Raw genomic sequence first — 55,741 nt, forward strand, 5'->3', positions numbered from 1 at the left:
CACCGGGACCCCGAGACGAAGCTGACCTATTCCGGGCCAGAGTCGGGGGTTGGGAATATTTTGAACTGGAGCTCTGACGACCCGCAGGTCGGCACCGGATCGCAAGAGATTGTGGCGAGCGTCGAAAACCAAAGCGTCCAGACCGCGCTTGATTTCGGTCCGATGGGAACAGCCTCAGCCGCGTTCCTCCTGCAACCCGATGGGGATCAGACGCAGGTTACATGGGGCTTCGAATCCGAGTTTGGCATGAACCCGATGTCTCGTTGGATGGGGGTAATGATGGACCGGTGGCTAGGCCCAGACTATGAGCGTGGTCTGATGAACCTCAAGGTTTTGGTGGAAGGGCAGAGATAGCCCTGCCCTCGGAAACGCCCTTTAATTGCGTTTTGGTTCCGTCGCCAGCCAAGGCTGTTCGACTTTCATCCCCTGATAAATCGCGTGCAGGAAGGTATGTGCAACAACCGGATCGTTAGAAAAGGGTGAGACGTCCAGCTTTCCTTCTCGGATGCCTTCTTTAGCTTCGTAGACAACTGTATTGTTCTTCACGGTCACCAGAACCTGAAGCTCGGCCAAAGTTTCCGGGTCCACCGCTGTCGGATCGTCCGAAAGGATGACGAAGTCGGCGACCTTGCCAACTTCGATTGAGCCCTTCTGATCCTCTTCGAAATGCTGCCATGCGGGCCAAATCGTCATGGCCTTGAGGGCGGTCATAACATCGACACGTTGATGCGGGCCAAGTATGTCGCCTGACCGGGTACGTCGCGTCACTGTCGCGGCCAGAACACGCATGCTGTCGGGCAAGGCGACCGGCGCATCGTGATGCGTTCCGAACATCATTTCACGCTCTCGTATCCATCCGGTCGGCGAGATATTCTCACCATTGATCGGGCCGACGGTATGGTCGCGATGCCAGTCTCCCCAATAAAACGTGTGCATGGGAAAGACAGATGGGAAAACGCCCAAGCGCTTGAAACTGGCGACCTGATCCTCGCGCAGAAACTGGCCATGGATCAGGACCGGGCGGTTTCCGGGGTCGCCGTATTTCATCTGGGCTTCTTCCAGAGCGGCGATCAGCATATCCGATGCGCCTTCGCCATTGGAATGCACCAAGATCTGAATGCCGTTCTCATAGCACCAGTTCACAGCGCCCTGAAGCTGCTCCATCGTGATCGCGGAATAGCCGGCATAGCCTGCGGGGTAAGAGCCAACCGGATCGTAGTAGGGACGGTCGCGCAGCGCCGTGAAACCCTGGGGTGAGCCATCAATGGTCAGCTTGCAGCCGCCCACGCGGACCCTATTCGTGTAATGCTCTGAGACATTGCTGCCAATGTAGTCCTGCGCCTCTAGAACGTCGGGAAAGGCAACCACGTCAATGGGCAGTTCGCCATCGGCTCCAACCTTTTTCAGCACCTCAACGATCTCACCGGATGATCGGCCCTCTTGCCCGGTGGTGTATCCGAACCGCGCCCAAAGCGCGCTGCCGGCTCGAGCAAATTCAGCCAGACCGTCTTCGCCCAGATCACCAAGAAGAGGCACTAACAAGGCGAAAAATGCGTATTCCTCCAGTACACCGTTGGGTTCTCCGTTTTCATCCCTCTGAATAACGCCGCCTGGTGGCGCCTCGGATTCGGCAGTGATGCCCGCCAGTTCCAGTGCCTTTGAGTTGCCAACACCCAAATGTCCGGATTGGTGGATGATCACGACGGGAATGGTGGTGGAAACGGCGTCCAGATCCTGGCGTGTGGGATGCCGCAGCTCGGCCAGTTGCGCATTGTCATACCCAAAGCCGATGATCATGTTCGCGTTTTCCACGGCTTCAGCATTCGCCTCGGCCCAGGCTGTCAGAGTGGCCTGCAGGCTGGCGATGTCTGTCACCTCTCCGTCCGGAGGTGCCAGCATGTTGGCCGACAAGGCTTGCAGCCCGCCCATCACAACGTGCCCGTGGCTGTCGACAAATCCAGGCAACATTGCTCGGCCTGCAAGATCGAATGCTGTGGTCCCATCGCCTTGATGCGCGGCCATATCGGCAAGCGATCCAACCGCCAGAATGCGGCCATCGCGGACCGCCACGGCCTCGGCCGAGGGCTGCTCATCATTGATCGTCAGAATGGGACCGCCGGAATAGATCGTATCGGCTATCTCTTGTGATGTCGCGGACAGCGGAGAAAGAGTGGCGAGTATTATGAAAGGAACAGAGAAAATGCGCATCGTGAAACCCTTTGGATGGTTTTCTTAAGGCTATGAACGCAACTTAGCACGGATTGTTGTGTCTGTCCTTTGTATTGAACGGGATCATGGCTGAGCACACGCAAAGAAAAAGGGCCGCTTCTGACGAAACGGCCCCTTGCGAAGAATATCAATTCAGACGTCAGCCCTTTTTCAGAACCTCACGGCCCAAAAGCTCGGCGATCTGAACCGCGTTCAGGGCGGCACCTTTGCGCAGGTTGTCCGAGACGCACCACAGGTTGATACCGTTTTCAACGGTCGAGTCCTGACGGATGCGGCTGATGAAGGTTGCGAAATCACCAACGCATTCGGTGGGCGAGACGTAGCCGCCGGCCTCACGCTTGTCGATCACCATGATGCCCGGCGCTTCGCGCAGGATATCGCGCGCTTCGTCTTCGTCCAGGAATTCCTCGAACTCGATGTTCACGGCCTCGGAGTGGCCAACGAACACGGGCACGCGAACGCAGGTGGCCGTGACCTTGATCGACGGATCGACGATCTTCTTGGTTTCGACAACCATCTTCCACTCTTCCTTGGTCGAGCCGTCTTCCATGAAGACGTCGATTTGAGGGATGACGTTGAACGCGATCTGTTTCTGGAACTTCTTCGGCTCAACCTCGTTGATCGGGTTGTAGACGGCCTTGGTCTGTTCCCACAGCTCGTCCATGCCCTCTTTGCCCGCACCGGACACCGACTGATAGGTCGAGACAACAACGCGTTTGATCTTGGCGCGGTCATGCAGCGGCTTCAGCGCGACGACCATCTGCGCGGTCGAGCAGTTGGGGTTGGCGATGATGTTCTTGTTCTTGTAGTCGTGGATCGCCTGCGGGTTGCACTCGGGCACGATCAGCGGGATCTCGGGGTCGTAGCGATAGAGCGACGAGTTGTCGATCACCACGCAGCCCGCCGCAGCGGCCTTGGGCGCATAGTCCTTGGTCGCGGCAGAGCCTACAGCGAACAGGGCCATATCCCAGCCGGTGAAATCAAAGGTATCCAGGTCTTTGGTCGTGAGTGTCTTGTCGCCAAATGTCACCTCAGTACCCAGCGAACGACGGCTTGCCAGCACGGCAATTTCGTCCACGGGGAACTGGCGTTCCGCCAGGATGTTCAGCATTTCGCGGCCCACATTACCTGTGGCGCCGACGACGACGACGCGATAGCCCATTTCATGTCTCCAAAGTTAAGGACGCGCGTTCATAGCCGCGTTGCCGTCGGGACAAAAGAGCTTTCGCAATGTATTTTAACGAATGACGCCGATTTGAGGCGCTTCACTCGCTCAGCAGGCGCTTGTAGAGGGCCACGAGGGTCTGTGCTTCGCCTTGGATATCGAAATTCTGCTCAACATGTCTGCGAGCGGCCTGTCCGGCCTGAGACAGGGAATCACGATTTTCCAGCATTTCTGCGGCTGCATCGGCCAGTGCCGGGATATCACCCGGGGCCACCACCCGGCCCAGAGACGGGTCGGTCACGATCTCGGAAAACGCGCCGACGTCGGTTGCGACAACGGGCACGCCGCAGGCCATCGCCTCAAGCGGGGTGAGGCCGAAACCCTCCCACCGTTGGGGGGCGATGAACAGGTCCAGTACCTGATACCATTCGGCAATCTGGTCGACCGTCACCTCGGGCATAAAGAGGATACGATCCGACAGGCCTGCCTTGGCGACCTTGTTTTTTTGCTCGGCCAGAAAACCCGTGTGTTTTTCAGTCGCGCGGCCCATGACGATGCCCGAGACGTCCTCGGACCGGGCGCACAGATCAATCATGGCGTCGACGAACGCGTCCGTGCCTTTTTGGTGCCGGATGCGTCCGTAGCAGCCCAGCAGCAGGCCATCTTGTAGCCCTAGCTGTGTGCGAAGGGCGGCTTTGTCCTCAGGCGGGGTAAAATCGTCCAGGTTGATGCCATGCATGATCACCTGCGCGTCTCGTTCCAGATAGCCCGCGGTCTTGCGCGAGGTCGCGACAATCGCATCCATCTTGTCGATCAGCCATTTGGTGTAGCCCGTATGCGCCCGTTGCGAGGCACTGGTGAACAGCAGTTTTAGCTTCAACCGGAACACATTGCGCAGGATCAGGCCCAGCAGCATCTCGGTATTGCGGCGCGCGTGCCAGACCCGCAGCGTACGACGGGACAGAAAAGGCAGGCTGCCCAGCGGGATATGCGGAATGTCGGAGGGCAGCCCCGGCCCGGTGGCGGCGATGTCGATCTGGTGCGCCTGCAAAGGGACCAGTCGCGCAATCGTTGCGGTCACGCCCGAAAGCCTGCGTTTGAGATTGGGGGCAATGACGACGGGGTCTTTCACCGGGCTCTCCTGATCGTCGCGTCAGTCGACGCTATCCCGGCTGAATAGATAGATCACGCATCCAATGGCAAGGGTCACCGCGAAAAAGCCGAATATCGCCGTATAGGGGGCCGTAGAGCTCGCACCAGCATAGGCGGCGTGAATCTGCCCGGTGGCAAATTGCGCAAGCCCTACGCCGCCGATGCCGAAAAGGTTCAGCAAGGTCACGCCACGCCCGGTCAGATGCGGCGGGATGAAGGCTCGACCATGGGCCATGATGACTGGAAAGCTTGCGCCCAGAAATCCGATCAGCGACAACATCACGACCGACACCCAGACAGCGCTATCGACCCACAGGCACAAAAGGCCAAGCGCAGCCGCACAGAGGACATTGCCGCCGACAATCACCCATTTGCGGGTGCCCAGAAGACGGTCTAACGGGCCGTAGACAAAAGTTCCCGCGATCATTGCGGTTCCCATCACCAACGTGGCCGTACCGATCTGCGTGGTGGTCAGGCTGAACACGTCGTTCAGATATGGCCCCGCCCAAAGCCCGCGCAATGCCGCCGCCGGAGCGTACGCGACCAGCATCAAGGGCAGGATGAGCCACAAGGCAGGCTCTTTCAGCAAGTCCAGCAAAGATCCTTTGTGGTTGGTCTCGACCTTTTTCGGATCGCGCACGCTGAACCAGATGCCCAAGGCGATTGCGGCCGACAGAACCGCCAACCCAACCATCGTGGCGCGCCAACCCATCATCTCGACCGCAAGCGCCGTTGGGTAGGACGCGACCAGATTGCCGACCGACCCCACGCCCAGCATCAGCGCCGCCAGCGTAGCAAACCGAGCCGGAGGATACTCTCGTGCAAAGATGAAGTACGAGGCCATCAGAACCGGGGAACAGCCAACACCGATCAGGGCCATCGCGATGCTGACATGCAGCGAGTTGGTGGCGGCAGCAAAAACAAGCGCCCCTCCGGCCCCGCCGATGAGCAGCAGGACGGACGCGCTGTGCCGTGGTCCAATCCGGTCCAGCGCCCAGCCCACCGGCAGCTGCATCGCGGCAAAGACCAGAAACCAAAGGCCCGAGGCGAAGGCCAGATCCTCGGGCGAGGCTCCGATATCGCGCGCCAGATCAAGGCTGAGAACGGCAAGGAACGCGCGAAAAAACTGGCTCAGGACATAAGCCAGACATAGTACAACCAAACCAGCCTGCATGAACGGCCCTTTCCTGCGCATTTCCACCGCCCTGATTGGCACGCCGTGGCAAAACGCACAAGCACGTGTACTATGTTGCAAGGGGAGGACAGCGATCACATTCGGGCTAGCTTAACCTCCAATTGGAACAAAGGGGGGACGATGAAAGACCTCCATTCAGATTTTTACGAGTCCCTGCCGCTTTGGCGCGATTTTACCCTTCTGTCGGACCCGGCGCAGTTTGCCTCGGTTCCGGACGATTGGGTTGTGGGTGTTGCCGACATTGTGGATTCGACGACGCAGATTGCGCGGGGACGGTACAAAACCGTCAACATGGTCGGTGCTGCGGTGATCTCGGCCATGATCAACGCTTTGGAAAACAAGCCTTTCCCATATGTCTTTGGTGGCGACGGGGCTGGCTTTGCCGTGCCCCCCAGTGCGGCGGATATCGCGGCTGGAGCGTTGGCAACCCTGCGGCGCTGGGCCGAAGAGGAGTTTGAGATGCCGCTGCGCGCCGCCCTGGTCCCGGTGGCCGAGTTGCGCAAAGCCGGGAAAGACCTGAGGGTCGCTCGCTATGCCCCATCCACCGGGGTGGACTATGCCATGTTCGCGGGCGGAGGTCTGGCCTGGGCCGAGGCACAAATGAAATCCGGGCACTATTCGGTTGAGCCCGCCGCGCCCAACGCGCAGCCAAACCTGGAGGGCCTGTCCTGCCGCTGGTCCAATAGTCCAGCGCAGCATGGCCAGATCGTCTCGGTCGTGGTGCAGCCGACGGCTCAGGCGACCGAGCGGGATTTTGCGGATCTGGCGCAATCTGTTGTCACCATGGCCGCAGAACTGGATCGTTCGGGGCATCCAGTTCCGGAAAACGGACCTCCGATGACATGGCCGCCGCCGGATGTTGGGCTGGACGCTCATGTCTCGCGAGCAGGGGGCAATCTGTTTGCGCAAAAGCTGAAATTGCTTGGTCAGAACCTGTTGATCGCCCTGTTGTTTCTGACGGGCAAGCGGTTGGGGCAGTTCGAACCGGGCCACTATCGGCGTATGGTCAGCCAAAACGCGGATTATCGCAAATTTGACGATGGTTTGAAAATGACGCTGGACTGTGACCCTGCCACGTTGGACCGCCTCCAGCGTATGCTGGATGAAGCCCGCGGTCGCGGCAAAATCCGCTACGGATTGCACGTACAGGATGAGGCGATGATGACCTGCTTTGTCCCCTCAGCCATGCGGGACGATCATGTGCATTTCGTGGATGGGGCTTCGGGTGGATATGCAAAAGCCTCCGAGGCGATGCGGGTGTAGCTTGCCACTATCGGCTTTAAACTGATATTTATCAGTGCCTTATATGTCTTTCCTCTCTTGGTGGCTTGAGACCTTCTGCTTTTTCAGTAATGATTCAGCATGTCCGATCAACTCCCCTTGGTGTCGCGATCCCTGCCGATCGCGTTGTTGCGCGCCCGTGAAAGGGTGATGGGTCCTATTCGCAAATTGCTGATTGATGCCGGCGTGACCGAGCAGCAATGGCGCGTGCTGCGCCTTCTGAAAGAAGAAGGTGCAAGCGAGCCGACCGATATCTCGGAGCGGGCATGCCTGTTGTTGCCCAGCCTGACGCGCATCTTGCAAAAACTGGAAGACAAGGGCCTGATCAAGCGCCGCTGTCACCCCAAAGATCGACGACGTCAGATCGTCGAGATCACCGCGAAGGGCGAACAGATCATTCAGGACAATCTGACGGGCATTGTTCAACAGGCCGATCGCATGCGCGCGCATCTTGGTCCCGAAAAGCATGAAACGCTTCTGGATATCCTCAACGAGCTGAAAAATTTCAAAGAGTGAGCCGCTGAGTTAAAACCCCGCCGGAGAAGGTAGGGGGAATTCTCCGGCGGGGTGGCCAGACCCGGGTTGGATTCTGTGCCTGGCCCAAGGCCGTTGCGTGTCGTCTTACCCGACGGCCCGGCCCACGTCTCGGAGGGCGCGCAAGCCCTGAAACAGGGTCTAACACGGGCGAAACTCCCAGGGGGATGGGCGTATCCGCCTGCCGTCTCCGATACGTTCACGTCCCAATGCCGACATGTTGAGGCGTCCGCAAGAGGTATCTTCAGGTCATTTCATTCGTATTGATCTTTCCGGCAGTACTTCTGTGCCGGGCAGGTGGAGGGGGTGCCATCAATTCTCAAATCTACTAGGCGATCTAGCACGATTTTACCTGTTTCCAAGGGATTCATACGCCCAGATGCGCCGCTGCAGGAATTGGGCGGCTTTGCGCCTGATCTCGCCGCAAATGTCGGCGTGAACCGGCGCATCGCGACGGCTTGCCAGTTGCGTGCCAGACGATAAGTTGCGCGGCGCAACACTCAGGGGATCACCATGCCGTATCAGTTTTCTCTACCCGAACCAATCTCGATCCCCGTGGTCGGCGAACAGGCAACCTATCCAATCGGTCGGATTTTCTGCGTTGGGCGCAACTATGCGGCGCATGCCGCTGAAATGGGCCACGAGGTAGATCGTGAGGCGCCGTTCTATTTCACCAAGTCGCCCGCAAACGCGGTGCTGACCGGAGCGAGTGTGCCATACCCGCCGGGTACCGGTAACTACCACCATGAAATGGAGCTGGCTGTCGCCATCGGTCGCCCCGTGTTCCGCGCCACCCCTGCACAGGCGTGGGAAGCAGTATATGGCTATGGATGCGCGCTGGATATGACCCGTCGCGATCTTCAGATCCGTGAACGCAACAAGCAGCGCCCTTGGGATCTGGGCAAGGATGTGGAGAACGGCGCTGTCTTTGCACCTTTGACCCGAGCCGCCGAATGGTCGCCGGAGGACCGCAAGCGCATTCACATGAACGTCAACGCCGAGGTTAGGCAAGACGCGACTTTGCATGAGTTGATCTGGAAAATTGATGAGATCATCTGCCACCTGTCCGGTTTCTATCACCTGCGCCCCGGCGACGTGATCCTGACGGGCACCCCTGCCGGGGTGGGGCCGGTTGGTGCAGGGGATGAAATTGAAGGTGGGATTGATGGGTTGGAGCCCATTCACCTGACCCTGACTGGCGCAAAATAGAGACTATTTGGGCTCTTTCAGCCAGTCATTGGCAAATTCGACCTTATCGAGACCGGTAAATCGGCGCATCCTGTCCAACTCGGATTGCAGCCGTCGCGTACGCGCATCCGACCACCGTATCGCGCGCTCCGGCCAGAGGGCTTTGACGCGCAGAATGCCTTCGTCGCGATGGGCTTTCATGTCGATCCGGCCAATCAGCTTGTCCCCTTCAAGCAGCGGGAAAACATAGTAGCCATAGATCCTTTTGGGTTCGGGCACGAAGACCTCGATCCGGTAGTAAAAACCAAACAGCCGCTCGGCCCGGTTCCGGTCGCGCAGCATCGGATCGAACGGGCTGAGAACCCGGATGCGGCCTGTTGGTGCGGGCAGATCGCTCATACCATCGGTCAGATCGGGGCGGGCAAACAGTTTGCGAAGGCGTCCGTCGACGCAAGCGACCTCGACCTCCTCTAGTGCGCCTGATTGCAACCCTTGGGCGCACCAGGTCTTAGCCTCAGCCGCGCTAACGGTATCCCAGAACGCGGCCAGCTCGCCCGAAGTGGCGAAGCCAAGCCGGTCCAGCGCCGCATTGCACAGCCAATTAACTGTCGCGTCGGTGTCACAGATTAGCTGACCGGGGCAGAGATGTGTTTCGATCACACGTTCGGTCAGATCATAGCGTTTCTGAAACCCTTCACGCCCGACAACGGTCAGCGCGCCAGAGCGCCAAAGGTATTCAAGCGCGGTCTTGGATGGGTGCCAATCCCACCACCCGCCAGAGCCCTTCTTTTCGTCCTTCCCAACATCGGACGAAGACACAGGTCCATGGTCGCGGATGTGGTTCAGAACCGTTTCGAACTGCTGCTCAAACCCATCCCGACGCCAGTTCTTCCACCGCGATTTCAGCAGATCCGCATCGCGCTGGAACCGCAGATGCCAATGCGTGTAATACTCCATCGGAATGACGGCGGCATCGTGGGTCCAGTGTTCAAACAACGCCCGGTCCCGCTCGTACAAACGTTTGAGGTTCCCGCTGCGATAGCTGGGCCTGCGCGAGAACAGGATCATGTCATGCGCGCGCGCCACCGTATTGATACTGTCCAGTTGAACGAAGCCCAGCCTCTGGATCAGATCCAGCAGATCACTGCCCTTGGAGCCGCCCGAAGGTGCCTCGGCCAGCGCGTGGCGATCCATGAAGATCGCCCGCGCCGTGCGATTGTCCAGCTGTTTCAGCGCCACGATATCAGCGCCGTTTCAGCGTATCCCCAAAGTTGACCTTGGGGGTCAGAGTCACGCGGGTATCGATCTCGGCATTTGGATCGTCAAGCTGCGTGGCAATGATCTTGGCCGCTTGCTGTCCGATCTCAAGCCGGCAGGCATCCATCGTCGCCAGTTTACGGGGTAGGCCCTGCAGAAGTTCGACATTGTTGAAACCCGCCAAGCCGATCTGACCGGGAATATCGATACCTTGCTCTAGCAGATACAACAGCCCCCCAGCGCCGATCATATCATTGGAATAATACAGGAAATCCAAATCGGGCGAGCGTTCTAGCATGGCCTGCGTCATCTCGCGCCCCTTGGCCAGAGCCGAGCCGCCGGAATAGAACTCCCGATCCTCAATCTCGATCCCGTGCTTGCCCATAACCTCGGTGAAGCCTTCGAACCGTTTCCGCGCCCTGTGATCCAGAGGCATCTTGGTGCCCATGAAGCCGATATGTTCATAGCCCGCTTTCAGGATCGCCTGAGCCATTTCGCGCCCGGCGCGACGATGCGAGATCCCGACCATCGCATCAACCGGTTTGCCATCGGTATCCATGATCTCAACCACAGGAATTCCGGCCGAATCCAGCATCGCCCGCGCCGCGTCGGTATGCTCCAGCCCGGCAATAATCACCCCCGAGGGTCGCCAGGAGAGCATCTCATACAGCACTTTTTCCTCTTTCTCAGGCAGGTAGTCGGTCACCCCGACCACAGGCTGCAGATCGGTGTCCTCCAATACCTGATTGATGCCGGTCAGAACCTCGGGAAAGACCATATTGGATAGGGATGGAATGATGACCGCCACCAGATTAACCCGGCTTGAGGCAAGCGCGCCCGCAATCTTGTTGGGCACATAGCCCAGTTCCTTCGCGGCGGCCAAAACGCGGGTGCGCGTCGCATCCGACACATCGCCCCGATTGCGCAGGACCCGGCTGACCGTCATCTCGGATACCCCAGAGGCCTCAGAGACATCGCGAAGGGTAAGCGGGCGTTTTGTTTCTGTGTTCACGGAAGGCACCTGCGTTGTTGTTTTATCTGATGCTAGCGTAAACACCGTGCAGTTTACAACTGTTCAGCACGCCCACAGCAAACCCACAGTAAACCCAATGACAAGCCGAAAAAACAAAGGTAGAGAGGGCTTTGCACGGCCCCGTGGCTCAACTGGATAGAGCAGCCCCCTCCTAAGGGGCAGGTTGCAGGTTCGAATCCTGCCGGGGTCACCACTGCACCCTGACTGCTTTGTAGTAGGCCTAAAGCCTTGAAAGGTGGACTTGTTTCGGCGGTTCGAACACCTGTTTTTCTATTGAAGACTAGTGGTTCCGATAGAACTAACTTCAGGACAGTTCGTTTGGCCTCAAAGTCCCCATTTTTCCATATTTCATAGGGGTTTGACAAAAATCTCATCGAGTGTTCGAACATTTCGTCAAAGGTTTTCTCGGGGCGGGCATTTTGAGCCGCTTCTTCAAGTCGTGCACGCTCATGCTCCAACTCTGAGATTCTTGCTTCGTAAGCGAAGATCATCTTTTCATTGTCGGTTCGAACCAGTCTCTCCAAGTACTTTTCTACATCAAGTTCCACTTGCCTCGCCTTGGCTCGAAGGCGTTTTGCTTCGGCGTTCACCGAACAGTTTTTCTCTTCCCACGCGCTTCTGAAAACAGTTTCTGCCAATTCAAATGTCTCAGGAGTGGGGACAAGGCGTTTAAGATGATCTTCGAATTCGTTTTCTACATCGACTTTTGAACTGGACTTTCCCTTTTCGGAGCAACCTCGGTATTGGCAGAGGTAGTAGGGATACTTTTTTCCGCTCCGGCTCTTGGACCAGCAAGATGTCAAAGGGTGACCACAACTCTCGCACTTGAGAAAGCCGCGTAGAGGAAAATCCATATGAATATCCTTGCGAGCGGGAGCGTTAGCGCCTTCGTTCAACCGCTGCTGGATAATTTGGAACGTCGCAAGGGTAACCAGTGGCTCGTGTTGCGCTGGTGTGAGTGGAATGTTCCATCGAGGGTATTCCAAATAGCCAGCGTACAGCACATCGGTGAGCATACGCTTCACTTTATCCCAGTGGACCTCTGAGTTTTTCCGCCCCCTTGGAAACTCGGGTTTCGATTCCAAGAAACGTTTTACTTCCCCCTGAGAACCTAGTCTTCCAGCGGCAAAGCCTTCTAAAGCGTCCTTAACGATATTTGCGAGAGGTTGTTCAGGTACAAGTATTTTGCCGCCGCCACGATGTTTATCGAACTTGTAGCCTATGGGAGTCGTCCTGAGTGCCCAGAAGCCATTTCGCATTCTGGCAATTGATCTACGTCTAGATTGCTCAGCAATTCTGCGTCTTTCATGTTCGGCGATTGCCGCCATGACGGTCTCGATAAAGCGATCACCCGCATCTTCTCCAAATCTCTGGTTTGGACTCTCGATTTTTGCCCCAGTAGCCGTGACTTTATCGCGCAAAGTTGCGTGAGTTGAGACGTCACGAGCGAACCTAGAAATATCGTCGACCACCACTACGCAGCCATCTGGGTGCGAAGTGCGGAGACTCTTTAGGAGCGCATTCATTCCGGGTCGATCTGCATGGCGGCCAGAAATAATGTCGGTGAACACTTCTACGACATCGTAACCCATTCGTTCTGCATAGTCGCGGCATGAACGCTCTTGGCTCGACAGACCTGAACCTTCTTTTGACTGCTTGGTGGACGACACTCGTGTGTAAATTATGCAGGGCAGTTTAGCAGAGCTGAGAGAAATTTTCGTTGGCATGACTTAAATTCCCTCCCCGCTCTTCTGGGTCATGTAGTTATCAACAGCCTGTTGGATGGGCTTGTTGTCATTGGCTGCCTGCAAAACCAGCTTCGTGGGCGAAGAGCCAAATCCAATTTCGACGAAAGCGGCGGCTATCTCTCTAATGGCGTCGGCGTACTCACCCGATTGTTGACTAGCGTCACCGTTTGGTTTTGACGGTGGGTTTTTTGTAAACGCTTGAGTGCTATCATCCATGTTCGAACCTCCTTCTAATTATCAGATATGAAACAATAGTTTTCATGTCCTACGTTTTTGCAGCATCTAAGGCGTGTTAGTCAAATCATTGATATCGTTAGATATTGTGACCAAAAAATCTGCAATGTGTCACCCTTCGTGACATCTTGTTCGAACCCATTACCAGAGCCTGAAGTTCTGTCACTTTCGTTAGAGACGTGTCAGTGAGACTGGCAGGGTGTCACAATAAATGACGAATCGGTTGGTTCGAACTGTGTTCGAACACAGGTGCTTGCCCACTTCAGCAAACGGAAAACTTGCTAAAATGTGCCCAGAAAACTGCTGATACCCTAAGAATCCTCTTTCACACTGCCGCCGAAAAAAATGTCAGCTAGATTGACAACACCAAAAACAAAATGTCAGTTCCACTAAAAGTCGAGCAGCGCCCCAGTGACTCAATTTTTGGAACTTATCGAACTATTAGTTTGTAGGCTTCTGGAACCATCAAGGGGAGTGGATCGCAACATGGTTACACACCCTGCAAATTACAGGCGGAAGACTTGAAAATTTCAGCTAAGTACTCGCATCTGAACGGTCTAGAATGGCTTGTGTATCACCACCCGACGTCCTGGCAAGAAATTCAGGACGCCATATCTTGCGTTGACGCTTCGAAGTGCCGCACGAAAGTATCCAAAGAAAAAAATATGTACGGTAAGTTGCTGTACGAGCCAAGTGCCCTCAATGCTTGCTTTAAGCAGGAGCTGGGGCAGCGGGGCTGGCTGAACGCAACGACAAACAGCTTTTATGTATCTGATGATCCAAGCGTAACTGAGCAGCTACTGGAGCTCCCTTACGAGGAGCAAAAGAAGTTGCTCAAAAGTATGGGAAAGCCTCTAATTCGTTCGTCCAATGCGGCAGATTTCGAGAAGGACCGAGTCTCAATCGAAGTCCAGTTTGGCAAGTATTCTTTTGTACAGTTCGATCTCTTTATCAAACATGCTGCTAACTATATGCACAACAGGATCGACCTTGGTATTGAAATTGTGCCCATGAAAGCGCTCGAATCTGAAATGTCGAGTGGACCACCATACTATGAGAAACACCTCCATGAAATCTTGCGCCAAGGTCGGATTTTTCCGCCGGTACCACTTATCTTGATTGGTGTGGAGCCATGAATTCAGAAGAAAAGCTAGCCCAACTTGAGGCCGAAGGATGGGACGTTCTATCCCACAATTTTGCGAGTTTGATAATATCTAGAGAGTTTGGAGACGAGCTATCAAAGCTACTCGATGTCCTTAGGCTCGCCAAGTTTGACATCGGCGAAAGTATAATCAAAGGGGGCGGCGGGCTAGCTGATCAAACAAAGGAACTATCCACTGAGTTCGATAAAATCGGCACGAAGAACAATATCTCTGTTGTGAACCGCATAAAGTTTCAACGTGACTTAGAGCCCTTTGTTTCAGACTCGACTTCGCATGAAATAGATCACCTTGTTAAAAACCGACAAGGTCAGCTTTTGGCGGTTGAGGTTGAGTGGAACAACAAGGACGAGTTTTATGACAGAGATTTTCAGTCCATTCGAAGACTATATGAACTGGGAGTCATCGAAGGCGGGATCATTGTAACGAGAGGGACAAGCCTTGAAGCCGGTCTGTTCCGGATGATCAAGGAGTACTTTGAAGAGGTTCCGATTAATGATTTTGCAGACTTCGACAGACTAAAACTACGCTTTCCCGACCCAAAGGAAGCGGGAGAATACCAGTTTTCGTTTCCTACTGAAAAGCAAGCCGCCAAAATTCGAAAGAAAGTAAACAAACAAGACAAGAGCTTCGTATGTGCGAGTGCCGAAGTTTTTAAAGCTAGCAAGTTTGCAGGTACGACAACGAACTGGCGTCAATTGAAAAAGAGAATAGATAGGCGCGACGCTGGCCGAACTCCCATACTTTTCTTGGGCATACCCAAATCAGTTTTCGATTAACTCAGCCACTTGGGTACCTTCTGCGTGTGCCCTACCCAATTGGAGATTCACGGCTGCAGCAATAGCTGATCCTACGGATATCTGTAAAAGGTACCGCTCAATCTTTTTTTCAGCCAACCGAACGGTATTCTGGTCTGAATAAAGCAGCCGAAAGACGTAGTCCTTCAATTCGGCTTCATCCACGGCTGACCAGTCATCGGATGTGATCTCACGCTGCGCTGCGGCCCCAAGCTCGTCTAAGAAATGGAATGGGTGATATCCCTCTGCCTTGTGCACCCAAGAAGCCTGCAGGTTCTCTGGCTCTGGCACACTCAATTGGTCCGCAATTCTTGAAATAGAACTTGAGACGGTTTCATGAAATTGCTGTGAAACCCAACTGCTGGCTTCGATTGCAATATCTTTCGTGAAGTTGCGGCGGTTAATTCGTTTGGAATCACCGAAATAAAATCCGATCAGCCAGTCCGTAGGCCCATCGATATTTGACAGCTCAAAGCGCGTTCCGCTCTTGAAACGAAGGTTTGGAATGCTGAATCGGAACCGCCGACGGTCCGGATACGTTCGACCTGAGATATCAGGCTTGGTGGCCTGCCGCTTGCTCTGCCCATAGTTTGAGTTTGCTTCGATTTGCTTTGGGCGCACTAAGTCTGCGGCCTTTGTGCCCTTTATTGCCTCCGCGACCAAGTATGTGAATACGGGCGGGATCGCATTGCCGATCATCTTTAGTTTCTCGGTATGGCTCCTGCCGAGAAATTGAAACGACGCGGGAAAACCTTGCAACGAAGCTCGTTCGCGCACTGAAAGGCGACGAAACCCGTTAAGAGTTGCGTCGTGCACTACGAGGCTCTCTCTAGAAACCCGAGTACATGTTGCGGTTACGGTTCGACTGGACCGCTCTAACGGGTCTGGAAACGGCATCCCATTGTAAACCGGGTGCGCAACTTTCATATCGCGATTGAACCGTTCCTCTTCCCAATTTAGTGGCTCCTCCGCTTCGTTATCGAATATCTCTGAGACGCCGGTCGATGAGTATATCGGGTCGCTATAAGTCGAGAGGGAAAAAATCACGTCACCAAGCGTTGGCCTATCAGTTACGAAAGAGTAAGACCGCAAGAGCTCAAAATCGAAGTTTCCCGCAATGCATCTTTTTCGGCGTTGTGGAAGGCCAAAATCCGCCATATCGAACACTTCTATTTGCGCGTCAGAGAAGAGATCGGAGAATTCTTCGAGTTCTCCGCCTTGCGCTAATTCCCGCTCAAGTACTTGTTTGACCCTCGGAACGTTCTCGAAAGCCCAAGCCTTTGGTTTGACATGGCGTACAACTTTCAAAAACTGAGCGATGTCAATCAGGCCGTCTGCGATATCTCCCGAGCCGCCTCGGTTGGAATAAGAAAACTGTGTGCAGGGAGGGCTGCCTACGACGATATCAATGTCTGTCGGCAGCTCCGATACCTGAAGGGAACGAATATCTACAATTTCTACCGGTGTATTGCTGTTGTTTTGATGAGTCCTAGCCGCTGGAGACCACCATTCATACGAGCGGCTTACCTCAAAGCCAGCGAGCTTAAAGCCCACTGCCCAGCCGCCTACACCAGCGTACAAATCGATAACTTTCACGTTCGTCCCTCTCTGTGTTCTCGACATTTAGCACACCGAGAAGGTGAGATCCACCCCATGCGTAGCCATTTTTGACGCGCTTTGTTTTGATTGTTGAATAACTACCTTTTGGGCGTCTAGTTGATCACAAAGATATAGTGCGAGTTACCTCAAGGGTTTGCGAACCAGAAGTCAGTTTTGTGGTGATAAATCGCGAGATAGATGGTGCTCCCAATGCGACAAAGTCTCGAACAATTGGTTCGAGCTTGCTCGCTTTAGGGTCGCCACTGCAGATGTCGGAAATACCTTCAATCAACGGCGAAAACCTCATCTTGAGGTCGGTGTTCGCACGATGACATTTTCCTCAAGCAAAGGTTTGAAATCTGGGTTAGAAATCAAACAGGATGTCAATGACTGGCATCGCGCAATACACAGGTATCTTCTTGCCCAGCGGACTAGCCCCTGCCGAACTGATCGCAATCCTTGTCGCCGTGACCGACAACCAGCCGCGTGTCATGACCTTGCGGGGGGGTGAGGCGCTGCCATCGGGGCCGTTCGAATCTTCTCATCGCAGCCTACAGAGCAGCCTGCGTGCTTGGATTGAAGCGCAGACCGGCCATCCCGTGGGGTATCTTGAGCAACTCTATACCTTTGCGGACAGGGATCGCGACCCTCGGTCCGGGGATGTTGAAACCTCGCAGCGGATTTCGATCAGCTATCTTGGACTGGTGCGCGAACAGGATGCAGCCGGAGCAGGGCGCCCGTCCTGGCGCAGCTGGTACCGGTACTTCCCGTGGGAAGACCATCGCGACAGTATCCCCGAGGAAGTGCCGCGTATCGCCGATCGCCTCACAGCTTGGGCTGGGGCAGATCCGCTCAAGGCACAGCGTGTCGACTATCTGTTCGGTCTGAATGGAAAGACGTGGAACGAGGAACTGGTTCTGCAGCGCTACGAGTTGATGTATGAGGCCGGTCTGGTCGATGTGCCCGAGTTTGGCTTGCCCATGGCGGGCGACAACCGCCGCATCCTTGCCACTGGCATTTCGCGGCTACGGGCCAAGATCAAATACTCTCCGGTCGTGTTCGAGCTAATGCCCGAAAGCTTTACCCTGCTTCAATTGCAGCGCACGGTCGAGGCGCTGTCGGGTTTGCACTTGCACAAACCCAATTTCCGCCGCCAGATCGACCAGCAGGAACTTGTTGAAGAAACAGGCGAAATCTCGAGCGGCACCGGCGGTCGCCCGGCGCGCCTGTTCCGATATCGACCTGCTATTCTTGAGGCCCGCATGCTGTCGGGCGCAAGGCTGCCTCTGTCCAAATCCTGAGTCCCGCTTGACATAATCTCGAATCGAGAATAATTACGGCTCGAATGTACTCGAATCGAGTATAATTGGAGGAGCCAATGAAAGATTTCCGCCTGCCAGAGTTGTACGATCGGGTTAAGCAAGTCATTCCGCCAGCCGAATGGATGCAGTACGAAGAGGATCTTGAAGCCATCCTCGACCTGAAGCGGCAGAAGAATGCCGTCATCCTTGCGCACAATTACCAAACGCCCGAGATCTTTCACGGCGTGGCCGATATCGTAGGCGACAGCCTGGCCCTGGCGCGCGAAGCCGTTGAAGTCGACGCCGATGTCATCGTGCTGGCGGGCGTGCATTTCATGGCCGAAACCGCCAAGCTGCTGAACCCGGAGAAGACCGTGCTGATCCCCGATATGGGGGCGGGATGTTCGCTGGCGGATTCCATCACGCCCCAAGATATCGCGCTGCTGCGCGAAGCCCATCCGGGTGTGCCGGTAATCACCTATGTCAACACATCGGCTGCGGTGAAGGCTGCCTCAGATATCTGCTGCACCTCGGGCAACGCGGTGAAAGTGGTGGAATCCCTCGGGGTGCCGCGCGTGTTGATGATACCGGATGAGTACCTTGCCAAGAACGTCGCCAAAGAGACCGATGTTGAACTGATCGCCTGGCACGGGCATTGCGAGGTGCATGAGCTGTTCACCCCGGACGACATTCGGGCTATGCGCGAGGCGTGGCCGGGTGTCACAGTGCTGGCCCACCCGGAATGTCCGCTCGAGGTCGTGGCCGAGGCGGATTTCTCAGGCTCTACCGCCGTGATGTCGGACTTCGTCGGCGACAAGAAACCTTCAAGGGTTTGCCTTCTGACCGAATGCTCCATGAGCGACAACGTGGCACTGAACCACCCAGATGTGGAATTCGTGCGCCCGTGCAATCTGTGTCCGCATATGAAGCGCATCAGTTTGGGCAATATCCGTGAAGCTTTGGAATTGGGTCGCCACGAAGTTACCGTCGATCCGGCCATCGCTGACGATGCGCGCCGTTCGGTCGAGCGGATGCTGGCCGTGAAATGATCCGGCTTGAGAGGCTCCATGACCGGATCGCCATCATCGGTGGCGGCATCGCAGGGCTAGTGGCCGCACTGGAATTGGCGCCGCAGCCTGTGGTGCTGATCACCCGCGCCGGGCTGGGGCAGGAATGCTCTAGCGCCTGGGCGCAAGGGGGGATTGCTGCCGCGCTGGGCGCTGATGACGATCCTGCCCAGCACCTGGCCGATACGCTGCGGGTCGGAGATGGGCTGTGTGATGCAACTGTCGCCTCAGGCATCCTGTCAGAGGCCGCCGAGGCGATCGCGGTGCTTGAGCGCTATGGCGTTCGCTTCGACAGGGCGCAGGATGGCACGTTTGCCTTGGCGCGCGAGGCCGCGCATTCCCGCCGCCGTATACTCCATATCGGCGGCGACCGTACCGGGGCCGAGATCATGTCCGCTCTGACCCGCGCGGTACAGCATTGCCCCTCGATCACCTGCCTGACGGACGTCGAAGCCCGGCGTCTTGTGACCGCCGACGGGTGCGTTGCCGGTATTCATCTGCAAGCGATGGGTCAAGCGGCCGTATTGCGGACAGCTCGGGTCATCATGGCGACAGGTGGCTGCGGGGGTCTGTTCGACGCCAGCACCAACCCGTCGGGCAATTTCGGGCAAGGTTCGGCGATGGCCGCACGTGCAGGTGCAGCTCTGCGCGATATGGAATTCGTGCAATTTCACCCGACCGCACTGGCGACTGCCCAAGCACCTTTGGCCTTGATCAGCGAGGCCGTGCGGGGTGAGGGGGCAACTCTGATCGACCAAACTGGTAAGCGGTTCATGGCGCATATCGCGGATGCCGAACTGGCACCGCGGGACGTGGTGGCCCGCGCTGTGCATCAGGTCATCGCAGGCGGAGGGCGCGCGTTTCTTGACGCTCGTGCCGCGCTGGGTGCGGGCTTTGCTGAACGGTTTCCTGGCATTCAGGCCTTGTGCGCGGCCCAAGGTATCGACCCTGCGCACGACCCGATTCCGATACGCCTGGCTGCGCACTACCAAATGGGTGGCATTGCCGTTGACCAGACCGGCCAGAGCACGCTGCCCGGGTTGTGGGCCATCGGTGAATGTGCGGCGACCGGTTTGCACGGGGCCAATCGCCTTGCCAGTAACTCTCTGCTTGAGGCTGTTGTAATGGCTCGTCGCGCCGCCAGCGATGTTGCGGCCAGCAAGATGCGAGACCGGGCTTTTGTCCCCAACCCCGCTGCATTGCCTGATCCCGATCCCGGCGCTGTCCGGCCGATGATGTCGGGGCATCTGGGTGTGATCCGGCATGGGGCCGGGATGCGGAACGCGATCTCGAACCTTTTGCCGCTGGTTCGGTCGTGCGGGCCTGCCTCGGACCCGGCCCTCGTGGCGCTTGCAATCGCAGTTTTCGCCGAAAAGCGCCGAGGCTCCTGCGGCGGGCACTATCGTAGCGACTTCCCTGAGCCAGAGACTAATCTGCGATCAACCCTGATGAACTTGACCGAAATCCTGTCGCATGCGGGTTCGGTCGACCAAGAACCCCAGCTGAGGACAGCCTGATCCATGACCGCCATGCCCCTAACCCCGTTGCCGCGCACGATGTTTGAGCCGATGATCCGGCGCGCTCTGGATGAAGATCTCGGCCTGGCGGGCGATGTCACTTCTGCCGCCGTCATTCCGCCAGATCACCGATCCGAAGTCGTCGCGAGCGCCCGTCAACCCGGTTGCATCGCCGGTCTGGACTGTGCCGAGCTGGCCTGCGCCTTGGTTGATCCGGCCATCACGGTGACCCGCCATGTGAACGACGGAGACTCGGTTTCGAGCGGCGCGCCGATCGCAACTTTCCAAGGGCCGTCCCGCAGCCTGTTGATCGCTGAGCGGACCGCGCTCAATTTCATGGGTCATCTCTCGGGCATTGCCAGCGTAACCGCTGATCTGGTGCGCCGTGTCGAAGGCACGCATGTCTCGATCGCCTGCACCCGCAAGACAACCCCGGGCCTGCGCGCGCTGGAAAAATATGCCGTACGCGCTGGCGGAGGCATGAATCACCGCTATTCCCTAAGCGACGCGGTGCTCATCAAGGACAACCACATCGCCATTGCCGGAGGCGTCGGCCCGGCCCTGACCAGCGCGAAACAAACGGTCGGACATATGATCAAGATCGAGATTGAGGTCGATACGCTCGCGCAGTTGGAACAGGTTTTGGAAATTGGTGCCGATGCCGTGCTGCTCGACAACATGACGCCGGCCACCTTGCGCGAAGCAGTGGGTATGATTGATGGGAGAGCCATTGCCGAAGCCTCCGGCGGGATCACACCCGACACCGTGCGCGTCGTGGCTGAAACCGGGGTCGATCTGATTTCCATGGGCTGGATCACCCACAGCGCACCCTGCCTTGATATCGGTTTGGACTTCGTTTCCAGTCACCCCTGAAAATATTGACCGCTGAGAACTGGGCGCTGCGGTCATCGCTGGCCCATAGGGTAAGCATCCCCTAAGTCTGGAATACAAAACATCATAGTGTCGAAAGTTTAGTGAATCTGACGGGACCTAGTCTCGTCTCATCCAGAGAGGGCAGTCATCCTCAGAAGATGCTTACCCGGTAGGTCTACGTGTTGGATACGTAGATGATACCAGTGATCATCCAATTGCTGAGAAGTTCTTTGCGCTCGGGACTTTGCGGACGCCGCTGATCGTGTCCGCAGCGAGAACGATATTTATCCGGTGGTATAATGGTGATCGAGGTCCTTCGGTACCCGCTGTGGGAAGTACAAGCCCCCTGCTTTCACAAATGAGAAGGGAACGGTTTTGCTCTCCAGCATGTACTACGCCCTTGGTCAGCTCCAGTTAAAGCTGAAGGGAAACAGTAGCTTACCTGTTAGGAATGGTGCCCGGGGGCGGAATCGAACCACCGACACGAGGATTTTCAATCCACTGCTCTACCCCTGAGCTACCCGGGCACGGGAATGGCAATAGCCATTGGGTGGGGGCCTTCTATGACTTGCACCAAGCAGTGTCCAGAGGCTTTTTGACATTTTTTCAGTGCGGACGGCGGGGGATGTCTTCGGGTTCGGAAATCGTGTCCTCGATATCCTCTTCGCGCTGCGAGGGCACGGCGTAAGATCCGTTCAGCCACTTTGCCAAATCCAGATCCGCACAGCGTTTGGAACAGAATGGGCGGTACTTGGAAACCGTCTTTTCCTGACAGATCGGGCAAGTCATTCCAGCACCTCGCTCAGAGGGATACGCCCTCGTTTGCGTTGCAACTCGAAATGGCCCAGCGGTGTCCAGCCTGCGAGCGTCGTTTCGATCCCGTCCGCCTTGAATGCGGCGCGTAGGGCTTGCTCCAGACCGCGACGGTCTTTCTTGGGCATCGGGGCCATGTCGATAGTGATTTGCCCGCCCAGACCGCGCACCCTCAGAGCGCGTGGAAGGGTCTTTGCGCAGGCGAAATTGGCCTTTGTGCCGGCTGCTAGCGACGTGTCGGCGCCGGTATTCACATCCACTGCAATAAGCGCGCGGGTAGGTTCGATGTATAGATGCCCTCCGCCCGGCAAAGGCTCGGCAATGCCGCGGGCAATGTCCAGCGCGTCCAGAACGCCGTGATGTTCGAAACCACCGGCCTCGGTCACAACATCCGCTGGGTCAGTCCAATCTCGCCAGGCCAGGATATGTGGGCCGTCACCCTCGGCCAGGGTTTCAGGCTCGGTACCCGGATCGTTCAGGACCTGTTCGGCCTGTGTCAGCATGGCGCCGATATCTTCGGCGATGTCATCCGCATCCGCACCAACACAGCATGACCGCAGAATCAGGCCATAGGCGCTGTCACCCATGACCTCGTGGGCGATTTCCAGCAGGCGGTCGCGCTCATCCTCATCCTTGATGCCGCGCGAGATGTTCAGGCCCGGAGCTTCGGGTGTGACAATCGCATAGCGGCTTTTAAACAGAACGCGGTCGGTGACCGGAACGGCTTTGCCGGGTTCGGCAAAACCTGTCACCTGCACCAGCAGAAGCGCTCCGGGTGCTAGACCTTTGACCTGGCGGAGAAAGGCAGGCCCGTCCGGGGTGGTGAGGAACATGCCGCCCTGGCCTTTGACCTGACGATCCGCGCGGGCGCGGTAGATCGTGCCGGGAGGCGGCGCGTCTCCGGCAATCAGAAAATCGTCGAGCTTTCCGTCGACCATCAGCGCGGCTGCTTCGCGGCCTTCAATATGGTCCAGAACGATTGTGCGGCCTTTCATGGCGCCTCTCTGTACAATGGGTAGCCGATTGCCTGCAAAAGTGCGGCGGTCTCGGACAGGGGCAGGCCCACGATGCCGGTGAACGATCCGGAAATCCAGGGAATGAATGCCCCGGCCGGACCTTGGATGGCATATCCACCCGCCTTGCCCTGCCAGTCATCTGTCGCAAGATAGGCGTTCACCTCGACATCCGACAAGCGTTTCATTTTGACCTGAGAGACCACGTCGCGCTGCAACACCCGATCTCCGCAGCGCACCGCGACCGAGGTCACGACCCGGTGCCGACGCCCGGACAGAGCATGCAGAAACTCGGCCGCTTCGCCTGCGTTCTCAGGTTTGCCCAGAATGCGACGCCCCAGCGCCACCGTGGTATCTGCGCACAGGACAATATCTGCACTATCCGCCTGAACTGCCTGCGCTTTTTCGCGCGCAATACGGCTGCAATAGGGAACCGGAAGCTCGCCCTTCAAAGGTGTTTCGTCAATGTCAGGGGGACGCACGGCATCGGGCTGCACGCCAAGCTGCGCCAGCAGGTCCAGCCGCCTTGGGCTGCCCGATCCGAGGATAAACGCCATAAGGTAGGGCGTTACTTGAAGCGGTAGTTGATCCGACCCTTGGTCAGATCGTAAGGGGTCATCTCGACCTGAACTTTGTCGCCGGCCAGAACACGGATGCGGTTCTTGCGCATCTTGCCTGCCGTATGTGCGATGATCTCATGGCCGTTTTCCAGCTCGACCCGAAACGTCGCATTAGGCAGGAGTTCCTTCACGACACCGGGAAATTCGAGCGTATCTTCCTTGGCCATGTTGTCTCCATCATTACGTTGCACTCGCAGAATCTGCGAGGATGTGCGCTTAAATGAGCCTATTTTTCCCTTATTTCAAGGGCGGAATCATTAAAGCGCGGAGAATGTGACAGATTCGACTCGGGGGGATTGCTCGTCCCAGTGGGTGCGATTCAGGACATGCCCGTCGGCGCGGACATCGGCGATGGCGCTTAGGTCGATATCGGCATAGGTCCAGCCCGGTTGGTTCAGTGTCCCTTCGGCCAGAACGCCGGTTTGCGGAAAGCCCTTGTCAGGCGGGCCAAAAATGCCTCCCGTCCCGGTGTTCATATCCACGGCCTCGGACCAGTCATTGTTCCCCACCAGCGATGCCATGACCGTAACGCATTGATTTTCCAAGGCACGCGACATCGCCCCAATTCGCACGCGCCAATATCCGGACAGCGCTTCGGTGCAGGAGGGGACAAGGATCAGATCCGCATCGCTCAGGGCGCGGCCTAGCAGGGGGAATTCGCTGTCATAGCAGATCAGTACGCCGATCTTGCCCAATGCCGTGTCGAACAGTTTAAGAGGGCCGCCGGGGGCGATGTCCCATTGTTCGCGCTCGAACCGGGTCATAATCTGCTTGTCCTGATGGTCCTGACGGCCATCCGGCGCATAAAGTTCCGCCCGGTTCACCGGACGCCCTGCACCTGTTGCGACTGGGGCCGAAGCCCCTAGGATGTAGGCCTTGTATTCCTTCGCCAAGCGCTGGTGCAGGTTTTGCACCTCGTCCATCCGGTCCGAGACTGCCTGAATCGACTGCTCCAGATCGCCTGCCACGTCGGCCCCGTCCAGTGTCGAAAGTTCCATGGCGCCGTATTCGGGAAAGACCAGTAACTCGGCTCCGTTCCCGGCGGCCCGCGCCACCCAGGCGTTCAACTTGTCCTCATACTGCGCCCAACTGTCGAGCCAATCGAGGTCGTAGGCGGCGGTGGCGACTCTCATCGATCTGTCCTTCGATACTGATTTGTCGGGACACTAAGTGACGATTGCTGGGCGTGTACAGGCCCAACCTTTCGGTTGGACGAAACGACGACAAAGTGAATTGGAGGTCTCAGGCTCATGTGGTTTACTCGAACCCGGAGGGCACCATGCATAAACCTGAAAGCTTCGAGAAGTTCTATTTCGCCAAGGTCGGCATGGGCGAGGCCTGCGGCTGCGCTGAACGTGTCATTGACGTCTATGAGTTCAATCGCAAAGGCGGCGCCCAGAGCAAAGACAGCGTGGTCCCGAAAAAGCGCGAGACCAGGTCACTTCGCGGCTGGGCCGTCAAATACGGTTTGATCAGTCGAAGGCGCTGAGCTTGAGAACATTGCCTCGCGTGTCTTTCAAGACTTCCTCAGAACGTTGCTGCAGTTCAAGCCTGCGTTGATTGGGTATGGCACCGGAGACTGCCGGCAAGGCTCATGCTGACAAATCCCGGATCCAAAACTGCAATGGCTTGAGCGTCTCGCCCTCGTCCCCGACATCTTTCCACGAGAATTGAGCGATCGCGCCGGGCAATGGTTCGTAGCCGCGGGATCTCCAGAACGTATCAAGTGGGTGATAGGATTCGGGCCGCATTGGGTGATCTGCCGGGCGTTGGACGCTGCAGAAGGCGCATTTGGTGAAACCCTGCGCGCGGGCGTGGGCTTCGCGCTGATCGAAGAATTTGTGACCGACGCCTTGACCTCGGTAGTCGGACAGAAGGACGGATTCGGCACAGTAGAAAATCTGTGACAGGTCCAGGCTTGTACTTTTAAACGCGGCGGCAAAATCGTCGGCGTGGTCGGTCAACGGCGCGCCCGTCGACGCTCCGATCAGGTGGTCATTGTCGAAGGCGCCGACAACGATGGCCTTGTCGCTGTCGCGATAGGATTGCAGGTAGCTGCGCTCGTATTCCAGATCGCCATCATAGAGGTAAGGCCAGGCCCGAAACACCTCGATCCGCAGTCGCGCGACGTCGTCCAGAGCGGCCTCGAGGGCTGCACCGATCAGGGGGCGGACGGATGTAACCTCAGCCATTCGAGACCTGTTTGGTCCAGTCTGCAAGGTTATAGAAGGTGGTGACGCGGGTGATCTTGCCGTCATGCAGGTCAAAGAACGAGCCTGCAGGCAGGCGGTAGGTCTGTCCATGCGCCTCGGGCAGGCCCTCATCGGTTTCCAGATAGGTGCCGTTGACGATGAACTCGGCCGCAGCGCGGGTGCCACCTTGGGCATCGAACACCACGATATCGGTCAGGTTCTCTTTGTAGCAGCGGTTCATATGAGCGCAGAAAGCTGCGAATTTCTCTTTGCCGACGCGGATCTGGCCTTCGTTCACATGATGGGCCACGTCATCGGACAGACAGGCCAGCATGCCATCGACATCACCGGCGTTGAAGGCGTCGAAATAGGTCTTCACGGTCTGGTTCATGGGTCACTCCGTTGGTTCGCCCCAGCGGTCTTTCAGATGCTTGATGATCTGATCGCGGGTCTGTCGGTAGTGATGTAGCTTTGATTCCCGTGTCTCGCCCATCCCGGTAGGGTCCATTATTGGCCAATAATCGACATCGAGGTGGAAAATCCGGGTCAACTCCAGCGCTTTGCGCTGACTGGCCGGGGACAAAGCGACGATCAGATCGAACGAGCTGAGATCGTCACCCCATTCCTGCATCTCGTCAAAGGATCGGGTGCGGTGGCGGGACAGCTCAACGCCCATTTCCTGACAGACTGCGATGCAGAAGCCGTCAATATCCAGATCGTTGCGGACGCCGGCGGACTGCACATAGGTGCCGGTGCCGTAGAACTTTTTCATGATGCCTTCGGCCATCGGAGACCGAACCGAGTTGTGGTCGCAACAGAACAGAATGGACTGCGGCAGAGGCGTCACCCGTTAGCCTCCGAAATGTAGCACGCAGATCAGCGTGAACAGGCGTCGGGCGGTGTCGGTGTCTACGTCGGCCTTGCCTTCCAGTCGTTCCTGCAGAACCCGGCTGCCTTCGTTGTGAATGCCGCGCCGGGCCATGTCGATGGTTTCGATCTGGCTGGGCGGCAGAGATTTGACCGCGTCGAAATAGCTTTGGCAGATCTGGAAATAGTCCTTCACCACCTGCCGGAACGGCCCGAGGGACAGGTGGAATTCAGCCGCTTTCTGGCTGTCTTCGGTGCTGATATCAAAGACCAGACGTTTGTCGCGGATCGAAAGCTGCAGGTGATAGGGGCCATCAGGAATGGCGCGATCATCCCGCTGAGGAAGGTCAAAGCTGTTCTCCTCAAGCAGATCATAGATGGCGACCTTACGCTCCTGCTCGATCTCAGGGGTCGGCGGGGGCAGGTTCCGGTCATCCAGTTCGATATGCGAGATACGGGTCATTTTAACGGTCACTATCCTTCACGTCTGCTCAGACCTATAACAATGGATTTCAATGGGCAACGCACAGAAACGCCACAAGCTGGCGATCGTTGCGTCCCATCAGCCGTTCAGCCGGTTCAGACGTGCGGTGACGGACAAACCATGCGCCTCGAGGCTTTCCGATTGCGCCAAGGTCTCGGCTGCGGGGCCGATCGCGCGCAGCGCTTCTGGGGTCATCTGGCTTAGGGTGGTGCGTTTTAGGAAGTCCATCACGCTGAGGCCGGATGAGAACCGCGCCGACCGTGCTGTCGGTAGCACATGGTTGGGGCCGCCGACATAGTCTCCGATGGCTTCGGGTGTGTACTGCCCAAGGAAAATCGCGCCTGCGTGGATGGTCTTTTCGCTCAGCGCGACCGGGTCGGCCACGCACAGTTCCAAATGCTCCGGCGCGATGCGGTTCGACAAAGCGGCGGCCTCATCCAGATCGCGCACGGTGATGATCGCACCAAAGTCGCGCCAGCTGGCGCCGGCGATGGCGCGGCGCTGTAGGGTCTCAAGGCGTTTTTCGACCGCCTGCGCCACGGCCTGACTGAACTCGGCACCGTCTGTGATCAAGATCGACTGCGCGCTTTCATCATGTTCGGCCTGGCTGAGCAGATCCAACGCGATCCAGTCGGGCTCATTGTCCTTGTCAGCAATTACGAGGATCTCCGACGGACCCGCGATCATGTCGATTCCGACCTTGCCGAACACCCGGCGTTTGGCTGCGGCGACAAAGGCGTTGCCCGGGCCGGTTATCTTGTCGACCGGAGCTATCGTTTCAGTGCCATAGGCCAGCGCGGCAACCGCTTGCGCGCCGCCGATACGATAGATCTCATCCACACCGGACAGTTGCGCGGCCAGTAGGACCAGCGGGTTTGCCTGCCCGTCCGGCGTGGGCACGACGATGGCCAGCCGCTCAACCCCTGCCACCTTGGCCGGGATTGCGTTCATCAGAACGGACGAGGGGTAGGAGGCCAAACCGCCCGGCACGTAAAGACCCGCCGCCGAGACAGCCGACCAGCGCCAACCTAGCGTCGCGCCGGTCTCATCGGTCCACTGGTGATCCTCGGGCATCTGCTTTTCGTGGTAGGCGCGGATGCGCTCTGCCGCCAGTTCCAACGCGGCGCGGTCTTCCGGAGTTACCTGTGCGACCGCCTCGGCAATTTCGTCAGCCGAAAACGCCAGTGTCTCGGGCGTCAGTTCCAACCGGTCGAATCTCGCGGTCAGCTCGATCACCGCCGCATCGCCACGGCTGCGGACATCCTCGATGATCCCGGCTACCACCGCATCCACATCCGGGCTGTCTTCGCGCTTGGCCGATAGCAGCTTTTGAAAGGCGGCCTCAAACTCGGGCGAGGTGGTGTCGAGGAAAACGGGCATGATCTGGCACTCCGGAGCGTTTCACGGGGACATATCGCCAGCACGGGTTGGTCTCAACCCTTCTCGGCCGGGTGCAGCGATTTGCGCAGGGGGAATTGGGTCATCCCGTGCCACTCTTCCACATCGCCCGCCGAAGCCCAGCCATATCTGAGGTAGAAGGCCCGTGCTGTGTGGGTTGCATCCAGATAGGCCTGCGCGCAGCCCTGATCCGCCAGCTCTTGCTCCAGTCGGACCAGCAGGGCCCGCCCGATACCACGCCGTACATGGCCGGGATCGACATAGAGCAGTGAGATCATCGAACCGTGGCGCAGCCCTCCGACGGCCACGATCTGTCCGTCTAGCTCAGCCACCCAGATATCCGAGCCGCTTTGTATCCAGCCGCGAACGGTCTGCGGGTCTTTATTGGATGTCCACAGCGCCACAAGTTCGGGGTCTTTGTGGTGATCCGCCGCGCAGAGATGGGTGATAGAGCGGATCAGCACCTGGCTGATCTGGAACACATCAAACACGGTCGCACGGCGCAACTCAAGACCCGAGGCGGGTCCGGAGAAGGCCTGCGATATGCCGCGTTTATTCTGGATGGTGCGGTGCCTGGCCCGAGGGGGCCTGATAGGGGCGCGTTACGTCTTTCAGGGTGGCTTCAATTGCCTCGACCGTCAGGCGGATCGCGCCGTCACCCGCAAGGGTCAACAGGATCTGGCCTGCTCCGTCCTCGCCGGCCTCGAAATCGACCGAGAGCAGCGACATCACCATATCCGTGTCGCGGCGGTCGATCCCCTGACTGGCGACGGATAGCACCGAGTCGAACACCAGAACCGACTGCACGCGCTCAAACGGACGGTCGCGGCGAGTGGCGGCATCCTTGTCCTCCCACCGGAAGCGGTTCAGCAACAGCCCGAAACGGCGCTGCGAAGGCTGCCACTTCATCTCGGTCACCGGGAACACCGCATCCTGTGCAAGCGATGAGATCACCTGCAGGTCATCGCTGTCTTCGGCACCCAGATTCAGCGGCGCCTCGCGGCCGTCTTCAAAACTTGCGTCTGTCATTCGCCCTTGATCCGTTCGATTTTGGCACCCACGCCTTCCAGTTTACGCACCACATGCTCATATCCGCGGTCCAGATGATAGACCCGGCTGACAGTTGTTTCGCCTTCTGCCGCCAGACCCGCCAGTATCAACGAGACCGAAGCCCGCAGATCTGTGGCCATAACCGGCGCGCCTTTCAGCTGCTCAACCCCAGTGACTGTGGCCGTCCCGCCATGCACCTCGATCTGCGCGCCCATGCGCGTCAGCTCCGGCGCGTGCATGAAGCGATTTTCGAAAATACGCTCCTCCAGAACCGAGGTCCCTTCGGCCGTACACATCAGCGCCATCATCTGCGCCTGCAGGTCGGTCGGAAAGCCCGGGAAAGGCTCGGTGACCACGCCCACGGCCCGCACGCGGCCATTCTTGCGCGCAACTTTCAGACCTTTTTCGGTTTCAGAAACGCTGACGCCTGCGGCTTCGAGTTTTTCCACGAAGGAGCTGACCAGCGACATGCGCCCGCCCAGTAGTTCTACCTCGCCACCGCAGATCGCAGGGGTCAGCATGTAGGTGCCCAATTCGATCCGGTCTGTCACCACCTGATGGGTGGCACCGTGCAGGCGGTCGACGCCCTGAATCTCGATCGTCGATGTCCCTTCGCCCGAGATCTGAGCACCCATCTTGCGCAAACACTCCACCAGATCGACAATCTCGGGCTCGCGCGCGGCGTTCTTCAGGACAGTGGTGCCTTTGGCCAGGGTTGCAGCCATGACGATGTTTTCGGTCGCCCCGACCGAGGCAAAGCGCATCTCGTGCACCGCGCCTTTCAACCCGCCCGGAGCCTTGGCATGCAGATACCCGTCTTTCAGTTCGATTTCGGCCCCCAGAGCCTCCAGACCTTCGACATGCAAGTCCATCGGACGCGCGCCAATGGCACAGCCGCCCGGCAGCGACACGACCGCTTGACCGAATCGCGCTAGCAACGGCCCCAGCACCAGATTTGAGGCCCGCATCTTGCGCACGATGTCATAATCCGCCGTCTGGCTGGTCAGATCATGGCTGGACATCGCGATGACTTGCCCGTCCTGCAGCGCGGACACCTCGGCCCCCAGCGATTGCAGAAGCGCTGTCATGGTCTTGATGTCGCTGAGGCGTGGCGCATTGGTCAGCGTCAGCGGTTCTTCGCTGAGAAGCGTCGCAGGCATCAGCGTCAGGCACGCGTTCTTGGCCCCCGCAATCGGTATCTGACCGTTAAGCGGCCCGTTGCCCGTCACCAGAATCGAATCCATCTGCTCTTATCCCTCATCCTTGTCGGCTTTGTCATCCGAGGCCGCCCGCGCCTTGGCCTGCGCCTTGCGCCGAGCCATGTTGGCCTTGAGTGCTGCTTTCAGCCGCTCTTCCCGCGCATCACCGGATTTGCCGTGTTTTTTAGGTGTATCTTTGTCTGCCATGGTCTTTCTCTACAGGAGGCGAAAAAAACCGTCCAGACACCCTTGCGCCGCGTTTCGTTTGAGTCTAATCACCCGCCCACGATGCTGCTGTAGCTCAGAGGTAGAGCACTCCCTTGGTAAGGGAGAGGTCGAGAGTTCAATTCTCTCCAGCAGCACCATGATTTCCCAGACAGAACCGAGACGCGTTTGCCAAGGTTTGAGGCTTTACCCGAGCTTTGTTGGAAAAACCCGGGCAGAGATGTGTCAAAGCGACTGTGTTTTGACGCGGTCGCGCAGTTGGAATTTCTGGATTTTACCGGTTGAGGTCTTGGGAAGCGTCTCAAAAACAACTGCTTTTGGGGCTTTGAACCCGGCCAAGTGATAGCGACAGAAGGCGATGATGTCCTCAGCGGTTGCCTCGGCCCCGTCGCGCAATTCGATAAAGGCGCAGGGGACCTCGCCCCATTTCTCATGCGGCATTGCGACCACGGCGGCGGCCTGAACCGCGTCATGGCGATACAGCACCGCTTCGACCTCGACGGATGAGATGTTTTCGCCGCCCGAGATGATCACGTCCTTCAGCCGGTCGCGGATCTGGATGTAGCCGTTTTCATGCATCACAGCTCCGTCGCCGGACCAGAACCAGCCGTCCTCGAAGGCGTTTGAGCTCGCCTCGGCGTCTTTGTGGTACCCGGCCATGACCGTGTTGCCCCGGATGGCGATCTCACCTTGCGTGGCACCATCGCGCGGCACCGGTGCGCCGCTGTCGCGGTCGATCACCGTGACCTCTTCGACCATCGGGAAGGCGATGCCCTGCTGCGCCTGCAATTCAGCCTGTTCCGCCGGGCTGAGATCATTCCACTCCTCTTGCCAGAGGCATTGCGAGATGTGGCCGTAAGTCTCGGTCAGGCCATAGACCTGCATGACGTCAAACCCCATCGCGCGGGTTTTCTCCAAGACCGAAGGGGGCGGAGGCGCGCCGGCGGTCAGCACCCGGATTGCGGGATCAAACGGGGCGGCTTCGCTTTCGGCCTCGGCTAGCATTTGCAGAACGATGGGGGCGGCACCGAAATGGGTCACACCATGGGTGCGGATCGCCTCCAGAATGCGGTCCGCGGCGGGGATGCGTGTAAAGACAACCGTCCCTCCAAGCATCGCCATCAACCAGGGATGGCCCCAGCCGTTGCAGTGGAACATCGGCACGACGGACAGATAAACCGGATAGGGCGGCATCTGCCATGCGGTGCCCGTACCCAACGCCATCAGGTAAGCGCCACGGTGGTGATAGACGACGCCCTTGGGGCGGCCCGAGGTGCCCGAGGTGTAGTTCAGCGCAATCGCGTCCCACTCATCATCGGGCAGATCGATCGGCAGGGGTGGGGCTGTGGTCAGCGCCTCATAGGTCTGGCCGCCGAGGGTTTCACCAGTGGCCGCAGGATCGGCGATTTCGACGACAGGTATTGTGCGCCCCAGCAGATCAAACGCTTTGGACAGAAGCGGCGCCAATTCACGGTCCACGATCACCAGCTTGGTGTCCGCATGATCCAGAATATAGGCGATGGTTTCGGGCTCGAGCCTTGTGTTGAGCGTATTCAGCACCCCTCCGGTCAGGGGCAGGGCGAAATGCAGCTCAAAGAGTTCCGGGATGTTCGGGCTGAGGACCGAGACGGTATCGCCCTTCTGCACCCCAAGTGCGGCCAACCCACTGGCCACCGCGCGAATGCGGGCGGCGGTTTCCGCCCAGCTTCGTCGGATGTCACCATAGATAACAGCTGTGCGCGCGCCGTGCAGGGATTCGGCGCGGCGCAGGAAGGACAAAGGGGACAAAGGCACATGATTGGCCCGTGTCTTCTGAAGAGCTTCGAAATGGTGACGCATCCGGGTCCTGCCTGTCTTAGCTGTTGGGCCGCACGCGGGCGGCGGTTTTATTGGCAAAGGCTTCCAGCCGTTCGCGCGCGGCGGGCTGGGTGTTGACCACGCCGCCGACCACGGCTTCGGCATAAGCTGCATCCATGCCGGACATGTTGTTCAAATGGCTGATCGCCGAGCAGATCGCAAAATTGGTCAAAGGCAAGTTCTGCGCGATTTGGTCTGCCAGTTCCATTGCCTTGGCCATGCTGCCACCGTCTTCGGTGATGTATTGCGCCAGTCCCAGATCGACAGCCTCTTGCCCCTGGTAGACGCGGCCGGTCAGGATCATGTCGATCATGCGGTATTTGCCGATCATGTCCGAGACGCGGATGGTTGCGCCTCCGCCCGTGAAAATCCCGCGCTGTCCCTCGGGCAAGGCGAAATAGGTGCCGGGGTCGATGACGCGGATATGGGCGGCGCTGGCAAGCTCGAGCCCGCCGCCAACCACCGCGCCTTTCAGGGCGGCGATGATCGGCACACCACCATATTCCATCTTGTTGAACGCCTCGTGCCAGCGCAGGCAGACATGCATGAAGTCATCGGGGCTGCGATCGGCTTTCCAGTGTTCCACCAGATCCAGACCCGCGCAGAAGTGATCGCCCTCGCCGGTCAGCACCACCGCCCGCACGCCGGCCGTACGCGCGCCGCTGAAAAAGCGGATCAGTTCTTCGATCGTGGCCACGTCCAATGCATTGCGCTTGGTCGGGCGGTTCAGGGTCACGATAAAGAGGCCATTGTCACGCTCGGAAATCGCGAGGTTCTCATAGGTGGCGGGGTTCACGACATCGTTCATGTTGCGGATCCTTTTAAAGGCGTTATTCGGGGAAGGCCGCGTCAAGCAGGCTACGCGCGCCGTGCAAGATGCGGGTGTGTTCGGTACTGCATTCGGGCAGGATGTGTTGGGCAAAGAACAGCGCGGTGGCGATCTTTTGGGTCATGAACTGCGTGTTCTGCCCATTGTTCAAAGCCGCCTGCGCCGGGGTGACACCTTTTGCCAGTTTCCAACCCGCCGCAAGCGTACCTGCCAGCATCAAAAACGGGACCGAGCCCGCAAAAGCGGCGTCGATGTCCTTGCGGCTGTTTTCCAACAGCCATTCCAGCGCGGCTTCAAACGTGCCGCGTGCCTGCGCAAGGTTTGCGCCGATGGCTTGCGCGGTGGCATCGCCTTCTGCCAACTCGGCCTCAGTTGCAGCTATACGCGCGGCGAACCGGCGGGCGGTCTCGCCCCCGTCGCGCATGACTTTTCGACCCAGAAGGTCGTTGGCCTGAATGGCGGTCGTGCCCTCGTAAATCGGCAGAATGCGAGCATCACGATAGTGCTGTGCGGCTCCGGTTTCTTCGATGAAGCCCATACCGCCGTGGATTTGAACGCCCAGAGAGGCGACCTCGACCGCGCGTTCCGAGCAGAATCCCTTGACCAGTGGAACCATTAACTCCGCTAGGGCGGCCGTGTCCGGATCATTCTGATGATGTGCGAGATCCAGCAAACCGGCTGTGGCCGCCGCCATGGCGCGCCCGCCTTCGGTCAGGCTGCGCATCCGCATCAACATGCGGCGCACGTCGGGGTGTTCGATGATCGCCACCGCGTCCTTGACCTGGCCATTCACAGGGCGGCTTTGGACCCGGTCCCGCGCATAAGCCAAGGCGCGCTGATAGGCGCGTTCTGATGTCGCGATGCCCTGAACACCAACAGAAAAGCGCGCGGCGTTCATCATGATGAACATGTATTCCAACCCGCGGTTTTCCTCACCGATCAGGAAGCCCGTTGCGTCTTTGTATTCCAACACCGCCGTTGGGCTGGCGCGAACGCCCAGCTTGTGTTCGATGCTGACACAGTTCACCGAATTCTCGGCCCCGACCGAGCCGTCCTCTGCCACCATCTTCTGCGGGACGATGAACAGGCTTAGCCCCTTCGGTCCGGCGGGCGCGTCAGGCGTGCGCGCCAGAACCAGATGGATGATGTTCTCAGTCAGGTCATGAGCGCCATATGTGATGAAGATTTTGGTGCCGGACACGCCATAGCTGCCATCTTCGCGCCGCACCGCCTTGGTCGAAACGCGACCTAGATCGCTGCCCGCCTGCGGTTCGGTCAGGTTCATCGTCCCCGACCAGCGCCCAGCGATTAGCGGCTCTAAATAAGTGGCTTTCTGCGCGTCCGAGCCTGTCAGCAGCAGCGCTTCGATCGCGCCGTCGGTCAGCAAGGGGCACAGGCCAAAGCTCATGTCGGCAGCGTTCAGCATCTCGACTGCCGCCGCGCCAACCGTACGCGGCAGTCCCATGCCGCCAAACTCAGGCGGGTGTGTAAGGGCCGGCCAGCCCATCTCAACAAATTGCGAATAGGCCTGCGCGTCCCCTTCGGGCATTTTCACGCGACCGTTGTCAAACTGGGCGCCCAACGTGTCGCCGATATGGGACAGCGGCGCGATCTGTTCGCTGCAGAACCGCGCATAGCCTTCTAGCGCAGCGCCGATATCGGGCAGTTCGAAACCCGAGTATGCGTCCAGAGTGGACACTGTTTCCCAATGGGACAGGTGTTCGATACAGAACATCAGATCCTGCACGGGTGGCTGATAGGGCATGCCAGATTCCCCCAATGGTAATTGTGGTTTCACGTCATTTATCTGCCGTGTAGCTTGCCGAAAAGCTCATATATTGCCAAGTTACTATCCGATATTGCCAAACTGGGGGCGATCATGGTCAGCAATGACCCCATCTCACTTACAACTGTTTCAGCCGGTTTTATCCAGGATTGGCTTGAGGCGCTGAGGGTGTGTTGTAGTGCAGATCAGATGCAGTTTCTGCTGAGCCGTTCGGGCCTGCAAGCCAGTGCTTCAGAGCCTGCGCAGCGCGTGACGCTTCAGGAAATCGCCCGCCTGTACCAGCTGGCCGCGCCTGAGACGGGGGACGAAATGATGGGCCTCTGGAGCCGTCCCATTCGGCCGCGTGCCCTGCAGCACCTTGTGACCGTCCTGCGCGAAGCAAGCAGCCTGACCTCGTCGCTGTATCGCTTTTCGACATTCTGGAACTTGTTGCTAGACGATTTCCACCTGGATCTACGCACCGGGCCGGAGGTGGCTGAGCTTTCGCTGGTACCGTATCGGCAGGACACGGCACCCCAGCGCTTTGGTCATATGCTGATCCTGAAACTTGCGCATGGGCTTCTGTCATGGCTGAGCGGATCGGAAACGCCGGTAAAGGCCGTTCGCTTTGCCTTTGCGCGGCCAAGTTTCGCGGCGGACTATGCGGTTGTCTTCCCCTGCGCGGTCACATTCGATGCTCCGAAGACCAGCATTCTGTTCGATCCGCGCCGCTTGGATCCCCCAATCACGCGCAGCCCGGCTGAGGCGTCTCTCTTCTTGGAGCGTGCACCGATCGACTGGATTTTCACAAACTCGCGCGCGCATACGAACAGTCTGCAGGTCCGTGCGTTTCTATATCGGACGTCCTGGAAAAGCGGTCAGCTTCCCGATGCGGCCCTTGCCCTGAAGATGACGCCCCGGACCCTGAACCGGCGTCTCAAGGACGAGGGCACCTCGTTTCAGGACATCAAAGACGCCCTGCGCCGCGATATTGCGATCCGCGCCCTGCAACAAAGCGGCGACAGTATCGAGCAGATTGCCTTCGACACCGGGTTCTCGGCCCCGGCGAATTTTCACCGCGCATTCCGGAAATGGACCAACCGCAGCCCAGGTTCGTATCGCGCACAGGATCGCACGGTCTGAACGTCGCGGCGCTTGCATGTCTCTGTCATATTGAGCCTTTATGGGTCGTTGAACAGCAACGGTTCGGGGTGTCTGCCCAAGGGTCAGCTTTTGTATTGAAAGGGGAATGAATGTCTTCGGATGAGGATACCGGCATCGGCTTTATCGAAAACCGGCCGTTTGATGAGATCAACGTCGGAGATACGGCCGAGCTATCCCGCACCCTGACCGCGCAGGATATCGACGCCTTTGCGGCGGTCTCAGGTGATGTGAACCCGGCCCATGTGGATGAGGCCTTCGCGCAGGAGGACATCTTTCACAAGGTGGTCGCACATGGCATGTGGGGCGGCGCGCTGATATCCAATGTGTTGGGCACGCAATTGCCTGGGCCGGGGACGATTTACCTTGATCAGACTCTAAAATTCCTCAAACCCGTTGGTATCGGCGATACAGTCACTGTGCGCGTCGCCGTGACCGAAAAGCAGCCCGAGAATAAGCACGTCACTCTGGATTGCATCTGTACGACTGGCGATGGCAAGCCTGTCATCACCGGACAGGCCGTTGTGATCGCGCCGGACAAAAAGGTCAAAAGGCCCCGAATGGCGATGCCGGATCTGGTTTTGCATCACCGGGGCGCCTCCTATGACCGATTGCTGAGCGCGGCTCAGAAAATGGCGCCCTTGCCGACGGCTGTGGTCCATCCCTGCGATGAAAGCGCGTTGGAGGGGGCGCTCTCGGCCCGCGATTTGGGTTTGTTAGAGCCTGTTTTGGTTGGTCCGCGCAGTCGTATCCAACATGCGGCGGATGAGGCTGGGTTGGATATCGGCGGGCTCGAGATCATTGACACACCGCACAGCCATGCCTCGGCCGAACGGGCGGTGCATCTGGCGCGGGATGGTCGTGTGAAGGCCCTGATGAAGGGCGCGTTGCACACGGATGAGGTCATGTCGGCCGTCGTCTCCAAGGCCAATGGTCTACGCAGCGAACGCCGGATGAGCCATGTCTACGTCATGGACGTGCCGACCTATTCCAAACCGCTTCTGATCACCGATGCGGCCATCAACATAGCGCCCGATCTGCAGACCAAGGCGGATATGGTTCAGAATGCCATTGATCTGGCTCGTGCCATCGGGATCGAGACGCCTAAGGTGGCGATCCTGTCAGCGGTCGAAACCATCACACCTCGACTGCAATCCACGGTCGAGGCTGGTGCCCTGTGCAAAATGGCGGATCGCGGGCAGATCACGGGCGGTATGCTCGATGGCCCTCTGGCCTTTGACAACGCCGTGTCGATGCACGCGGTCACGACCAAGGGCATCAAATCCGAGGTGGCGGGGCAGGCCGATATACTGGTCGCGCCGGACCTTGAGGCCGGCAACATGATTGCCAAGCAGCTAATGTATCTGGCCGGAGCCGAAGCCGCAGGGATTGTTTTGGGCGCGCAGGTTCCGATCATGCTGACCAGCCGCGCCGATGATCGCCGCACTCGCATCGCCTCGGCGGCGATTGCGGTGCTGTATGATCATTCGGTGCGCTGAATGGTTTATTACGTCGCGGGTTCGGGAAACCGGGCCCGCGTGCGGTTGGCGAAGGCAACCAATGACAACATCACCGGCACCTCGACCAACACACCCACCACCGTGGCAAGCGCCGCGCCGGAGTTCAGCCCGAACAGGCTGATAGCGACCGCTACGGCCAGCTCAAAAAAGTTTGAGGTTCCGATCATAGCGCAAGGGGCTGCGATGCGGTGAGGGACCTTCAGGGCATAGGCAGCTCCGTACGCCAGCGCGAAGATGCCATAGCTTTGGATCAGGATCGGAACGGCGATCAGAACAATGACCATCGGCTTGGAAAGGATCGTCTCTCCCTGAAGGCCGAAAAGGATCACTACCGTTGCGATCAGACCCATGATCGACCACGGTTTGACACGGGCAGAGAAGGCGTCGATGGCCTCCTGCGAGCCCAGCCGCTTGCGGGTGATCAAACCGGCAATCAGGGGCAGAACCACATAAAGAACGGTGGCAAGAACCAGCGTTTGCCATGGAACTGAGATATCGGTGACCCCCAGCAAAAAAGCCACGATTGGGGCAAAAGCCACCACCATGATCAGGTCATTTACTGAGACCTGCACCAGAGTATAGGTCGCGTCGCCTTTGGTCAGTTGCGACCATACAAACACCATCGCGGTGCAGGGCGCGGCCCCCAACAGGATCAGACCCGCGGTGTATTGTGCCGCGTCCTCTGGCTGAATCCACGGGGCGAAGACATAGTCGAAGAACAACACCGCCAGTAGGGCCATAGTGAAAGGTTTGATCAGCCAGTTGACCACCAGCGTCACGATCAGGCCTTTGGGTTGCCGGGCCACGCCCACGACCGCTTTGAAATCGACGCCCACCATCATCGGATAAACCATGGCCCAGATCAGCATGGCCACAACTAAATTGACGCTGGCCACCTCGGCCCCGGCGATCAGGTCGACCAGACCGGGCGCGGCCAGTCCGATCAGCACGCCGCCGACCATGGCGAGGGCGACCCAGATGGTCAGATAGCGCTCGAAGATGCTCATGAATATGCCTCAGTTGTTTGATCGGTCAGCTTGCCCGAAGTGAGCGCCGCAAGCGCCACCATGACAGCCGCTGTGCCCAGCACAAGGGGCAGACCGCCGACTTGATAGGTAAAGCCGGACAGGACGGTGCCCAAAAGGCGGCCTGTCGCGTTGGCCATGTAGTAGAAGCCGACATCCATCGTGACCCGCTCGGACTTGGTGAAGGCGAGGATCAGATAGGAATGCAGGGATGAGTTGACGGCGAAGATTGCCCCAAACACCAGAAGGCCTACGACCAAAGCGATTGTCAGCCATGTCTCCGGCCCGGCAGATAGCGAAACTGCCAGTGTTAGAGTCGCAGGTATGCAGAAAAGCATCGCGGCCCAGCTGCGTGCAGCGCGGATCAAATCGCCTTCGGACCGGTCTGAGGCCCGTAGGATCTTGGGCGCGTTGGCCTGAATAACGCCGTAGAGGATGATCCAGAACGCCAGGAAGGTGCCGATCATGAAAAAGGCGGCGCGGTTGCCCTCTTCCGTACCATCCGAGAGGACGGCGTAGAAATAGATAGGGATGCCGACTACGAACCACACGTCGCGGGCACCGAACAGGAAGACCCGCGCGGCGGACAGCCAATTGACGTTGGCAGATTTCGAGAAGACTTCAGAGAACTTCGCGCCCTTGCGCCCTTTAGGCAGGCCGGGGGGCATGAAGCGGATGACGGCGAACAGGATCACGGCGAGAACGAGTGCCATCACGATGATCGCCGCCTGAAAGCCCAAAGTCGCCAGCATCGCCGCGCCCAACAGGAAGCCCAGCCCTTTCACGGCGTTCTTTGATCCGGTCAACACCGCCACCCAGCGAAACAGCCCGCCGCCCTCAGTCGGGGCCAGCAGCTTCACCGCAGATTTTGAGGACATCTTGGCCAGATCCTTGGCCACTCCGCTTGCGCCTTGCACGATCATGACGAAGGCCACAGATGCGCCAATCGCCCAATTAGGGTCTAGTTGCGTCAGCGCCAGCAGCGCCACAACCTGCAAGCCCAGCCCTGCATAGAGCGTCGAGGTCAAGCCAAACCGCGCCGCGATCCAGCCCGCTGCAAGGTTCGTCACCATCCCGGCGATTTCATAGAGGACAAACAGATAGGCCAGCTGCACCGGCGAGAAGCCAAGCGTATGAAAGTGCAACAGCACCAGCATCCTCAGGGCTCCGTCGGTCAGCATGAAGGCCCAATAGGCCGCCGTGACCGCGATATAGGCCGACAGCCCCTCGGGCCGGTCGGTCACAGCGAGGCCCCAACCATCAGCGCCACATCGACCAGGCGGTGGGCATAGCCCATCTCGTTGTCATACCAGGCATAGATTTTCACCTGTGTCCCGTTCACCACCATGGTCGACGGCGCATCGACGATCGAAGAGCGCTCGTCATTGGTGTAGTCGGTTGACACCAGCGGACGGGTCTCGTAGCCCAGAATGCCGTTCAACTCACCTTCGGTCGCGGCTTTGAAGAAGGTGTTGACCTCTTCGACGGTGGTCTCACGCTCAACCTCGAACACGCAGTCGGTCAGTGAGGCGTTAAGTAGCGGCACGCGCACCGCATGGCCGTTCAGACGCCCTTTGAGTTCGGGGTAGATCAGCGTGATCGCCGTGGCCGAGCCGGTTGTGGTCGGGATCAGCGAGTTCAGGGCCGAGCGTGCCCGGCGCAGATCCTTGGCGGGACGATCCACGATGGTCTGCGTGTTGGTCACATCATGGATCGTGGTCATCGAGCCATGGCGGATGCCCAGGTTCTCGTGGATAACCTTCACCACCGGGGCCAGACAGTTCGTGGTGCAGGAGGCTGCAGTTACGATCTGATGGGTCGCCGGATCGTAGATGTCGTCATTCACACCCATCACGATATTGGCGGTCGGGCCGTCCTTAACCGGGGCCGAGACGACAACTTTTTTTACGCCCGCATCGAAATAGGGGGCCAGTTTTGCCTCGGTCTTGAAGACACCGGTGCAGTCAATCACCACATCGACGCCGTCCAGCGGCAGAGCGCTCAGATCCTTGGTGCCGATGAAGGGCAGGCGGGTGCCGTTGATGGTGACGCTTTCGTCATCATGCTCGAAAGTGGCGTCCCAACGGCCATGAACCGTGTCGAATTCCAACAGATGCGCATGCATCTCGGCGTCACCGACCGCGTCGTTGATCCAAGCGATCTTGGCGCCTTTCTCTAACAGCGGTTTCAGGGCCAGTTTTCCTATCCGGCCCAGGCCATTCACAGCATATGTGGTCATTTCAGTCTCCGACAGAGGTTCTGCCGATGTCATCGACAGCAGATTGTAGGGCGATCCGGTCAAGGCTTTCGACCGGCAAGGAGGTGAACGCTTCGATCCGGCGCTTCAGCGCGCCATAGGCGTTTTGAAAGGCAAGGCTTTTCTCGGCATCGGTTCCGGTGGCTTTCACCGGGTCTTCCATGCCCCAATGGCCGCTGATCGGTTGGCCTTCCCAAGCTGGGCACTCTTCGTTCGCGGCTTGATTGCAGACGGTAAAGACAAAATCCATTTCCGGCGCGCCTTCGGTTGCAAATTCCGACATATGCTTGGAGCGCAGGACCGAGGTATCGTGACCCTTGTCCTGCAGCACTTGCACGGCAAAGGGGTTCAACTCGGATGCGGGCTGCGTTCCGGCGGAAAAGACGGTGAACCTGTCATCTGCCAACTCGCGCAGCAGGGTTTCGGCAAAGATCGAACGGGCGGAATTGCCCACGCATAGAAACAGGACGTTGAACTTGCGGTCAGTCATGTCTTCATTTCCTTGTGTGAAAGGCATGCAGATATCGGGACGACCCCGGCAGCAATCGACAACCAGAAAATCCAGCATTCTCTGCACTTTAGTCATATTGACGGAATAAAGCAGGGAAGTGCCTGAGCGTTCCTGAGTCACCAGCCCGGACCTTTGCAGCGCACTCAGGTAATTCGACATGGTGCTGGGTTTGATATCCAGCTCCGAGGCCAGCTCACCCGCGGGCACGGTGTCAGGAAACCGTCGCATTAACATGCGAAAGACAGTGATGCGTTGCGGATGGCCCAGAATGGCCAGCTGATCGGTAATCTCTTCTATCATATTTCATGAATTATGGAAATATATCTTGGTGGTCAACCGGGAAACCTGTTTTGTCACAGAACTTTCATGAAGCCTCAGCGCGCTGATCCGGGCTTGCAGGCGCAGACCTGACGAATTAAAGAAGCCTTCGCATCTTTCCGAATTCAGTTTCGGAAGACCAACGGTGCCGCTGTAGCTCAGCTGGTAGAGCACGTCATTCGTAATGATGGGGTCGGGGGTTCGAGTCCCTTCAGCGGCACCACCTATGTCTCAACATTCATCCCTGCTACAGGGAATACCCGAGACGCGCGAAGTGTTGAGACGCGCGCATGCCTTACGATCCGCCCACCTACGCGCATCTTCGTTCTGTTTTGGGGAATGGTGAAATGTCAGATGCGTCGTGCCCTATCGTATAAACTGCCCCCTCAACGCGATGAGAGGGGGCAGTCTTCCTGTTCAGACCGACAGGCAGACGTATTTCATTTCCATATAGTCTTCCATGCCGTGGTGGCTGCCTTCACGGCCTAGGCCGGATTGCTTGACGCCGCCGAACGGGCCCAGCTCGGTCGAGATGATGCCGGTGTTCACGCCGACGATCCCGTACTCCAGTGCCTCAGCCACCTTGTATACACGGCTCAGATCCTTGGCATAGAAATACGAAGCCAGACCGAAGATCGTGTCATTGGCCATGGCGATGACGTCATCTTCGTCCTCGAACTTGAACAAGGGTGCTAGTGGGCCAAAGGTCTCGTCCTGCGCGACCATCATGTCCTGAGTCACGCCGGTCACGATCGTGGGTTGGAAGAAAGTGCCACCCAGATCATGAGGCAGACCGCCGGTCAAAACCGCGCCGCCTTTGTCGGTGACATCCTTGATATGCTCTTCGACTTTGGCCACTGCGTCGTCGTTGATCAAGGGGCCGGTGGTTGTGCCAGCGCTCAGTCCGTCGCCGACTGTTAGCGCCTCAACCGCAGCTTTCAGCTTGGCGGCAAAGGCATCGTAGACGCCGGCCTGCACGTAAATACGGTTGGCGCAGACACAGGTCTGGCCGTTATTGCGGAACTTGCACAGCATCGCGCCTTCGACGGCTGCATCCAGATCGGCATCGTCGAACACGATAAAGGGCGCGTTGCCGCCCAGCTCCATCGAGCATTTCATGACCTGATCGGCGGCCTGACGTAGCAAGATGCGACCCACCTCGGTCGATCCGGTAAAGGTCAGCTTGCGCACGCCCGGGTTCTCGCAGAACTCCTTGCCGGTCTCGCTGGCCTGAGTCGATGGCACGACGTTGAAGACACCCGCAGGTACGCCCGCCTGCTCCGCCAGCAGCGCCAGAACCAGGGCTGAAAGAGGGGTCTCTGTCGCCGGGCGCGCGACAAAGGCGCAGCCAGCGGCCAGTGCCGGGCCTGCCTTGCGGGTGATCATCGCGTTGGGGAAGTTCCACGGCGTGATCGAAGCCGCCACGCCGATCGGCTGTTTCATCACCATGATCCGCTTGTCGCGCTGATGGCCGGGGATGGTCTCGCCATAGACCCGCTTGGCCTCTTCCCCGAAGAATTCTATGAAAGAAGCCCCATAGCCGATTTCGCCAACGGCCTCGGCCAGCGGCTTGCCTTGCTCAGCGGTCAGGATCTTGCCCAGATCCTCGGCGTTTTCCATCATCAAGTCGAACCAGCGGCGCAGGATGGCGGCACGTTCCTTACCAGTCAGCTTGGCCCATTCCTTTTGTGCGGCTTCGGCCTGCGCGATGGCGCCTGCGACTTGCGCGCGGCTGACATCTGCAACTTCGGCAATCACGTCCCCGCGTGCGGGGTTGGTCACTGTGAACGTGCCGTTATCGCCATCCACCCATTGGCCGCCAATATAGGCTTTGGTTACCAGAAGGTCGGGATTCTTCAGCAGGGATTTCAGATCGGTCGTTGCGTCCAGCATGGGTCAGCCTCCGGCAATATTTGTGTTGCGCGCACCCAAGCAGGTGTCATGCGCTTTGTCTATGTCCATTGTCGCGCGGCGATGAACCCAGTTGTGCCTCTTTTCCACTGCGAAGCGACTTTGGTTCCCCGCCGGTGCCATATGGCTTTCATTTCTCTTGGGAGTTTGCGACAGTTTTCGAAATTTCCGAGCGATAGGGGATGTAAATGCGTGTTACATTACCTATCTATATAGAAATATAAAGAAAAAGGGATAGCATAGATGTCGAACCAGCAATTTGAGGCATTGATCAAAGAGACTCAGTCCAAGGTGCGTGAGTCGCAATCGCAGATCGAAGGCCTGACATCACGTATCGAGGCCGCACGCGCCAAAATCGGTACGGCCGAGGCGGATATCGACATCGAAAACGCCACGCTTGAGGATGTGCATACCCATACCGAGGTGATGAACGCCAATATCGCTGAGTTGATCATGGGGCTGGACGATGTCACCAGTGCGTTTTCTAAGGATTTCGACGAGATGCGCTCGAAAACCGGGTGGGAATCGTTTGTTGGCATATTCTCGAAAGGCAAATCCGAGTCGATGCGGCAGGAGCGGATGCGCACGGCCAATATTGACGACAAACTTCAGGACCTGATCGCCAAATCCGACGTGATCGTCAAACTGCTGGAGGGGCAACTGTCCGTGCTGGAAGAGCAGCGCGTAAAGGTCGAGGACAACCTGACCGTCACGCTGGACGACCGTGAAGCCACCGTTGCAGAGCTCGAGGCGCTGCGGGTCGAGATTCAGGGCATGGACCCGACGATCATCACCTTGGAGAACAAGATCAGCGTCGAACAGGACGCCGCTGCGCGTACCCAGCTGGAAACCGAGCTGGCCGAGCTGAACAAGCAATACAACGCCAAAGTTCAGGAAGAGCAGGTGAAGTTGGCCAAGTCACAGACGCTGGAGCGCTATATCGAAAAGGGCAAGACCTGGGTTGATTCATTGCAGAACCAGGCGGCGACGCAGATGGTGCTGATCAACAAGCTGCAGACAGACACGCAACAGCGCGTGGTGCTGTATGACGCGCTGACCAAATCGCTGAAAACCGCTCAGCAGCAGGACGTCGCCCACCGCATCAACGAGATCGGCGTGCAGACGGATCAAGAGGCGCAAACCGCCATGGCCGCCATCGGCACCGCAACCAACCAGAAAATGGCCGACATGCTCGAGGCGCATGAGGACCACATGGTCTTTGCCCGCGACGTGCTGGAGAAAAAGGCCAAAGCAGATGAACGCTTTGCCCGCCGGTTCGCCTCGATTGTCGAAAAGCATGATAAGAATTTGTATGGAGGGTGAGGACTCAATCCGTTCGCCGCTAAAGATGCTAAGTTCAGCAGTGGGCGTTGCGCTCTTTGGGGCGCTTCTCATCCTATTCGGGTACCTGACCCAATTGATTCCAGCATACCTTGGTCCCGACCTGAGGTTGATGATGTTCTTCGTACCATTGGTCTTCGCGCTTGGATCCTTTGGAGTTTCAGCCGTATTTGCAGTCTGGGGCGCGCTTTGGTTGGCATTCGAGGTATTCCTTCTATTGGTCGGTAATCTAAATGAATAACCCAACCCAAGACCATGTCGGCCTGACCGACACCTTCGCCTCGCGCCGGTATTTCCGCAAATTCGAGGTGATCACCGTCCACCTCCTGCGCGTGGCCGCGACGATGGAGGCTGAGGGCGCGATCAGTAAGCAAGAGGTGCGGATCGTGTCGCGCTACCTCTCGGGGTTGCTCTACACCTTCCGTGCGCTCAGCATGAAATACCTGCTGGTCGGGCGCGATACGGGGCGGTTCTTCGGCAGCCTCGCCATGGACAAGCGCGACAGCGGCTTTCCGGTGGCGGCCGAGTTGCTGACCATGGCCAATGACGCGCAGCAGGCTCAGGTGCATCTGGCGAATATGCCCTCGGAAGATGATCTGAAAACCGACATGGTGCGAACGATCATCGGCGACCAGGAAATCCCGACCAAGCTGCAATTCGCCCTGTCCCAAAGGCTCTACTATGAAGAATTGCTGAAAGGTCAGCTTTTCTGGGCGCGCAACGATCCCGAATGCCACTGGATCGGGAATGAGGGTGAACGGCGCAAGTTCATGATCCATTGGGCGGTCTATGACAGCCAGATCAATCTGCCGGTCATCTACCTGATGCAGTTGGAGGATAGCGGCAAGACGGCGCTGCCCAAGGATCAACGCCGCTGGCCCGAGGTGCAGGCGCATCTGATGGCGCAATCCTTAGGCGGATTGAAACTGGTGACCATCGCCAAAGGGTTCGATCAGGATTTCGACGACCTGCATCCCAAACACCTGCGCCGCATTCATGTGGGGCCGATGTATTCCTCGGCCTTTACCGAGCAATCCGGCCCCTTGCGGCAGGTGCTAGAGGACGCGCAGGCGCCCGAGGGGCAGGACTGGGCGCTGGCATGGACCACCGAAGAACTGGAAAGCGAAGAGGTGATCGAGGAACGCGCCGGGTGGTTCTCGACCGTCGAGCGTGAGGTGTTTGCGCTGGACCCGTTTGGCGGGCAGGGGGCCGAGACCGGAGCGACGCGCACGCAGCGTTCGATCATTCTGCCTCAGCGTCCGTTTCAGGTTCTGGCAGAACGAAACCCTCCTGGTTTTGCCGATGTGCGCAAATTCGTGGTCAGCAAATCGGGGCAGGTGTTGCGCTATTAGAATTTTTGCCTCCGGCGGAGGTATTTTTGAACAGAAGAAGAATGGGCGGTTTTTGAGATGAGTTTGACGTCAGATCAGATGGAATTGCGCGAAGACGATATTCGCAAGCATTACCCGGCGGCGACCGCCTTGTTGAACGGGTTCGAACACGCGCCGCGGATTGCGAAACCCGTTGAAGTGGCGGTAGAGCGGTCATCGGGCGTGTCCACTGGACGGCGGTTTCGATCGACCACGCCGGGATTGGTGACACGTCGCACTGTGCGAGCGGATGGGGTGCATCTGGTTGAGCGCATCGAGGCTTCGGATGATGGTGATACGCTGGTCTCGCCCCCTCAGGCCACCGCGCAGCAGGCCATTCGGCGCGCAATTGCCATCGCTCTGGCCGTGGCCGAAGCCTATGCTGATCAGACTCCGTTGACCGATTTGAAGCGGGCCAATCTGGCGGGGGATTTGCCTGTCGCGCGCAAGACCGAGTTTTCGGAACTGCTGACGGCTGAGGCGCTGGTGACGTCTCATGTGCTGGGCAACGCGCTGGCTTATCTGATGTCGTCCCTTCTGGGCGAGACCACTGTCGATATCGGTGAGATCGAAGAGGTTCTGACCGACAACGGCCAGCTTGCCCTGCACGGAGCCTTGTGGGAGCTGGATCAGGTGCTGGCCAAACACGCCCCCGACGACGCGCATCTGATCGCCGCCATCAGCGCCTATGCCGAGCAACTGATGGACAAGGTCGCCCTGCGTGCGCAATCCGCTGGCCATCTGGCCCCTTTCCAAAACGCGGCCTGGCATATCGAGGCCGACGATCTGACGATCCGGGGGTTTGAGCCGGCCTCTAAGGCCAAATCCACCACCCTGACCATGACGTTCAAGAAACCCAACGAGGTGGTCGGCAACCATATCGCCAAGTATCAGGCGATGAAGTTGGCCAAGATGCTGATGGCCTATGACTTCGACCGTCGCCTGAACCCGTTCGCGGAACTCGGCGGGTTTATCTTTACCTTCATGGGCGACGGCAAGCCGGGTACGGGCAAGACCACTCTGATCCAGATGATGGCAGGGCTGATCAACGACTATTGCCAGAACGCAGGCTATCCGTTCCGCTATCAGAACCTCAGCACCGACAATATCGACAGCTATCAGGGTAAATCCGGCCAGAACGCCAAGGCGTTTATCAACACGATCATCGACCCCTCTGTCATCGGTTTCGGCACGATCGACGATATCGACCAGCTTGCGGGCAAACGCGGCGACCGGCAGTCCTCGGCCGGGCAGCTGGAAATCACCGCCGTGCTGATGGAAAGCTTTGCCGGCGCCAACACCGTTGTCCGCGGCAACTGCACCTTTGGCATGTTCTCGAACTATCCCGAGAACGTGGACGACGCCCTGCGTCAGCGTGCCGGAGCACGGTTTCTGGTGGACGGGCCGCAAACGCGTGAGGACTATATCGACATCCTGCACCTGCTGATGGGCCGCAACCACGACATCCCGTTGGGCGAACACGAAGCCTATGCCGCGCAGGAGATCAAAAAGGCCGTCGCCGCCAGTTTTGAAAGCCACGCACGCCCGCATGAGGACGCCTTGTTGCAGGTCTATGACCGGGTCTCCGGCGAGATCGGCCAGATGGACACGATCGCCAAGCTGGGCACCTATCTCAAGGCGATCCAGCAGGCGGATGAGCGGTTCACTGGTCGTGCGATCAAGAACATCACCGACGCGGTCAAGGTCCGCGCGATGGACTTCGAACTGCCCGACGAGTGGATGGAGAACCCCGACCTGTTCCTGTTCCGCGACTACGACACCAAGAAAGCCATGATCGAGGACCTGCGTCAGCCGATCACGGTTGAGATGGTGCTGCAGGAAATCAACCGCTACGCCGACAGCGAGTTCCGCTATGCCGACAAGAGCGACGAGGTCGCCATCGAGAACGCGGTGCGAGAGATGGGTCGGATGGAAGAGGCCAAGCGGCGGTATTTGGAGGGGAAGGGATAGTGCTCGTCTACGCGATTTCCGGTCTGGCACTTGTTCTAGGTCTGATCCTGCCTCTGCGCTGGGGCGTGATCGGATTTCTGGCCGCTGTGGCGGTGCTGTTTCTAACCCAGTTCGGTCTCAATGCGGGCAGCGGATTCGAGGGCACCTCATGGGAAGAGTCCCTGATCCTGTTTGAAGGCAGCGTGGTGTCTTACCTTGGGTTCAACCTGCAGATTACGGCGCGGGCGTTTGCATTGCCGTTGTTGGCGTTGGCGGTTGTTGTTGTTTGGCGTTTCAAGAGGGTGGGATCAGACAGGTGTCACGCAAGATGAAAACCCAATTCAATTGCGAGTTCCGCTGTGCCGACACGAGCGACGAGGTCGCCATCGCAAACTCGGTACGAGAGATGGGTCGGATGGAAGAGGCCAAGCGACGTTGTTTGGAGGTGAAGGAGTGACTCCTCTAGAGTGGACTGACCTTATTAGAAACTCGGCGTTGACTATTGCCAGCTTACTTGGCGCCGGTATTGGTTTCGCCGGTTTGAGGTCCTGGAAGGCCCAGAAACGTTGGGAACGCGACAATGAGCTAGCCCGCCGTTTCCTACTATCGCTAATTAAATACCAATCCGCGATAAAAGAAATGAGATTTAGGACCGTGCGTCCGACTTTGGTGCCTCAAATAGAAACCCCACGCGTGCTTAGAAAGTCGAAAGAGGACTCTTTCGATGAAGTTGGTTTCTTCAAAGAACTTGCGGAACACGTCGTTAAAAAATCTGATACCGCTAGAGACCTGAAAATTGAATTCGAGACGGTATCCTTGGAAGCTAGGGCTATTTGGAATTGGCCTGAAGATGCCCACATCAACAAGCTGTTTGCACTCCATGCTAAACTTCTTACCGGGCTTGAATGGTATCTTAGTTTCGATGACCCTTCTGCAGATGAATTGGATCGGAAAGAGGCGGGTGAAATTTTCGAAAAATATGGCGACGTGGTGATTGAGCCAACCAGAGTTGTAGATCAATTCCAAAAAGACCTTGAGGCGGTGATTTCAGATTTGGAGATGTTCTTGAAGACCAAATTGGACGTGTCAAAGCTATGATCCGCCTCATCGAAAAAGGCCTGATGTTCGGCAACCTCGTCCACATCTCCAGCCCGGCTCTGGTGGAGCGGTACAACCGCGCGTTGCAGCATCTTGCGGGCAAGACCACGGCACTGACGGATTTCCATGTCGATATCTCGGGCTATTCGCCGGAGGTGGGGATTGAGCTGGACGACCCGCTCTACCTTAACCCCAATGGGGTCAACCGGCAGTTCATCCTGCTGACGACCGAACAAAAACGCGCGCCTCTGCTGAACGTCAAGTTTTCAACCTCGCGCGATATTCTGCGCGAGTTTATCGAAATGAACGAGGCGCAGCTGTTTGCCCTGACCGCCACCGATGCGGTAGCCGGAGAGTTGGTGAACTCGGTCTTCAAACTCACCACGGCCAATGATCTGCTGAACCTGCGCAAGATCGAGATTGAGGCCGACACAGCTGGCGGCACCCTTCGCAAGGCCGAGCAGCTGGCGGGCATGGTCGAACAGTTCAAAACCGCCGAGGATGCCTGGTTCGATGACGTGCTGATCGCCCGGATGATCGAAACCGCGAAGGAAACCGGAGACGTCACCCGCAACCCGGTCCACCTCCGTCACGCGGCGTTTGAGCAGCGCAACTTCTGGACGGCACATTTCGGCGGGCTGTACCTGTTTCCCGACATGGATCACCCGGCGGCGATCTGCATGGGCGAAAAAACTGACGATCTGAAAATCAAGTACACGTTTGACCCGTCCCAAAGGAACCAGATTGCCAAATTCCTCGACTATAACGATCTGGTCGAACCCATAGTGAAGGCACGCGGCGTGGATGCGGCGGCAATCCTTCAGCAAAAGATGGATTTTCTGACCGTTGCCGCCGCCGCAGATGCTGATGTTGATCTGATGGGGCTGGATCGCCGCGATATGAGGCGTTTGGCGCGAAACCACTCGGATCGCTTGCCCGAGGCATATCACGGTCTCGCCCAACTCTTGCGCTGGGCGACGGATGGGGGGCCTTGGCCGCGGATCACCTCGGACCATCCGGCGTATTTCTACACGTTGCGCGCCGCGGATACGCCGTACCGCGATTTGGTGAATATGTTGCTGTCCGAACTGGCTCCGCTGGACCCCCGCCAGATGTTCATCTGTCACAAAGAGCTGTTCTACAAAACCTATGCCACGTGGCCCGAGGCCAAAAAGGCCTATGTTGCCGAGTTTCTGGCCCGCGAGTATCAAGTGGATAAATCCGGTGCCCGTGCGGCTCTGTTCGGTCATGAACCGGACATGAGCGGAGAAGATCGTGTCAGCGATACAATCATCGCGCGGGTCGGACCTTGGGGCGCCGTCGGGAGGAGTTGATATGTTTGGAGCGATGCGCCTGTTTCTGGTCCTGCTGGTTCTGCAGACAATTGCCTATTTCGCGCTGTCGCTTTATTCGCGCGGCGTCCGACGTCGCAAGCTTGAGACGTGGTGGGACGAGAAGGGCAAACAGGGAAACAAAGAGGCCTTTGTGGAACGCGGGCTGCACGTCTATGACAATTCGTTCCGGCGCAAACTGATCCTGGCGGTTTATATTGTCCCTTGGGTGGCAATCGGCGCATTGATCTACATCGTGAATTATATGTGAGGGTTACAGCATGGCCTATGTGAAATGGGCATTCATTATCATCTTCTGGGGCACCGTCGCTGTGATCCTGCAATACTCGCTGCCGCAGCATGATGTTGTGCGCATCGTCAACACCTATGAAGAACGGCAAGATCTGAACGACTGGACCCGTATTTTCTGGTCCGAGCCCGAAGACCAATCTGCCAGCCTGTCGAACCGCGACGTGCAGTTTATCCAGGCCGTCCGTGCTAACGGGAAGCCCATCGTCTATCGGAACGAGGATACCGGCTGGGGCTGGCCGTTCTATTTCAAGTTCGACACCGCCAACCTGTACACCGAGGCCAATGACGCGATCTCGGACAAGAACAACCCCGACTGGGTTGTTGTAACCCATTATGGCTGGCGCAATGAGTTCATGTCTATCTTCCCTAACGCCGTCTTTATCAAACCGGTCGACGGGCCGGACGTGCGGATCATCCCGTGGTTCAACATTGTCTTCCTGACGGTCTTTGCTGCCATTGTCTGGGCGCTTTGGGTACGCTGGCGCCGGTTCCGTCAGGCTCGGATCGACCCAATGCTCGAGTCGATGGAAGATGGGATCTATGCCGCAGGCGACGCTATCGATGAACGGCGCGGTCGTTTCCGCCGTTGGCTGGATAGTTGGAAATCAAAATAGGGGCCCGACCCGTGAAGGGGGCCTCTATCGTACGATGAATTCGGCATGCAGGGCGCCCGCGGCTTTGATCGTTTTCAAAATGTCGATCATGTCGCGCGGCGAAACCCCCAGGGCATTCAGGCCTGCCACGACCTCAGATAAGGTGGTGGCTTCTGGGATTTCGGCCAGGCCGGTGCCTTCTTCCTCTTCGATGCCGGCGAAGGTTCTGGGGACCACTACGGTCTCTCCGTCAGCAAAGGGGTTGGGTTGAACCGCGATCGGAGCCTCCTCTACCGTCAGGGTCAGGTTGCCTTGCGACACCGCGACCCGAGATATCCGAACCTCTTGCCCCATGACGATCGTGCCCGAGCGCTGATCGACCACAACGCGGGCCTTGGTTTCAGGCTCAACTAGGATGTTTTCGATCCGACCGATTGCATGCGCTGTCGACGCGGACTGAGTGGCCGCGATGTTCAGCTCAACGGTTCCGGAATCGCGCATGATGGCCACGGCGCGGTTGAATTCGCGGTTGATGGCCGTTTCGATCCGGCCCGCTGTCGTAAAATCAGGCTCACGCAGGGCCAACCGCATTTGGGTCAGGGTAGACAAGTCAAAGTCGATCTCGCGCTCGACCCGCGCGCCGGATGGGATCACGCCCGAGGTCGGAACGCCCCGGACGACGGTCGCGGCCTCACCCTCAGCCGATGCACCACCTGCCAGCACTGTGCCTTGGGCAACAGCGTAGATCTGCCCGTCCGCCGCGTTCAGCGGGGTCATGATCAGCGTGCCGCCCAACAGGCTACTTGAATCCCCGATGGCCGAGACAGTGACGTCGATCTGCCCTCCGACCCGCGAAAACGGGGGGAGGCTGGCCGTCACAAGGACGGCGGCCACGTTCTTGGGGCGAAAATCCTCGCCATTCACATTCACGCCCAGCCGTTCGAGGATGTTGGACATGATCTCTTCGGTGAAGGGGGAATTCCGCAACCCGTCGCCGGTTCCATTCAGGCCGACGACCAGGCCGTAGCCGACCAGATCGTTGCCGCGCACCCCATCGAAATCAACCAGATCTTTCAGACGGATTGCGCCGGCGAACGCAAGGCTGGGCATCAGAGCCAGAAGAAAAACAATAACCCTCATCTCAGGAAATTCACAAGTGAGAGGTTCGCATTACGAACGGTGACGGAATAGAGGCTTTCCAATTGGAACTGCACGGCCTGAAGCTTGGTGGCCGTTTCATAGGGATCGGCCTCAATCAGGGCGTTGCGGGTGTATTCCAGACTGGTGCGCGCGGCGGCGTTTCGGCTTGTCGCCTGTTCGACACGCGCTTCGGCTGCACCGACCTCGGCCCGCAAAATGACCGTATCATCCTGAGCATTTGCCAAGGCAACACCCAATTGCTTGAACAACCCGGTGCGCTGATCGTTTGGCACCGCCAAAGCGTCGTCGGCAACCAGTGCGGCGACAGCAACTTCCCTGAGCGCCGCCTTCAGCGTTGGGTCCGTTGCCGTGATATCGAGAGTAATGCGTTCATTCTCGGCAATCTGCATGGACGGCAGTGCAGCGTTCGACCCTTGGTAGATGACCGCGTCAAAACCTGCTGGGTCGTTGAACCAAGCCTCGGCTGCGTTGCGAATATCGGTCACGGTCACCAAGCCCGTCAACTCAGCCTCAAGCGCGGTCAGCAAGGTCTCGGCCGAGGGCAGCGGAGAGACATCCGTCGCAGTGCCTGAAAACAGGCTGCGGCCGCCAATCCGGGTGTTCAGCGCGGACATCATAGTGTCCAACTCATTCCGGGCCTGGACCGAGGCTTGTTCATGCGTCACGGCGTGGTTTGCCGTCCCAAAGGCCAGCAAAGTTGCCGTCATCTCGCCAGTTGAGTCACTGAACACGCCAAGGCTTTGCTGCATGGAGTCCGTGAATAATTCGGCCTCGGCGGTAGCAATGCCGAACGCGTCCAGACGTGCCAGACTGCGATCCAGATCAAGGAGATGTGCGTAGTCACCGCCCAAATGGCCGGACACGTCTTGCACCCGCCCGGTCGACATTTCGTAGGACAGGGTTTCGATCTGTTGTTTGATCTCGGCCGACCGGGTCTGCAAGGTCAGACCGCGCGCGAGATCACCTATGGATGTCAAAGTCATGTTTACAACCTCAGAAGGGTTTCCATCAGCTCATCTACGACCGAGATGAGGCGGGCATTGGCGGCATAGGCCTGTTCGATTTGCATCAGCCGCTGCAATTCCTGATCGGTATCCACGCCCTGTTCGACTTCCAACTGTGCCATCTGCTGCTGCGCGCCGGTGGCAAAGGACCTGCGTTGATCCGCAACATGGACGTTTGCCCCAACGCGGGACATCATTGCTTCGGTGATTTCTGCGGCGCGCATGGTGCCGGTGCCAAAGAGCGCGCCTACCACCGGGCGGGCTGAGTCCAATATTGCGCTGAACGCCTGCAATTGGCTCGAGTCGCCGGGGTCATTCGGAGCGGCAGCACCCAATCCCGCGCGCAGCCTCCAGCTGTCGCCACCTGCATCGGGATCAACGCTAGAATTCAGGCTGATCCGTGACGCGAGGCCTGTGATCGCGGTTGGATCAAGCCGGTTGCCTGCATCGGTGAACAGCCCGGGGTCGGTCGCCAGAAGCGTCGGGTCCAGCCCGGGTGTTTCAAAACGCTCTACCAGATCGCGGGCGACAGTGTCGAGCTGGACCTGCGCCTTGGGCGCAAGCTGATCGCGGATTTCGAACTGCGCAGCCAAAGCTCCGCCTCGGATTTGCGCGGTGTCCCCGCCGGTTCGGACCGGGTTGCCGTTCATTTCCAACCCCGACAGCAGTCCGTTGGCCACGGTCATATGCGGTTGGGTATCGCCAGTGGTGGTAAAAGAAAATTCGGCGGCCTTTCCTTCAAGCAGGATCAGCCCGCCGTCAGAATACAGCGAGACACGGTCAATGTCGCGCGGCACGACATTCACCGGGATCAGTTCGTTCACCTGATCGATCAGAACCTGCCGCTGATCCAGAAAGGCGTTGATGTCGCCGCCAGAATGTCGGATCGCCGGGATTCTGGCATTCAGGTCTTCGATATCCTTGAGGGTTTGGTTCAGGCTTGCAATTTGCGCCCCGATCGTCCGATCAGCATCCGAGCGCAATTGGCGCAGACCTTCGGAGGCTCGGTCCAGGCTGGCTGCCAGATCGCGTCCGCTGCGGGCCACTTGATCCAGTCGTTCGACCGAATCCGGTAAGCTGGTCGCCGTGATCAGGCTGCTTTCAAATCCGACCAATCGGTTCGAGATTGATGTCGGGTCCTCGGGCGTGCCCACAAACCCCTCGAAGCGCGTGTGAAAGTCCGATTTGGCAGAGTGATGGGCCAGATCGGCGTCGGTGGCGCGGCGATTGGCCGTC

Annotated in this window: 56 protein-coding genes, 4 tRNA genes and 1 pseudogene (2 of these 61 only partly in view); 25 read left to right on the top strand and 36 right to left on the bottom strand. The window is 58.1% G+C overall.

Translation table 11 applies throughout. From position 1 onward, the window contains the following. A protein-coding gene (locus tag ACP15L_RS10510) for an SRPBCC family protein (RefSeq protein ID WP_425084113.1) crosses the window boundary here: on the top strand, positions 1-354 show its 3' portion. Its footprint begins 183 nt before the window's first position; 354 of the gene's 537 nt are visible here — the last part of the coding sequence; its start codon lies beyond the left edge, outside the window; the stop codon is at positions 352-354. Positions 355-375: 21 nt separating this feature from the next. Here ACP15L_RS10510 and ACP15L_RS10515 read toward each other — a convergent pair whose 3' ends face one another. The 4 genes from ACP15L_RS10515 to ACP15L_RS10530 all read right to left on the bottom strand — a co-directional run bounded on the left by ACP15L_RS10515 (position 376) and on the right by ACP15L_RS10530 (position 5,720). Beyond that, on the bottom strand, positions 376-2,208 hold the full coding sequence (locus ACP15L_RS10515; protein WP_425084114.1) for an amidohydrolase: 1,833 nt from the start codon (positions 2,206-2,208) through the stop codon (positions 376-378). A gap of 160 nt (positions 2,209-2,368) precedes the next feature. Then, positions 2,369-3,391, bottom strand: coding sequence for an aspartate-semialdehyde dehydrogenase (locus ACP15L_RS10520; RefSeq protein ID WP_170380274.1), 1,023 nt, complete (start codon positions 3,389-3,391; stop codon positions 2,369-2,371). A gap of 103 nt (positions 3,392-3,494) precedes the next feature. After that, the gene (locus tag ACP15L_RS10525) at positions 3,495-4,526 is read right to left on the bottom strand and encodes a glycosyltransferase family 4 protein (protein ID WP_425084115.1); all 1,032 of its coding nucleotides are present in this window, start codon (positions 4,524-4,526) and stop codon (positions 3,495-3,497) included. Positions 4,527-4,547: 21 nt separating this feature from the next. Further along, on the bottom strand, positions 4,548-5,720 hold the full coding sequence (locus ACP15L_RS10530) for an MFS transporter (RefSeq protein WP_425084206.1): 1,173 nt from the start codon (positions 5,718-5,720) through the stop codon (positions 4,548-4,550). Between the two features lie 141 nt (positions 5,721-5,861). Between ACP15L_RS10530 and ACP15L_RS10535 the strand changes: the two genes are divergently transcribed. The 3 genes from ACP15L_RS10535 to ACP15L_RS10545 all read left to right on the top strand — a co-directional run bounded on the left by ACP15L_RS10535 (position 5,862) and on the right by ACP15L_RS10545 (position 8,765). Further along, entirely contained in the window at positions 5,862-7,004 is a 1,143-nt protein-coding gene (locus ACP15L_RS10535) for a DUF3095 domain-containing protein (protein WP_425084116.1), read from the top strand. 99 nt (positions 7,005-7,103) lie between these two features. Beyond that, entirely contained in the window at positions 7,104-7,538 is a 435-nt protein-coding gene (gene hpaR / locus ACP15L_RS10540) for a homoprotocatechuate degradation operon regulator HpaR (protein WP_170380277.1), read from the top strand. A gap of 531 nt (positions 7,539-8,069) precedes the next feature. Further along, positions 8,070-8,765 (top strand): fumarylacetoacetate hydrolase family protein, encoded by a 696-nt coding sequence (locus tag ACP15L_RS10545; RefSeq protein ID WP_425084117.1) that lies wholly within the window; start codon positions 8,070-8,072, stop codon positions 8,763-8,765. Between the two features lie 3 nt (positions 8,766-8,768). Here the strand turns inward: ACP15L_RS10545 and ACP15L_RS10550 are convergent, their stop codons facing one another. Together ACP15L_RS10550 and ACP15L_RS10555 are read right to left on the bottom strand one after the other, a co-directional pair. Next, complete coding sequence (locus ACP15L_RS10550; protein WP_425084118.1) at positions 8,769-9,983, bottom strand: winged helix-turn-helix domain-containing protein; 1,215 nt, start codon at positions 9,981-9,983, stop codon at positions 8,769-8,771. A 4-nt stretch (positions 9,984-9,987) separates the two neighbouring features. Further along, the gene (locus ACP15L_RS10555; protein ID WP_425084119.1) at positions 9,988-11,013 is read right to left on the bottom strand and encodes a LacI family DNA-binding transcriptional regulator; all 1,026 of its coding nucleotides are present in this window, start codon (positions 11,011-11,013) and stop codon (positions 9,988-9,990) included. Positions 11,014-11,150: 137 nt separating this feature from the next. Between ACP15L_RS10555 and ACP15L_RS10560 the strand changes: the two genes are divergently transcribed. Continuing rightward, positions 11,151-11,227, top strand: a tRNA-Arg gene (locus tag ACP15L_RS10560). 490 nt (positions 11,228-11,717) lie between these two features. Here ACP15L_RS10560 and ACP15L_RS10565 read toward each other — a convergent pair. Further along, positions 11,718-12,761 (bottom strand): annotated as a pseudogene (locus ACP15L_RS10565) (recombinase family protein); the annotation flags it as partial. Positions 12,762-12,764: 3 nt separating this feature from the next. Beyond that, the gene (locus ACP15L_RS10570) at positions 12,765-12,998 is read right to left on the bottom strand and encodes a hypothetical protein (protein ID WP_425084120.1); all 234 of its coding nucleotides are present in this window, start codon (positions 12,996-12,998) and stop codon (positions 12,765-12,767) included. A 539-nt stretch (positions 12,999-13,537) separates the two neighbouring features. On the opposite strand from ACP15L_RS10570, the gene ACP15L_RS10575 reads away from it, so the two are divergent. Together ACP15L_RS10575 and ACP15L_RS10580 are read left to right on the top strand one after the other, a co-directional pair. Continuing rightward, a complete protein-coding gene (locus ACP15L_RS10575) occupies positions 13,538-14,152 on the top strand; it encodes a BglII/BstYI family type II restriction endonuclease (RefSeq protein WP_425084121.1) in 615 nt (204 codons plus the stop codon). Next, positions 14,149-14,955 carry a BglII/BstYI family type II restriction endonuclease gene (locus ACP15L_RS10580; RefSeq protein WP_425084122.1) on the top strand — a complete coding sequence of 269 codons (807 nt, stop codon included), beginning with the start codon at positions 14,149-14,151 and terminating at the stop codon, positions 14,953-14,955. Before ACP15L_RS10575 ends, ACP15L_RS10580 begins: the two co-directional genes overlap by 4 nt. Here ACP15L_RS10580 and ACP15L_RS10585 read toward each other — a convergent pair. After that, positions 14,941-16,569, bottom strand: coding sequence for a DNA cytosine methyltransferase (locus ACP15L_RS10585; protein ID WP_425084123.1), 1,629 nt, complete (start codon positions 16,567-16,569; stop codon positions 14,941-14,943). The genes ACP15L_RS10580 and ACP15L_RS10585 overlap by 15 nt on opposite strands. Before the next feature lie 389 nt (positions 16,570-16,958). Between ACP15L_RS10585 and ACP15L_RS10590 the strand changes: the two genes are divergently transcribed. The 4 genes from ACP15L_RS10590 to nadC all read left to right on the top strand — a co-directional run bounded on the left by ACP15L_RS10590 (position 16,959) and on the right by nadC (position 21,330). Continuing rightward, positions 16,959-17,873, top strand: coding sequence for an NUDIX hydrolase (locus ACP15L_RS10590; protein WP_425084124.1), 915 nt, complete (start codon positions 16,959-16,961; stop codon positions 17,871-17,873). Positions 17,874-17,950: 77 nt separating this feature from the next. Next, positions 17,951-18,922 carry a quinolinate synthase NadA gene (gene nadA / locus ACP15L_RS10595; protein WP_425084125.1) on the top strand — a complete coding sequence of 324 codons (972 nt, stop codon included), beginning with the start codon at positions 17,951-17,953 and terminating at the stop codon, positions 18,920-18,922. Further along, on the top strand, positions 18,919-20,457 hold the full coding sequence (locus tag ACP15L_RS10600; RefSeq protein ID WP_425084126.1) for an L-aspartate oxidase: 1,539 nt from the start codon (positions 18,919-18,921) through the stop codon (positions 20,455-20,457). Before nadA ends, ACP15L_RS10600 begins: the two co-directional genes overlap by 4 nt. Positions 20,458-20,460: 3 nt before the next feature. Continuing rightward, positions 20,461-21,330, top strand: a complete 870-nt coding sequence (nadC, locus tag ACP15L_RS10605; RefSeq protein ID WP_425084127.1) for a carboxylating nicotinate-nucleotide diphosphorylase — start codon at positions 20,461-20,463, stop codon at positions 21,328-21,330. 128 nt (positions 21,331-21,458) lie between these two features. On the opposite strand, the gene ACP15L_RS10610 is transcribed toward nadC, so the two are convergent. The 7 genes from ACP15L_RS10610 to ACP15L_RS10640 all read right to left on the bottom strand — a co-directional run bounded on the left by ACP15L_RS10610 (position 21,459) and on the right by ACP15L_RS10640 (position 24,909). Continuing rightward, entirely contained in the window at positions 21,459-21,614 is a 156-nt protein-coding gene (locus ACP15L_RS10610; RefSeq protein ID WP_425084207.1) for a DUF6538 domain-containing protein, read from the bottom strand. Positions 21,615-21,782: 168 nt separating this feature from the next. Continuing rightward, positions 21,783-21,857, bottom strand: a tRNA-Phe gene (locus ACP15L_RS10615). A 79-nt stretch (positions 21,858-21,936) separates the two neighbouring features. Next, on the bottom strand, positions 21,937-22,119 hold the full coding sequence (locus ACP15L_RS10620; protein ID WP_170550489.1) for a DNA gyrase inhibitor YacG: 183 nt from the start codon (positions 22,117-22,119) through the stop codon (positions 21,937-21,939). After that, positions 22,116-23,138, bottom strand: a complete 1,023-nt coding sequence (locus ACP15L_RS10625) for a ribonuclease E/G (RefSeq protein WP_425084128.1) — start codon at positions 23,136-23,138, stop codon at positions 22,116-22,118. The genes ACP15L_RS10620 and ACP15L_RS10625 overlap by 4 nt, the downstream gene beginning before the upstream one ends. Next, on the bottom strand, positions 23,135-23,713 hold the full coding sequence (locus ACP15L_RS10630) for a Maf family protein (protein WP_170462963.1): 579 nt from the start codon (positions 23,711-23,713) through the stop codon (positions 23,135-23,137). The genes ACP15L_RS10625 and ACP15L_RS10630 overlap by 4 nt, the downstream gene beginning before the upstream one ends. An 11-nt stretch (positions 23,714-23,724) precedes the next feature. After that, positions 23,725-23,943, bottom strand: a complete 219-nt coding sequence (infA, locus tag ACP15L_RS10635) for a translation initiation factor IF-1 (protein WP_005978431.1) — start codon at positions 23,941-23,943, stop codon at positions 23,725-23,727. A 90-nt stretch (positions 23,944-24,033) separates the two neighbouring features. Further along, positions 24,034-24,909, bottom strand: a complete 876-nt coding sequence (locus ACP15L_RS10640) for a carbon-nitrogen hydrolase family protein (protein ID WP_425084129.1) — start codon at positions 24,907-24,909, stop codon at positions 24,034-24,036. 146 nt (positions 24,910-25,055) lie between these two features. Here ACP15L_RS10640 and ACP15L_RS10645 point away from each other — a divergent pair, with 146 nt between their 5' ends. After that, positions 25,056-25,265 (top strand): hypothetical protein, encoded by a 210-nt coding sequence (locus ACP15L_RS10645; protein ID WP_425084130.1) that lies wholly within the window; start codon positions 25,056-25,058, stop codon positions 25,263-25,265. 103 nt (positions 25,266-25,368) lie between these two features. On the opposite strand, the gene ACP15L_RS10650 is transcribed toward ACP15L_RS10645, so the two are convergent. The 9 genes from ACP15L_RS10650 to ACP15L_RS10690 all read right to left on the bottom strand — a co-directional run bounded on the left by ACP15L_RS10650 (position 25,369) and on the right by ACP15L_RS10690 (position 31,173). Continuing rightward, entirely contained in the window at positions 25,369-25,968 is a 600-nt protein-coding gene (locus ACP15L_RS10650; RefSeq protein WP_170643485.1) for a GNAT family N-acetyltransferase, read from the bottom strand. After that, positions 25,961-26,359 carry a ketosteroid isomerase-related protein gene (locus ACP15L_RS10655; protein ID WP_170660873.1) on the bottom strand — a complete coding sequence of 133 codons (399 nt, stop codon included), beginning with the start codon at positions 26,357-26,359 and terminating at the stop codon, positions 25,961-25,963. Before ACP15L_RS10655 ends, ACP15L_RS10650 begins: the two co-directional genes overlap by 8 nt. Positions 26,360-26,362: 3 nt before the next feature. After that, complete coding sequence (locus ACP15L_RS10660; protein WP_170462968.1) at positions 26,363-26,815, bottom strand: low molecular weight phosphatase family protein; 453 nt, start codon at positions 26,813-26,815, stop codon at positions 26,363-26,365. Between the two features lie 3 nt (positions 26,816-26,818). After that, positions 26,819-27,298, bottom strand: a complete 480-nt coding sequence (locus tag ACP15L_RS10665) for a UPF0262 family protein (protein ID WP_170379879.1) — start codon at positions 27,296-27,298, stop codon at positions 26,819-26,821. Positions 27,299-27,397: 99 nt separating this feature from the next. Further along, positions 27,398-28,699, bottom strand: coding sequence for a histidinol dehydrogenase (hisD, locus tag ACP15L_RS10670; protein WP_425084131.1), 1,302 nt, complete (start codon positions 28,697-28,699; stop codon positions 27,398-27,400). A gap of 53 nt (positions 28,700-28,752) precedes the next feature. After that, positions 28,753-29,223 carry a GNAT family N-acetyltransferase gene (locus tag ACP15L_RS10675; RefSeq protein WP_425084132.1) on the bottom strand — a complete coding sequence of 157 codons (471 nt, stop codon included), beginning with the start codon at positions 29,221-29,223 and terminating at the stop codon, positions 28,753-28,755. Positions 29,224-29,269: 46 nt separating this feature from the next. Then, entirely contained in the window at positions 29,270-29,746 is a 477-nt protein-coding gene (locus ACP15L_RS10680) for a DUF2948 family protein (protein ID WP_425084133.1), read from the bottom strand. Further along, on the bottom strand, positions 29,743-31,011 hold the full coding sequence (murA, locus tag ACP15L_RS10685; protein WP_425084134.1) for a UDP-N-acetylglucosamine 1-carboxyvinyltransferase: 1,269 nt from the start codon (positions 31,009-31,011) through the stop codon (positions 29,743-29,745). Before murA ends, ACP15L_RS10680 begins: the two co-directional genes overlap by 4 nt. Before the next feature lie 6 nt (positions 31,012-31,017). Beyond that, entirely contained in the window at positions 31,018-31,173 is a 156-nt protein-coding gene (locus tag ACP15L_RS10690; protein WP_170379886.1) for a hypothetical protein, read from the bottom strand. A gap of 83 nt (positions 31,174-31,256) precedes the next feature. Between ACP15L_RS10690 and ACP15L_RS10695 the strand changes: the two genes are divergently transcribed. Then, positions 31,257-31,331 (top strand) — tRNA-Thr (locus tag ACP15L_RS10695). An 85-nt stretch (positions 31,332-31,416) separates the two neighbouring features. Here the strand turns inward: ACP15L_RS10695 and ACP15L_RS10700 are convergent. The 3 genes from ACP15L_RS10700 to ACP15L_RS10710 are packed head-to-tail and all read right to left on the bottom strand — an operon-like array spanning position 31,417 to position 35,642. Further along, positions 31,417-33,030, bottom strand: coding sequence for an AMP-binding protein (locus ACP15L_RS10700; protein WP_425084135.1), 1,614 nt, complete (start codon positions 33,028-33,030; stop codon positions 31,417-31,419). 16 nt (positions 33,031-33,046) lie between these two features. Continuing rightward, entirely contained in the window at positions 33,047-33,856 is an 810-nt protein-coding gene (gene dmdD / locus ACP15L_RS10705; RefSeq protein ID WP_425084136.1) for a methylthioacryloyl-CoA hydratase, read from the bottom strand. A gap of 22 nt (positions 33,857-33,878) precedes the next feature. Then, positions 33,879-35,642 carry an acyl-CoA dehydrogenase gene (locus ACP15L_RS10710; protein WP_425084137.1) on the bottom strand — a complete coding sequence of 588 codons (1,764 nt, stop codon included), beginning with the start codon at positions 35,640-35,642 and terminating at the stop codon, positions 33,879-33,881. 114 nt (positions 35,643-35,756) lie between these two features. On the opposite strand from ACP15L_RS10710, the gene ACP15L_RS10715 reads away from it, so the two are divergent. Further along, positions 35,757-36,785, top strand: a complete 1,029-nt coding sequence (locus tag ACP15L_RS10715) for an AraC family transcriptional regulator ligand-binding domain-containing protein (protein ID WP_425084138.1) — start codon at positions 35,757-35,759, stop codon at positions 36,783-36,785. A 110-nt stretch (positions 36,786-36,895) separates the two neighbouring features. Next, on the top strand, positions 36,896-38,302 hold the full coding sequence (locus ACP15L_RS10720) for a bifunctional enoyl-CoA hydratase/phosphate acetyltransferase (RefSeq protein ID WP_425084139.1): 1,407 nt from the start codon (positions 36,896-36,898) through the stop codon (positions 38,300-38,302). An 8-nt stretch (positions 38,303-38,310) separates the two neighbouring features. On the opposite strand, the gene arsB is transcribed toward ACP15L_RS10720, so the two are convergent. The 4 genes from arsB to ACP15L_RS10740 are packed head-to-tail and all read right to left on the bottom strand — an operon-like array spanning position 38,311 to position 42,416. Further along, positions 38,311-39,330: an ACR3 family arsenite efflux transporter gene (gene arsB / locus ACP15L_RS10725; protein ID WP_425084140.1), complete on the bottom strand. Its 1,020-nt coding sequence runs from the start codon at positions 39,328-39,330 to the stop codon at positions 38,311-38,313. Further along, complete coding sequence (arsJ, locus tag ACP15L_RS10730; protein WP_425084141.1) at positions 39,327-40,592, bottom strand: organoarsenical effux MFS transporter ArsJ; 1,266 nt, start codon at positions 40,590-40,592, stop codon at positions 39,327-39,329. The genes arsB and arsJ overlap by 4 nt, the downstream gene beginning before the upstream one ends. Beyond that, positions 40,589-41,587: an ArsJ-associated glyceraldehyde-3-phosphate dehydrogenase gene (locus tag ACP15L_RS10735; RefSeq protein ID WP_425084142.1), complete on the bottom strand. Its 999-nt coding sequence runs from the start codon at positions 41,585-41,587 to the stop codon at positions 40,589-40,591. Before ACP15L_RS10735 ends, arsJ begins: the two co-directional genes overlap by 4 nt. Before the next feature lies 1 nt (position 41,588). Continuing rightward, complete coding sequence (locus ACP15L_RS10740) at positions 41,589-42,416, bottom strand: helix-turn-helix domain-containing protein (protein WP_425084143.1); 828 nt, start codon at positions 42,414-42,416, stop codon at positions 41,589-41,591. Between the two features lie 165 nt (positions 42,417-42,581). Between ACP15L_RS10740 and ACP15L_RS10745 the strand changes: the two genes are divergently transcribed. Beyond that, positions 42,582-42,657: transfer RNA gene (locus tag ACP15L_RS10745), tRNA-Thr, on the top strand. A 194-nt stretch (positions 42,658-42,851) separates the two neighbouring features. Here the strand turns inward: ACP15L_RS10745 and ACP15L_RS10750 are convergent. Continuing rightward, positions 42,852-44,327 (bottom strand): NAD-dependent succinate-semialdehyde dehydrogenase, encoded by a 1,476-nt coding sequence (locus tag ACP15L_RS10750; protein WP_170667917.1) that lies wholly within the window; start codon positions 44,325-44,327, stop codon positions 42,852-42,854. Positions 44,328-44,588: 261 nt separating this feature from the next. On the opposite strand from ACP15L_RS10750, the gene ACP15L_RS10755 reads away from it, so the two are divergent. The 9 genes from ACP15L_RS10755 (at position 44,589) to ACP15L_RS10795 (ending at position 52,361) form a co-directional block, all read left to right on the top strand. After that, positions 44,589-45,668, top strand: coding sequence for a hypothetical protein (locus ACP15L_RS10755; protein ID WP_170667918.1), 1,080 nt, complete (start codon positions 44,589-44,591; stop codon positions 45,666-45,668). A 251-nt stretch (positions 45,669-45,919) separates the two neighbouring features. After that, positions 45,920-47,038, top strand: a complete 1,119-nt coding sequence (locus tag ACP15L_RS10760) for a hypothetical protein (RefSeq protein ID WP_425084144.1) — start codon at positions 45,920-45,922, stop codon at positions 47,036-47,038. Positions 47,039-47,095: 57 nt separating this feature from the next. Beyond that, the gene (locus ACP15L_RS10765) at positions 47,096-49,027 is read left to right on the top strand and encodes an ATP-binding protein (protein ID WP_425084145.1); all 1,932 of its coding nucleotides are present in this window, start codon (positions 47,096-47,098) and stop codon (positions 49,025-49,027) included. Then, positions 49,027-49,338 (top strand): hypothetical protein, encoded by a 312-nt coding sequence (locus ACP15L_RS10770; protein ID WP_425084146.1) that lies wholly within the window; start codon positions 49,027-49,029, stop codon positions 49,336-49,338. Before ACP15L_RS10765 ends, ACP15L_RS10770 begins: the two co-directional genes overlap by 1 nt. Further along, complete coding sequence (locus ACP15L_RS10775; protein ID WP_425084147.1) at positions 49,335-49,463, top strand: hypothetical protein; 129 nt, start codon at positions 49,335-49,337, stop codon at positions 49,461-49,463. The genes ACP15L_RS10770 and ACP15L_RS10775 overlap by 4 nt, the downstream gene beginning before the upstream one ends. Then, the gene (locus ACP15L_RS10780) at positions 49,460-50,104 is read left to right on the top strand and encodes a hypothetical protein (protein WP_425084148.1); all 645 of its coding nucleotides are present in this window, start codon (positions 49,460-49,462) and stop codon (positions 50,102-50,104) included. The genes ACP15L_RS10775 and ACP15L_RS10780 overlap by 4 nt, the downstream gene beginning before the upstream one ends. After that, positions 50,101-51,438: a DUF6638 family protein gene (locus ACP15L_RS10785; RefSeq protein ID WP_425084149.1), complete on the top strand. Its 1,338-nt coding sequence runs from the start codon at positions 50,101-50,103 to the stop codon at positions 51,436-51,438. Before ACP15L_RS10780 ends, ACP15L_RS10785 begins: the two co-directional genes overlap by 4 nt. Position 51,439: 1 nt before the next feature. Continuing rightward, the gene (locus ACP15L_RS10790) at positions 51,440-51,706 is read left to right on the top strand and encodes a hypothetical protein (RefSeq protein WP_170379920.1); all 267 of its coding nucleotides are present in this window, start codon (positions 51,440-51,442) and stop codon (positions 51,704-51,706) included. Positions 51,707-51,716: 10 nt separating this feature from the next. Beyond that, positions 51,717-52,361: a DUF1523 family protein gene (locus ACP15L_RS10795; protein ID WP_425084150.1), complete on the top strand. Its 645-nt coding sequence runs from the start codon at positions 51,717-51,719 to the stop codon at positions 52,359-52,361. 24 nt (positions 52,362-52,385) lie between these two features. Here the strand turns inward: ACP15L_RS10795 and ACP15L_RS10800 are convergent, their stop codons facing one another. The 3 genes in view from ACP15L_RS10800 to flgK are tightly spaced (at most 2 nt apart) and all read right to left on the bottom strand, a layout consistent with a single transcriptional unit that may run on beyond the window. Further along, entirely contained in the window at positions 52,386-53,480 is a 1,095-nt protein-coding gene (locus ACP15L_RS10800) for a flagellar basal body P-ring protein FlgI (RefSeq protein ID WP_425084151.1), read from the bottom strand. Beyond that, positions 53,477-54,484 (bottom strand): flagellin, encoded by a 1,008-nt coding sequence (locus ACP15L_RS10805; protein ID WP_425084152.1) that lies wholly within the window; start codon positions 54,482-54,484, stop codon positions 53,477-53,479. The genes ACP15L_RS10800 and ACP15L_RS10805 overlap by 4 nt, the downstream gene beginning before the upstream one ends. 2 nt (positions 54,485-54,486) lie before the next feature. Next, positions 54,487-55,741 carry the 3' portion of a flagellar hook-associated protein FlgK gene (flgK, locus tag ACP15L_RS10810; protein WP_425084153.1) on the bottom strand. 197 nt of this gene lie beyond the right edge of the window, so 1,255 of the gene's 1,452 nt are visible here — the last part of the coding sequence; its start codon lies off the right edge, out of view — the gene reads right to left on this strand; the stop codon is at positions 54,487-54,489.

It is taken from the genome of Ruegeria profundi (assembly GCF_049800715.1).
In the GTDB taxonomy this organism is placed as follows: Bacteria; Pseudomonadota; Alphaproteobacteria; order Rhodobacterales; family Rhodobacteraceae; genus Ruegeria; species Ruegeria profundi_A.

What these genes read in the sequence shown, in the direction of transcription:
- ACP15L_RS10515 (WP_425084114.1), bottom strand. Translation starts at nt 2,208, where the DNA reads ATGCGCATTTTCTCTGTTCCTTTCATAATACTCGCCACTCTTTCTCCG.
- ACP15L_RS10520 (WP_170380274.1), bottom strand. Translation starts at nt 3,391, where the DNA reads ATGGGCTATCGCGTCGTCGTCGTCGGCGCCACAGGTAATGTGGGCCGC.
- ACP15L_RS10530 (WP_425084206.1), bottom strand. Translation starts at nt 5,720, where the DNA reads ATGCAGGCTGGTTTGGTTGTACTATGTCTGGCTTATGTCCTGAGCCAG.
- ACP15L_RS10535 (WP_425084116.1), top strand. Translation starts at nt 5,862, where the DNA reads ATGAAAGACCTCCATTCAGATTTTTACGAGTCCCTGCCGCTTTGGCGC.
- hpaR (WP_170380277.1), top strand. Translation starts at nt 7,104, where the DNA reads ATGTCCGATCAACTCCCCTTGGTGTCGCGATCCCTGCCGATCGCGTTG.
- ACP15L_RS10545 (WP_425084117.1), top strand. Translation starts at nt 8,070, where the DNA reads ATGCCGTATCAGTTTTCTCTACCCGAACCAATCTCGATCCCCGTGGTC.
- ACP15L_RS10570 (WP_425084120.1), bottom strand. Translation starts at nt 12,998, where the DNA reads ATGGATGATAGCACTCAAGCGTTTACAAAAAACCCACCGTCAAAACCA.
- ACP15L_RS10580 (WP_425084122.1), top strand. Translation starts at nt 14,149, where the DNA reads ATGAATTCAGAAGAAAAGCTAGCCCAACTTGAGGCCGAAGGATGGGAC.
- ACP15L_RS10590 (WP_425084124.1), top strand. Translation starts at nt 16,959, where the DNA reads ATGACTGGCATCGCGCAATACACAGGTATCTTCTTGCCCAGCGGACTA.
- nadA (WP_425084125.1), top strand. Translation starts at nt 17,951, where the DNA reads ATGAAAGATTTCCGCCTGCCAGAGTTGTACGATCGGGTTAAGCAAGTC.
- ACP15L_RS10600 (WP_425084126.1), top strand. Translation starts at nt 18,919, where the DNA reads ATGATCCGGCTTGAGAGGCTCCATGACCGGATCGCCATCATCGGTGGC.
- nadC (WP_425084127.1), top strand. Translation starts at nt 20,461, where the DNA reads ATGACCGCCATGCCCCTAACCCCGTTGCCGCGCACGATGTTTGAGCCG.
- ACP15L_RS10620 (WP_170550489.1), bottom strand. Translation starts at nt 22,119, where the DNA reads ATGACTTGCCCGATCTGTCAGGAAAAGACGGTTTCCAAGTACCGCCCA.
- ACP15L_RS10625 (WP_425084128.1), bottom strand. Translation starts at nt 23,138, where the DNA reads ATGAAAGGCCGCACAATCGTTCTGGACCATATTGAAGGCCGCGAAGCA.
- ACP15L_RS10630 (WP_170462963.1), bottom strand. Translation starts at nt 23,713, where the DNA reads ATGGCGTTTATCCTCGGATCGGGCAGCCCAAGGCGGCTGGACCTGCTG.
- infA (WP_005978431.1), bottom strand. Translation starts at nt 23,943, where the DNA reads ATGGCCAAGGAAGATACGCTCGAATTTCCCGGTGTCGTGAAGGAACTC.
- ACP15L_RS10640 (WP_425084129.1), bottom strand. Translation starts at nt 24,909, where the DNA reads ATGAGAGTCGCCACCGCCGCCTACGACCTCGATTGGCTCGACAGTTGG.
- ACP15L_RS10645 (WP_425084130.1), top strand. Translation starts at nt 25,056, where the DNA reads ATGCATAAACCTGAAAGCTTCGAGAAGTTCTATTTCGCCAAGGTCGGC.
- ACP15L_RS10650 (WP_170643485.1), bottom strand. Translation starts at nt 25,968, where the DNA reads ATGGCTGAGGTTACATCCGTCCGCCCCCTGATCGGTGCAGCCCTCGAG.
- ACP15L_RS10655 (WP_170660873.1), bottom strand. Translation starts at nt 26,359, where the DNA reads ATGAACCAGACCGTGAAGACCTATTTCGACGCCTTCAACGCCGGTGAT.
- ACP15L_RS10665 (WP_170379879.1), bottom strand. Translation starts at nt 27,298, where the DNA reads ATGACCCGTATCTCGCATATCGAACTGGATGACCGGAACCTGCCCCCG.
- hisD (WP_425084131.1), bottom strand. Translation starts at nt 28,699, where the DNA reads ATGCCCGTTTTCCTCGACACCACCTCGCCCGAGTTTGAGGCCGCCTTT.
- ACP15L_RS10680 (WP_425084133.1), bottom strand. Translation starts at nt 29,746, where the DNA reads ATGACAGACGCAAGTTTTGAAGACGGCCGCGAGGCGCCGCTGAATCTG.
- murA (WP_425084134.1), bottom strand. Translation starts at nt 31,011, where the DNA reads ATGGATTCGATTCTGGTGACGGGCAACGGGCCGCTTAACGGTCAGATA.
- ACP15L_RS10690 (WP_170379886.1), bottom strand. Translation starts at nt 31,173, where the DNA reads ATGGCAGACAAAGATACACCTAAAAAACACGGCAAATCCGGTGATGCG.
- ACP15L_RS10700 (WP_425084135.1), bottom strand. Translation starts at nt 33,030, where the DNA reads ATGCGTCACCATTTCGAAGCTCTTCAGAAGACACGGGCCAATCATGTG.
- dmdD (WP_425084136.1), bottom strand. Translation starts at nt 33,856, where the DNA reads ATGAACGATGTCGTGAACCCCGCCACCTATGAGAACCTCGCGATTTCC.
- ACP15L_RS10710 (WP_425084137.1), bottom strand. Translation starts at nt 35,642, where the DNA reads ATGCCCTATCAGCCACCCGTGCAGGATCTGATGTTCTGTATCGAACAC.
- ACP15L_RS10715 (WP_425084138.1), top strand. Translation starts at nt 35,757, where the DNA reads ATGGTCAGCAATGACCCCATCTCACTTACAACTGTTTCAGCCGGTTTT.
- ACP15L_RS10720 (WP_425084139.1), top strand. Translation starts at nt 36,896, where the DNA reads ATGTCTTCGGATGAGGATACCGGCATCGGCTTTATCGAAAACCGGCCG.
- arsB (WP_425084140.1), bottom strand. Translation starts at nt 39,330, where the DNA reads ATGAGCATCTTCGAGCGCTATCTGACCATCTGGGTCGCCCTCGCCATG.
- ACP15L_RS10735 (WP_425084142.1), bottom strand. Translation starts at nt 41,587, where the DNA reads ATGACCACATATGCTGTGAATGGCCTGGGCCGGATAGGAAAACTGGCC.
- ACP15L_RS10740 (WP_425084143.1), bottom strand. Translation starts at nt 42,416, where the DNA reads ATGATAGAAGAGATTACCGATCAGCTGGCCATTCTGGGCCATCCGCAA.
- ACP15L_RS10750 (WP_170667917.1), bottom strand. Translation starts at nt 44,327, where the DNA reads ATGCTGGACGCAACGACCGATCTGAAATCCCTGCTGAAGAATCCCGAC.
- ACP15L_RS10755 (WP_170667918.1), top strand. Translation starts at nt 44,589, where the DNA reads ATGTCGAACCAGCAATTTGAGGCATTGATCAAAGAGACTCAGTCCAAG.
- ACP15L_RS10760 (WP_425084144.1), top strand. Translation starts at nt 45,920, where the DNA reads ATGAATAACCCAACCCAAGACCATGTCGGCCTGACCGACACCTTCGCC.
- ACP15L_RS10765 (WP_425084145.1), top strand. Translation starts at nt 47,096, where the DNA reads ATGAGTTTGACGTCAGATCAGATGGAATTGCGCGAAGACGATATTCGC.
- ACP15L_RS10775 (WP_425084147.1), top strand. Translation starts at nt 49,335, where the DNA reads ATGAAAACCCAATTCAATTGCGAGTTCCGCTGTGCCGACACGAGCGAC.
- ACP15L_RS10785 (WP_425084149.1), top strand. Translation starts at nt 50,101, where the DNA reads ATGATCCGCCTCATCGAAAAAGGCCTGATGTTCGGCAACCTCGTCCAC.
- ACP15L_RS10790 (WP_170379920.1), top strand. Translation starts at nt 51,440, where the DNA reads ATGTTTGGAGCGATGCGCCTGTTTCTGGTCCTGCTGGTTCTGCAGACA.
- ACP15L_RS10795 (WP_425084150.1), top strand. Translation starts at nt 51,717, where the DNA reads ATGGCCTATGTGAAATGGGCATTCATTATCATCTTCTGGGGCACCGTC.
- ACP15L_RS10800 (WP_425084151.1), bottom strand. Translation starts at nt 53,480, where the DNA reads ATGAGGGTTATTGTTTTTCTTCTGGCTCTGATGCCCAGCCTTGCGTTC.
- ACP15L_RS10805 (WP_425084152.1), bottom strand. Translation starts at nt 54,484, where the DNA reads ATGACTTTGACATCCATAGGTGATCTCGCGCGCGGTCTGACCTTGCAG.